Raw genomic sequence first — 57671 nt, forward strand, 5'->3', positions numbered from 1 at the left:
TTCACTCGTAGGATAACGCACAATAATGCGTTCATTTTCACATCGAATACGAAAAGTTAAGCCATTTTGTTGTATCAATTGTTCACAAGCTAACCCTAAAAATTGGCGTTGAGCTTGATTCTCTGCAATTTGTGTTGCCTGAAAATCTTGATAAGTTTTTACCGCACTTTTTCGCTGATCTGCCGTCCATTGATTAAAAACAAGAAATAAAACGCTAAATAAAGCTAAAGAAAATAACAATGTAATAAGCGACATTCCTTTATTCATCCTGAACATTAAAATCACTCCAACTTTTTTCTGCTAACTTCCACTGGCTATATTGTCGAACTAAGGTTACTACCGTCTTTTTCCCATAAGCTAAAGTTACGCCATCTAAAGTTAAATTCCCGTTGGTAATCACTGCGCCACTAATCCTCCCTTTGCCAGTCAATTTTAAATCGCCCTCTGCAATTAATACGGCAGACACCGTGCCATTAATTTCAACTTCCGCTTGTGAATCTGAAAACCAATAAAGTTTAGGTGTTTTATTCGCGTTTAAAATTCTGGGTGGGGAAGAAAAGTGCGGTCGAAAATCTGTAAGTTTTTCTGTGTGAATGAAATCTTTCAATGCACCTTGATTATCTCCCTGTTTAGGCGATTTTTTAAATAGGCTCATTCTTTCACACCAAAGAAAATATTGAATTGAATCTGTGGCACCATCAAGCGTAATGCTGATTTGCTTTACACTTTCATTATTATTTAAGGGTAAATCAAGGCAGGCAGTTTGTTTTTTCTCCTCTGTCATTTTTTGTAATTGTAATGTTCTTTCCACATAGTGTTTTCGTTGATTTTGTTGCGCCCGAAAAAAACTTAAATGGCTATCATCTAACAATAAGATTACGCTTAATAAACCCGAAATAAAAATCAGAATAGTCAGCGTAATAATGCCTTTTTGTGTTGTCATTGTTTTTGATTCCAGAGCGCAACAACAAGGGAGGTTTCATAACTGATGTTTGGGGCTTGTTTTAAATTTCCTTTTAACTTGATTTCTAATCCTTTGCCTTCAATTAACCAATTAAATTGTAGCCTAGTAATTTCATATTCGTTGTTATCTAATAAATCTGCCCAACCTCCCCCAGCGTTGCAAGCGGTTTGTTGAAAAGCACGTTTACACGTTTCTGCCGTGCAATTAGTAGGAATAACACTTTGATAAGTCAGTTTGGTTTTTATCATTTTGTTACTCACTTTATAGCCAAATAATTCTTCAGTACTACTTTTAGATGTATTTTTCCCATTTTTCATACAGGTTTTCGGCGAACCTTTACCAATACACCCATTTTTATTTAAATCATAAAAGAATAACACGCAGCTATTAGGTGGCGCATTATCTTCTTGGCTAATAAAAATGGCTGTGCCTTGTTCATCTAATTCAAATAAAAATAAATTGCTTTCCGTCAGTTTTGCATTTAATGCTCGAAATCCTAATCGGCGAAGATCTTTACCTATTAACTGTAATGTTCGTTGTAATTCAGCTTGTAATTTTAAATGTAATAACATTTGTTGGTTTTGTGTTTGTATTTGCACATAAAAATGCGAAATGCTTAGCAGCAATAAAGAAGACAAAGCCAGTGAAATCATCAGTGCTAATAGGATTTGCCCTTTTAATAATGTTTTCATCATTAATTACAAGCACTATCAAATTGATTGGTTTTTAAACGAATACTGCCAACATTGAAAAATAAAAATAACGTACGTTCATTTTCTGCTTGCAAAATAAAGCAACGAGTAACGATAGTATTACGAATGCCATCAAATCTCGTGATTTCTTTTGGATAAATATGATGGCTTTGAATCATCGTTTTATTAGGAAAATAAGGATAGTAAAAATGCGCATAAACCTCTTTCGGGCAATTTATCGGATTTAAACAATCACAAGTTTGGTTATTTTTTACTTGTGCCGTTAAGCACCATTGTTGTGTCGCAAGGTTCCGATTGATAAGTAAAAACCACACTTCCGATGAATTTTCTGCCCGAGCCTGAATTTGTCGTAGAAATAAATACAGGCGATGTTGCTCTTTGGTTAAAATCGTTTTAGGTGAATCGGTTTGCCATAATGGCACGACAAAACTCAGCACAATGCTGATGATTGCTAACCCAATCAATAATTCCACTAATGTCACACCTTTCTGCATAAAACGCTCCAATTTTCTACCGCACTTTAATGATAAATAATGAGTAGAAAAATCACTTGATATGATTTTTGCGATCCATATCGCAAAGTTTTTCTGAAAATCTATAAAAACCATTGTTTTATGATTTTCAACTGGTTATTTTGGCAAATCTCGCTATAATGATGCGGAATTTTTCTGTTCTTTAAAATCTGGTGGAAATATGAATCCAATGTTAAATATCGCTATTCGTGCGGCACGAAAAGCGGGCAATGTGATTGCTAAAAATTATGAACGCCGTGATGCTATCGAAAGCACACAAAAAGGTATTAATGATTATGTGACAAACGTTGATAAAGCGTCTGAAGCAGAAATCATTGAAGTTATTCGTAAATCTTATCCTGATCACACAATTATTACGGAAGAAACAGGCGCAATTGAAGGCAAAGATAGCGATGTACAATGGATTATTGATCCTCTAGATGGTACCCGGAATTTTATGACAGGACTTCCCCACTTTTCTGTGTCTATCGCAGTTCGTGTAAAAAATCGCACTGAAGTCGGGGTTGTTTACGATCCAATCCGCAATGAATTATTTACTGCTGTGCGTGGCGAAGGTGCAAAATTAAATGAAGTACGTTTACGTGTAGATAGTAAACGTGAACTTCAAGGTTCAATTTTAGCCACTGGTTTTCCATTCAAACAACCAAAATTAATGCCAACTCAATTTGCAATGATGAATGCCTTAATTGAAGATGCTGCGGATTTCCGTCGTACTGGTTCTGCTGCATTAGATTTATGCTATGTGGCGTCAAATCGTATTGATGGCTATTTTGAAATGGGCTTAAAAGCATGGGATTGCGCAGCTGGCGATTTAATCGTGCGTGAAGCAGGTGGTTTAGTCTGTGATTTTGATGCAGGTAACGGCTACTTACGCAGTGGCAATATCATCGCAGCCCCATCACGCGTAATAAAAGAAATGTTAAATAAAATCCGCCCTTGTTTAGGTGCTGAATTTAATCATTAATTTTTATAAGTACAATAGCACCTATCAAGGTGCTATTTTTAATTTTATTAATGAAACATACTTGATTAGCGACTTTATCTGCGCATCAACGAAAAAAAACGACGACATTATGCTTCCAGAACTTGGCTTTTTCCTTCTTTTACTCGCAACAGCTAGCGCGTTTTTTCTTGCGTTAGTGCCTCAATTTGGGTTATTCAAAAAAAATTCGACTTTAATTAATGCTGCTTGGCCGCTTAGTTATATTTTTACCCTTGCGACGACGTTCTCAATTGGTTTGCTTGCTTATTCTTTTGCGGTGGATGATTTCACCCTTGAATATGTAGCGGCACATTCTAATTCCCAATTACCTACATTTTTTAAAGTGGCTGCCACTTGGGGCGGACATGAAGGTTCAATGTTGTTTTGGTTATTTTCATTGAGTTTATGGCTTGCTGCTTTTGCTTTTTTTAATCGAAAAAATGACCGCACTTTTTCCGCTCAATCTTTATCTTTATTGGGATTAATTTGCTTTGGTTTTGCGGTGTTTATTTTATTTTATTCCAATCCATTTGGACGCATTTTTCCTGCTCCCGCAGAAGGGCGCGATCTCAATCCAATGTTGCAAGATGTGGGATTAATTTTCCATCCGCCTTTATTATATGTTGGCTATGTGGGCTTTGCGGTAAATTTTGCAATGAGTTTGAGTGCGTTGATTTATAACCAATCTGCACGACAAATTGCACGCTCAATGCGTGGCTGGGTGTTGGTTTCTTGGTTGTTTTTAACCATTGGCATTGTGCTTGGTGCGTGGTGGGCTTATTACGAACTTGGCTGGGGCGGTTGGTGGTTCTGGGATCCCGTAGAAAATGCATCTTTAATGCCTTGGTTGCTTGGTTTGGCGTTATTACACAGTTTAATGGCAACAGAAAAACAAGGTGTATTTAGTTATTGGACAACGCTTTTTTCTTTGCTCGCTTTTGCCTTTAGCGTATTAGGCACGTTTATTGTTCGTTCTGGTGCACTCACTTCTGTGCACGCTTTTGCATTGGATAACACGCGCGGTTATGTATTGTTATTAATTTTCTTTGTTTTGACAGTGTTAGCCTTTGGTTTATTCGCTTTGCGTGCGGGCAGTTTGTCAGAAAGTGCGGTGAATTTTCAGTTCGTTTCTAAATCGGGTGGCATTTTATTGCTGAATATTTTGCTGACCATTGCCACTGTTTCTACCTTTTTAGGCACCTTTTACCCGATGTTATTCCAAGCGATGAATTGGGGCTCAATTTCGGTGGGAAGTCCTTATTTTAATAGTATTTTCTTCCCAATCATTACGGTAATTTTAATCTTAATGGTAATTTCGCTTAGCATACGTAAAGTGCAATTTGATCGCGTATTATTGATACGTTACGTATGGTTGCTTATTCCGTCTTTGATTCTCGCCAGCTTGATGATTTGGCAACAGCTACGCCATAATTCTGCGTTGAATTTTCACGCTTTCGCTTTTGTGTTATTAACTCTTGCGATTTGGCTTTTGTTGGTCACTTTATGGCAAAATTGGCGACAAATTCGTTTGTCTCAATTTGGTATGATTTTAGCACACTGTGGCGTGGCGATTGTGACTATTGGCGCAATAATGAGCGGTTATTTTGGCAGTGAAATTGGTGTGCGTTTAGCACCGCAACAAAGTCAAACGCTGGGACAATATGAATTTCACTATCGCCAATTTTCTAATGAAATCGGACCAAACTTTACGGCAGAAATCGCCTTTTTTGACGTAACTGAAAATGGTAAACCTTATGCAGAAATTATCCCCGAACGCCGTTATTACGATGTTCGTACAATGACAATGAGTGAAGTGGGGCTTAATGGCGGTTTTTGGGGCGATTTATATATTGTGATGGGAGATTCTCTCGGCAAAGGAGAATTTACTTTCCGCTTACATTATAAACCGCTGATTCGTTGGCTTTGGGCTGGCGGTATTTTAATGGCGTTTGGCGCACTTTTTAGCGTCTTCGGATTACGCAGAAAACAGGAAAAATAATGAACAAAAAACTTCTCTTTTTTGCACCGCTCTTTGTGCTTTTAGGCGTGTGTGTATTATTAATTGCTGGGTTAAATCAAGATCCGAAAAAAATTGCGTCGGCTTTAATTGATAAACCCGTTCCAGAGTTTTATCAGGCTAATTTACATGAGCCATCACAAATCGTAAGCCTGAAAGATTTTCCTAAACAGCCATTTTTATTAAATGTGTGGGGCAGTTGGTGTGGTTATTGCAAAGAAGAACATCCGTTGTTAATTGAGATTGCAAAAACGTTGCCTATTGTGGGTGTAGATTATCGCGACAATCCGCAAAATGGCATTGAAATGCTTAAGCGAATGGGCAATCCGTTCGTCTTAACCATTAATGATAGTCAGGGAGAACTTGCCCTCAAATTAGGCGTGGATGGCGCGCCAGAAACTTATCTTTTGGATGAAAATGGTGTGATTCGTTATCGCCATTCTGGTTTATTGGATAAAGAAACTTGGCAAACGGTATTTTTGCCAAAAATTGAAGCATTGAAGAATAAATGAAAAGCCTATTAGATATTTTTACTCGAGTTCAAAAAACATTTGTTTTTGCAACCGCACTTTTATTCGCATTTTCCTTGTTTACTCAAGCGGAAATGGTGGATACCTATCAATTCCAAAATCAAGATGATCGTACTCGTGCCGTAGAGTTGGCAAAATCTTTACGCTGCCCACAATGTCAAAACCAAAATTTGGTGGAATCTAATTCGCCTATCGCTTATGACTTGCGTCTTGAAGTGTACAAAATGGTGGACGAAGGAAAAACTAATCAGCAAATTATCGATCAAATGACGGCTAGATTTGGCGATTTTGTGAATTACAAACCGCCATTCAAATGGAATACGGCGTTGTTATGGTTATTGCCAATGGCTCTTTTAATTTTAGCGGCCGCATTGCTTTATTTCTCAAATAGAAAAAAATCTGCCCTATCTTCAACCGAGCAGGGAACTGCGTTGGAAAAAGAACAGAGATATTTTTCTGTTAATGCTGAGTTTCATTCAGACCCTAAGGAAAAGGAACAAAAGACAGATTTCTTTGGGAAAAGTAATCACAAACTTTCTTTTGTGGTTTTCTTTTTATTAATTGTTATTCCAACCGCTTATTATTTTTCTCTTGATCGTTTTAGTCGTGTTCAACAAGGCGAGCAATCAATGATTGAGCAACATAATCAAAATGTTGAAATGAATGATGAACACAAAAATGAAAATGTGATTGAGAAGATCCAAAATAAACTGCGTACTGATCCAAATAATGCGGAAACTTGGCTTCTACTTGGGGAAGCCTATGTGCAGAATAATGAATTTGACAGTGCGCTTGTGGCTTATTCTAATGCGGAAAAAATCTCAGGCAGTAAACCTAATATTTTAGGTTTGGCAGCCACCGCACTTTATTATCAAGCAGGTCAGCAAATAACCCCAAAAGTAGAACAACTTTTGAATGAAGCTTTGGCAAAAGATAAAAATGAAGTGTCAAGTCTTTCTTTGTTGGCGACGATTGCCTTAGAAAATCGTCAATACCCACAAGCCAGTGCGTATTTACAGCAATTATTAGATTCTGGTAATGCGGCAGTGGATCGTCGTTCTGTTATTCAACGAATGAAGATGTTGGATTTTTTACAACGTGGTGAAAAAGGGCAAAATCCGTGAGCCAATATTCTGAAAATATTATTATTGGTGCAGGTGCCGCAGGATTATTTTGCGCTGCACAGTTGGCTAAGTTAGGCAAGTCAGTGACAGTTTTCGACAACGGTAAAAAAATCGGACGTAAGATTTTGATGTCGGGCGGTGGGTTTTGCAATTTCACCAATTTAGAGGTTACGCCAGCTCATTACCTTTCACAAAATCCTCATTTCGTTAAATCTGCCCTTGCCCGCTATACCAATTGGGATTTTATTTCTCTTGTGGCGGAGCAAGGGATTACTTATCACGAAAAGGAATTGGGGCAATTATTTTGTGATGATGGCGCAGAACAAATCGTTGAAATGTTGAAATCTGAATGCGATAAATATGGCGCTAAGATTTTATTGCGTAGCGAAGTTTCTCAAGTTGAACTCATTCAAAATGATGAAAAAGTGCGGTTTGTTTTACAGGTAAATTCAACCAAATGGCAATGTAAAAATTTGATTGTTGCGACAGGTGGGCTTTCTATGCCTGGGCTTGGTGCAACGCCATTTGGCTATCAAATTGCAGAACAATTTGGCATTCCAGTTATTCCTCCGCGCGCGAGTTTAGTGCCTTTTACTTATCAAGAAACAGATAAATTTTTAACCGCACTTTCAGGCATTAGCTTGCCAGTCACGATCACAGCCCAGTGCGGAAAATCTTTTCACAACCAGCTTTTGTTTACCCATCGTGGAATTTCAGGCCCTGCGGTGTTGCAAATTTCCAATTATTGGCAGCCTACTGAGTCAGTGGAAATTGATTTATTACCTAACCACAATGTGGAAGAGGAAATTAATCAAGCAAAACAATCTTCGCCAAAACAAATGTTGAAAACTATCTTGGTTCGATTACTTCCGAAAAAATTGGTTGAACTTTGGCTTGAGCAAGGTCTTATGCAAGATAAAGTTATCGCTAACATCAGCAAAGTGTGGGTAAAAAATCTGGTGGATTTTATTCATCACTGGGAATTTACTCCAAATGGCACAGAAGGCTATCGTACGGCTGAAGTCACTATGGGCGGTGTGGACACCAAAATGATTTCTTCTAAAACGATGGAAAGTAACCTTGTACAAGGTTTGTATTTTATTGGCGAAGTGCTAGATATAACAGGCTGGCTAGGCGGTTACAACTTTCAATGGGCGTGGAGTTCAGCTTATGCTTGTGCAACGAATATCTCAAGACAATAAATAGATAAAGATCAAAGCATACGCATTTTTTACAAGACAAAATCTCAAAATAGCTTTATCATATCGCCTGTTTTAGGCTCGCTTAACCCGTTTTAATTAACTTAATTGAGGAAAATAAAAATGGCAAAAATCGTTAAAGTGATTGGTCGCGAAATCATCGACTCACGCGGTAACCCAACTGTTGAAGCTGAAGTTCATCTTGAAGGAGGTTTTGTTGGTTTAGCTGCGGCTCCATCTGGTGCATCAACTGGTTCTCGTGAAGCATTAGAATTACGTGACGGCGACAAATCTCGTTTCTTAGGTAAAGGCGTATTAAAAGCCGTATCTGCAGTGAACAACGAAATCGCACAAGCCATCTTTGGTAAAGATGCAACAAACCAAGCTGAAATCGACCAAATTATGATCGATTTAGACGGTACTGAAAACAAATCTAACTTTGGTGCAAATGCAATCTTAGCGGTATCTTTAGCAAACGCAAAAGCAGCGGCAGCATCTAAAGGTTTACCACTTTACGCTTACATTGCAGAATTAAATGGCACTGCTGGTGTTTATTCTATGCCATTACCAATGATGAACATCATTAACGGTGGCGAACACGCAGATAACAATGTCGATATTCAAGAATTTATGATCCAACCAGTGGGTGCGAAAACGTTACGTGAAGCACTTCGTATCGGTGCTGAAGTATTCCACAATCTTGCAAAAGTATTAAAATCTAAAGGCATGAGCACGGCAGTTGGCGATGAAGGTGGTTTCGCACCAAACTTAGCCTCTAACGCAGACGCTTTAGCATGTATCAAAGAAGCAGTTGAAAAAGCAGGTTACGTATTAGGTAAAGACGTTACTTTAGCGATGGACTGCGCATCTTCTGAATTCTATAACAAAGAAACTGGCAAATACGAAATGAAAGGCGAAGGCCGTTCATTCACTTCTCAAGAGTTCACACACTATCTTGAAGAATTAACTAAACAATACCCAATCGTGTCTATCGAAGATGGTCAAGATGAATCTGACTGGGAAGGTTTTGCATACCAAACTAAAGTGTTAGGCGACCGCGTTCAATTAGTGGGCGACGACTTATTCGTAACTAACACCAAAATCTTAAAAGAGGGTATCGAAAAAGGTATCGCAAACTCTATCTTAATCAAATTCAACCAAATCGGTTCTTTAACTGAAACTTTAGCGGCAATCAAAATGGCTAAAGATGCAGGTTACACGGCTGTAATCTCTCACCGTTCAGGCGAAACCGAAGATGCAACTATTGCTGATTTAGCGGTTGGTACAGCAGCAGGTCAAATCAAAACGGGTTCTATGAGCCGTTCTGACCGTATTGCGAAATACAACCAATTAATCCGTATCGAAGAAGCATTAGAACGTGCTGGCACTCCAGCCCCGTTCTTAGGCTTAAAAGCGGTTAAAGGTCAAGCGTAATTCACGCTGAATTTACTGTAAAATCTCACCGCACTTTGTATAAAAGTGCGGTGTTTTTATATCTAATATTTAAAGGAAAGGGAATGTTACATTTAACTTTAGAAGACGAACTCTTTTTAGGAACGCCAAAGCAAGTAGGAACGCATTCTACGGTATTTGAGCATTTTGCCGTAATGTTTGAAGATGACGGTGAAACAGGCTATTTTTATGCACTTGATATGCGTCAAAATGCTCAACCGATAGTGGATATGTTGCACGTGTATAATGTTGATTCAACCTCTAATCATCATGAGGCACGCAAACTTGAAATTTGTTGGGATGAAAGTGGTTATTTAGCCTTGTTGCTTATTAATGGCTATCCTCATGCCGTATTTGATTTTGCTCGTTTAGTCGGCTATAACAGCAATAAATATCCACAACCAGATCTAATGAGTATGTGGACTCGTGAAGAAATTACCAATAAACAGGCCGAGCAATGGCTAGGCGTGAAAACCATTCGATAAAAATTGAGAACAATGAAAAAGAAAAATCAGATTTTAGTGAGTTTATCTATTGTGGCCTTATTAGGAGGCTGTTCAGAAGAACAAGTACAACGTGATGTGTATCAGTCTTTAGACGATTGTTTAGCGGATTGGAAAAAAATTGAGCTTTGTGAGGCAGATAAAAATACCGAGAGTACTCAGAAAACTGAAACTACACCACCGCAGGGGCTTGGTTTAAATATTCGTGATAACGGTAATGCAGAAAGTGCGGTAAAAAATCCAGCTGAAAATAATGCACAAGCTAATCAAAGTGAGAACAATGCTGAATCGACTGCAAAAGCTGAAAGTACCGATCCTTCTTTAGGGGCCGCAATTGCTGGTGGCGTTATAGGGTATATGGCAGCTCGTGCAATTAGTAGTTTCCTTGGCCCGAGCTATCATCCTGGAAATCGAGCTGTCACCACACCAGCAGGGCAAGTTGTGCAACCGCAAACAAATCGTTCTGTTGGAAAACCAATGCTTGTGAAAGGAAATGCAGGAAGCATGAATAGCAAACCTGTATCTCGTGGTGGTTTTAGTAGCCCAAATAATACTAATCGTAGCAGTGGGGGCTAAATGAAACGTGTAACCGGGTTTCCTATTCGACCAGATATGGTGCAACAGCTACTTAATGTTGGATTTGATTACTATAATTTGCCTTCTAGTGATGGCTCTCATTATTGGTCTGATAATGTTGCCTATGAATTTACTTTAGCGGAAATTGATCGCATTGAGGATACAACTAATGAATTACATTTAATGTGTTTAGATTTTGCGGCGGATGAAATTAAAAAAGGCGATTATGAAAATTATCGTTTTACGGAGTTGCAAAAACAGCTTATTGAAAGCTCTTGGCGTAATCAAGATCCTTATTTATATGGACGCTTTGATTTTGGCTATGATGGCGACAACCTAAAAATGTTTGAATATAATGCCGATACGCCAACATCTTTGTTGGAGGCTGCGGTTGTTCAATGGCAGTGGTTGGAACAAATTGAGGGCTTGAAACATCGTGATCAATTTAACTGGATTCATGAAGAATTAATTAAACATTTCCAATTTTTGAAACAACAAAGTGGTAAAACAGATTTCCATTTGAGTGCTATGCAAGATGCTGGCCGTGAAGATTGGGGCAATGTGGATTATTTAGCTGATGTGGCTTATAACGCAGGTTGGAATATTCATCAATTAGCGGTGGAAGATATTGGCTATAACAGCGAAACAGAAAAATTTGTAGATTTAAATGATCAGCCTATTGAAATGTTATTTAAATTGTATCCGCTGGAATGGCTAAGCCACGCTGAGTTTGCTCGCCATATTACAACCGCTGAAACACGATTTATTGAGCCTGCGTGGAAAATGTTGTTAAGTAATAAAGCGCTATTGGCAAAACTTTGGGCGCGTTATCCGAATCATCCGAATTTATTGCCTGCTTATTTTACGCCTTTCGAATTACCAAAAGATTTATCGATGTGGGTGAAAAAACCATTGTTAGGTCGAGAAGGTGCCAATGTCTTCTATTATGAGAAAAACAATGGCGTAGAATTTGCAGCGAAAGGAAGCGAACACTCTACGTTTTATGCTAATTCAGGTTATGTTTATCAACAAAAATTTGAATTACCAAGTTTTGATGGAATGTATCCAATTATCGGCTCTTGGGTTGTGGGTGATGTGGCTTGCGGTATGGGATTACGCGAAGATTTTACTGCAGTAACGGGGAATGATAGTCATTTTATACCTCATTATTTTGTACCTTGATACATATTTATCATTATTACTCAAATGCAATATTTATCATAAGAATGGAAGCTATTATAGGTTATTTTTCACATTCAAATTTTTAACCGATTACAAAATCGTTCACGTATTATGTAACTAATTAGTAATATTTCATTAAAAAAAAATCTGCATCCAAATTGATTAAACCTTAGTCTAACTTTTGGGTGCAGATTAATTACTACTATTATTTATTTAAAGTAATTAACTCGAAAGATTATAACAATCCGCCTTGACCTAATGCAGGGTCAGTATCACGAGCTTTTAATGCATCTTCAACGGTTAAACCTAATGCTTTCGCAACGCCTTCACCGTATGCTGCATCACACCAGTGACAGTTACGAATATGACGGTATTTGATGAAATCAGGTGCATCGCCCATTGCAGCTGCAGTGTTATTAAACAACGCTTGTTTTTGCTCTGCATTCATTAAGTTAAATAATGCACGAGGTTGGCTGAAGTAATCGTTATCATCCTTACGATAATCCCAGTGTGCTGCATCTCCGTTGATACGAAGTGGTGGTTCAGCAAAGTCTGGTTGTTGTTGCCATTGGCTGAAGCTGTTTGGCTCGTAGTGTGGCAAGCTACCGTAGTTACCATCTACACGACCTTGACCATCACGTTGGTTGCTATGAACTGGGCAACGCGGACGATTCACTGGAATTTGACGGTAATTCACACCTAAACGGTAGCGTTGTGCATCCGCATAGTTAAATAAACGAGCTTGTAACATTCTGTCAGGGCTTGCGCCGATACCTGGAACCAAGTTACTTGGTGCAAATGCAGATTGTTCTACATCAGCGAAGAAGTTTTCTGGGTTACGGTTTAATTCAAACTCCCCTACTTCAATTAATGGATAGTCTTTTTTTGACCATACTTTGGTTAAGTCAAATGGATGATAAGATACTTTTTCTGCATCAGCTTCTGGCATAATTTGTACAAATAATGTCCATTTAGGAAAATCACCACGTTCAATCGCTTCATATAAATCACGTTGATGGCTTTCACGGTCATTTGCAATAATTTCTGCGGCTTCAGCATTCGTTAAATTTTTAATGCCTTGTTGAGTACGGAAGTGGAATTTTACCCAAAAACGTTCGCCCGCTTCGTTCCAAAAACTATAAGTGTGAGAACCGAAACCGTGCATATGACGATAGCTTGCAGGAATACCACGATCACTCATTACAACAGTTACTTGGTGTAATGCTTCTGGTAATAATGTCCAGAAATCCCAGTTATTTTTTGCTGAACGCATATTAGTACGCGGATCGCGTTTTACTGCTTTGTTTAAATCTGGGAATTTACGTGGATCACGTAAGAAGAATACTGGCGTATTGTTACCTACTAAATCCCAGTTACCTTCTTCAGTATAGAATTTTAATGCAAAACCACGAATATCACGCTCAGCATCTGCTGCACCACGTTCGCCTGCCACGGTGGTAAAACGTGCGAACATTTCAGTTTTTTTACCCACTTCACTAAAAATTTTTGCACGAGTATATTTAGTAATATCGTGTGTCACAGTAAAGGTACCAAATGCACCAGAACCTTTAGCGTGCATACGACGCTCTGGGATCACTTCACGTACGAAATCAGCTAATTTTTCGTTAAGCCATAAATCTTGTGCAAGTAATGGACCACGTGGACCAGCTGTTAAGCTGTTTTGGTTATCAGCAACGGGTGCACCGTTACCCATTGTTAAGTTTGTCGCAGCTAAGTGCGAGAAAGGACATTGAGAACTCATGGTAGATTCCTTGTAAAGTTAATAAATTTAGTTAGGTTGAAATGAATTTCTTGCGAATCATATAGAAAGGTTTAAACAATTGAAATCTATTAAATCAATCAAAAAAAACTATACTAAAATAAGACTTAAAATCTACCTAAATATTCAAAATTACTTACTTGATATATCTTTATAAAGCCTGATTTTCAACCGCATTTTTCGCCTTTATCCCTTTTACGGATTCAAGTATAATACCAACATTTTTAATCACATTAGATCAACGATTATGAGTACAAAATTTAACGTAAAAACATTCCAAGGTATGATTTTAGCCCTACAAGAATATTGGGCAAACCAAGGCTGCACCATTGTGCAACCTTTTGATATGGAAGTGGGTGCAGGTACTTCTCACCCCATGACCGCATTGCGTGCATTAGGCCCAGAGCCAATGGCATTTGCTTATGTTCAACCTTCACGTCGTCCGACCGATGGTCGCTACGGCGAAAACCCAAACCGTTTACAGCATTACTACCAATTCCAAGTGGTAATCAAACCTTCTCCAGATAATATTCAAGAACTTTATTTAGGCTCGCTTGAAATGCTCGGTTTCGATCCAACACAAAACGACATCCGTTTCGTGGAAGATAACTGGGAAAACCCAACCTTAGGTGCTTGGGGCTTGGGTTGGGAAGTATGGTTAAACGGGATGGAAGTAACCCAGTTTACCTATTTCCAACAAGTGGGCGGCTTAGAATGTAAACCTGTAACGGGCGAAGTGACCTACGGTTTAGAGCGTTTAGCCATGTACATTCAAGGCGTAGATTCTGTGTATGACTTAGTTTGGTCTGACGGCCCGCTTGGCAAAACCACTTATGGCGATGTTTTCCATCAAAATGAAGTTGAGCAATCAACCTATAACTTTGAACACGCAAACACAGATTTCTTATTCTACTGCTTCGATCAATACGAAAAAGAGGCACAAGAGTTATTAGCCTTAGAAAAACCGTTACCATTGCCAGCTTATGAACGTATTTTGAAAGCAGCACACAGCTTTAACTTATTAGATGCGCGTAAAGCAATTTCGGTCACCGAACGCCAGCGCTATATTTTACGCATTCGTGCCTTAACCAAAGGCGTGGCGGAAGCCTATTATGCAAGCCGTGAAGCCTTAGGTTTCCCAGGTTGTAAAAAATAACATTTAAAGGTAATTCAAAAAAGTGCGGTGAAATTTGACCGCACTTTAGGAGAGCAAAATGAGCAAACCCATTCTTTTTTATGCAGAAACATGCCCAGATACCGCGCCATTTGTCGCGGAGTTGGATCGCTTAGGTGTGGATTACGATGAAGTAGAAATTATGACTTCATTACCTAATCTCAAACAATTTATTCGTTTACGCGATAGCAGTGCAGAATTTGATAACTCGAAAGCAAATGGCTATTTAGGCATTCCTGCATTGTTATTACCAAATGGCGATGTTGTTTTAGACCTATCAAAGTTAAAAGCAATTTTTTGAGTTCTAGGAAAAAATAGAATAGCAGTTTTCATGCAACCCTATGAAAAATACCTAAAAGAGAATTCGCAGAAATTGCGAGCGGATCAAACGGATGCAGAAAGAAAGCTATGGCAACGCATCAATCGAGATCAATTATTAGGATTTCGTTTTAATCGACAAAAGCCACTTTTAAGTTATTTTGTTGATTTTTATTGTGCAAAAGCAAAGCTGATTATTGAATTAGATGGTAGTCAGCACTATGAACCTGATTATCAGGAAAAAGATGCATTGCGAGATGCAGAATTAAATTCACTTGGTTTTACAGTGATGCGATTTAGCAATGATGAAGTCATGCGTGAAATTGAAGCGGTAGTAGAGCAGATTTATTTGTTTTTAGAGAATGTAAGGGCTGATTGAGTATGAGGTTGGATTAACCTCTGCCACAAACGCTTGCGTTTGAACGTTGCTTTAGCAACGGCACGAAGTGCGAGCGAAGCGAGTAAATCTCCCCTACCCCTCTTTGCTAAAGAGGGGAATTCTTGAGTAAATTGATAGTAACTGGTTCATTTACATTTTAATTTCAATAGAGATTAAATTATCTGCTTTAAAAAAACGTTAAAGTAGGACATAAATATTTAACTCTCCAAAGATCCAATCCCCTCTTTAGCAAAGAGGGGTAGGGGAGATTTGGCAGAAGTAATAACGAAGAAAATAAGAATTTAAATCTACAGAATTTTTAAATAAGAGAAACAAAATGACAACCCAAAACTTCCTAGTAGAAATCGGCACTGAAGAGCTGCCACCAAAAGCTCTAAAAACATTAGCGACCTCTTTTGCGGATAACGTTGAGGCGGAATTAAACCAAGCAGGCTTATCATTCGACAAAATCGAATGGTTTGCGGCGCCGCGTCGTTTAGCGGTGAAAGTGTTGAACTTATCAACCCAACAACCGAGCAAAGAAATCGAAAAACGTGGGCCGGCAGTATCTGCAGCTTTTGATGCGGAAGGTAAACCAACTAAAGCGGCTGAAGGCTGGGCGCGTGGTTGTGGTATTACCGTTGAGCAAGCAGAACGCATTGCGACTGATAAAGGCGAATGGTTAGTTCACCGTGCAAAAATTAAAGGTCAGCCGACTAAAAACTTACTTAACGACATTGTGGCAAATGCGTTAGCGAAATTGCCAATTCCAAAACCAATGCGTTGGGCAGATAAAATCGTGCAATTTATTCGTCCAGTTCACACCGTGACTATGTTGTTAGGTGATGAGTTAATCGAAGGCGAAATTTTAGGTGTAGCAAGTGCGCGTACTATTCGTGGTCACCGTTTCTTAGGCGAGAAAGAATTTGAAATTCAACATGCAGACCAATATCCACAATTATTGCGTGAAAAAGGTTCAGTGGTAGCGGATTTTAACGAGCGTAAAGCCGAAATCCTTGCAAAATCTCAAGCAAAAGCGACCGCACTTGGTGGCGTGGCTGACATTGAAGAAAGCTTGCTTGAAGAAGTGACTTCGTTGGTGGAATACCCAAATGTGTTAGCGGCAAAATTTGAAGAACGTTTCTTAGCAGTGCCTGCGGAAGCCTTGGTTTACACCATGAAAGGCGACCAAAAATACTTCCCAATTTATGACAAAGACGGCAAATTATTACCGCACTTTATTTTTGTCTCGAACATCAACCCAGAAGATCCAACCGCGATTATTGAAGGGAACGAAAAAGTGGTTCGCCCTCGTTTAACTGATGCGGAATTCTTCTTCAAAACTGACTTAAAACAAAAACTGGTTGATCGTTTACCACGTTTAGAAACCGTGTTGTTCCAACAACAACTCGGTACATTAAAAGACAAAACTGATCGTATCGAACAACTTGCAGGCGAAATTGCAAAACAAATCGGTGCAGACGAAGCGAAAGCAAAACGTGCAGGTTTACTGTCAAAATGTGACTTAATGACCAACATGGTATTCGAATTCACCGATACGCAAGGCGTAATGGGCATGCACTATGCTCGTCACGACGGCGAAGATGAAGAAGTAGCAGTAGCATTAAACGAACAATATATGCCACGCTTTGCAGGCGATGAATTACCAAAATCACTCGTTGCAAGTGCGGTCGCTTTAGCCGATAAATTTGACACTTTAACGGGTATCTTTGGAATCGGGCAAGCACCAAAAGGCAGTGCAGACCCATTTGCATTGCGTCGTGCGGCATTAGGTGCGTTACGTATTATTGTAGAGAAAAATTTACCACTGGATTTAGAAGATTTAGTGAAAAAATCAGCCGCTCTTTTCGGCGATAAACTCACGAATAAAAACGTGGTTGCCGATGTGGTAGATTTCATGCTCGGTCGTTTCCGTGCATGGTATCAAGATGAAGGCATTGCGGTGGATGTGATTCAAGCGGTATTGGCTCGTCGTCCAACCCGTCCAGCTGATTTTGATGCGCGAGTGCGTGCGGTTTCACACTTCCGTACTTTAGATTCAGCGGAAGCGTTAGCGGCAGCAAACAAACGTGTAAGCAACATCTTATCCAAAGCGGATGCTGCAATTGGTGAGATCAATTTGACCGCTTGCGTAGAGCCAGCTGAAAAAGCACTTGCTGAAGCGGTACTTGCATTACGCACTGAAGTACAACCGCTTATTGCAAAAGGCGATTACACGGCAGTATTAGATAAATTATCGAACTTACGCACGCCAGTAGACAGTTTCTTCGACAACGTAATGGTAAATGCTGAAGATCCAGCATTACGCCAAAACCGCTTAGCGATTTTAAATACGTTACAAGGGTTATTCTTACAAGTAGCTGATATTTCAGTGCTTCAATAATGTAAAAAGGGATGGTTGATTTTTCATCAATCATCCTTTCTTTTATAGACTTCAAGTGATTATTTCTCTATAATTACCGCAATTTCCCCCCTTAGCTCAGTCGGTTAGAGCAGGCGACTCATAATCGCTTGGTCACTGGTTCAAGTCCGGTAGGGGGGACCATTTTTTCCAGCCAAAAATCTCTTTTTTATCAAAAATCTTATTTCAATATTGTCTATTTTATTTGCCTTGTGACTACAAACAAATTTTCACAGATAAATCAGCGAGTTTAATCCACACTTCATCGCTAAATTCTTGTTTAGCAAGGCGTTCAATATTGGCGAGTTCTTGGATAATTTCGTAGAGTTTTTGGTAAGTTAAACGCTGAATTGCACTTAAAAAGAGCGGTCGGCGATTTTGCCAGATTTTTAGACGATCAAATTCAGCCTTAATTTGTTGAGTTGGAAGTTTTTCCGTTGTCATAATACGTTGCTGTGGTTTTGTGAGTTCAAGCAACGTAAATAATTCTCGCTGTAGTGTGCGTAATAAAATAACAGGTTGCACATCTTCAGCTTGTAAACCTTTTAAAATACGTTTAGCACGATTTGCTTTTCCCATTAGCAAAGCATCAATCCATTGAAATGGTGTAAAAATTGAGGATTGTTCCACCACGCTAATGACACGATTGTAGTTAAGTTTATGATCAGGATGGAGCAAATCTAAAAGCTGCAGAGCTTGTTTGAGTGCGAGCAAGTTATTCTCATAACTGTAACAAAGTTGTTGAATTGCTTCATTATCGGCATCTAATCCCATTGCTTTAGTACGATTTTTTACCCAACGTGGCAAGTTTTCTACCGTCGGTGTTTGACAATTTATCAGTATTACATTTGGTTCATGTTGATTAAGTGCAATAAACCACGCTTGCTTTTCAATCGCTTTAGTCAATTTTGCTACCTGTAAAATAAGCAAGACATCTTTATTCAATACGGATATAAGTTCTTGCAGATTTTTCTGCAAAAGTGCGGTGAAATTTTCAGGTAAATTCAAGCTTAGTATTTGTTTACTAAAAAATAACCCCATAGATTGACAAGATTCTATAAGTTGCACCCAATCAGTTTGGCTATCAACCTGAATGCTATTTTTTTCATCAAAACCTTGCTGGTTTGCCACTTGACAAATAGTATCCTCAGTTTCACTAAGTAATAAAGGATCTTGCCCATGCGAGAGATAAACTCTAGCTAAACCTTGAGCAAGATTATAATTTAGTTGCTCTGGAAAAATACGGTTCATTATTTGCTTTTTATTTGATTTTGTAACGCAATTATTTTTACGATTAATTGACGCGCTACTTGCTCGCGCATATCATTCCAAATTACCTCGCGTTCTTCCGATTTGGCTAATGCTGCACGCGCATTATCAAAGAAAGTACGATTTACTTTCGCATTGATTGGATAGCTTTCGCCATTAGCAAGGCGAAAAGTGGCTTCAACTTCCAACATTAAAAGTTTTTCTGCTTCACGTCCGTGCTTAAAAATAGATGCGACTTGATCTGAAGTAATCTGTTTATTAATACGTAAAATGGGAATATTTTGTTTTACATTAACAATATTAACCTGATTTTCCTGTAACTTGCGACGCATAATAACAGTGAAATCATTATAAGGGTCATCACTTTCAAGGGCTAATGTTCGCAATTCATTTGGCATAGTAACCGACTGTTGAAAATGCCAACCGCAAGCAGAAAGAATTGCTAATGTTGCGATAAGCAGTAAAGTCTTGATTGATTTGATCATAAAAACTACCTTTAATTGTAGGACGTGTAAAATGTAAATATTTCACGTACGTATAAAAAATAGTGCGTGAATTTTGAATTCACACACCCCACGTATTATGGTTTCACTACTACGTTTAATAATTTACCTGCGACATAAATCACTTTGACAATATGTTGATTATCAACAAATTTCTTCACATTTTCATCCGCGAAAGCAATCGTTTTGACTGTTTCTTCATCCGCATCTGCCGCAACGGTAACTTTGCCACGAACCTTACCGTTTACTTGTACCACAATAAGTTTTTCGTCTTCTACCATTGCATCTTCGTCGGCTTTTACCCATTCTGCGGTATCAATAGCACTTTCATTGCCAAGAGCTTGCCATAATTCAAAACAGATATGCGGCGTAATTGGATAAAGCATACGAACAACTGCACTTAATGCTTCCGCCATGACTGCTCGATCTTGATCGCTTTCTAAGGAAGCCTTAGTCAGTTTATTCATCAACTCCATTACTGCTGCAATCGCAGTATTAAATGTTTGACGACGACCAATATCATCACTCACTTTCGCAATTGTTTTATGTACTTCACGACGAAGCACTTTTTGTTCTGCGGAAAGTGCGGTCAAATCTAGGCTAGTTTTTGCTGGATTTTGTTGATATTGATATACCAAATTCCAAACACGCCCTAAGAAACGTTTCGCACCTTCTACGCCAGATTCTTGCCATTCCAAGGTCATTTCTGCTGGAGAGGCAAACATCATAAATAGACGAACAGTATCGGCACCATATTTTTCTACCATTTCTTGTGGATCAATACCGTTATTTTTGGATTTCGACATTTTGGTCATGCCGCTGTGGACTAGTTCACGCCCTTCAGGAGCTGTGGCTTTAATAATTCTGCCTTTTTCATCACGCTCAAGGGTCACTTGGGTTGGGCTTACCCAAATACGCTCGTTGGTTGGACTGGTGTAATAGAAAGCATCTGCAAGCACCATACCTTGACACAATAATTTATCGGCTGGTTCGTCACTGGTTACAAATCCTGCATCGCGTAACAATTTGTGGAAAAAACGGAAGTAGAGCAAATGCATTGTTGCGTGTTCAATACCACCGATATATTGATCCACTGGTAACCAATAGTTTGCTTCTTCCGCATCAAGCATGCCATTTTGATATTGTGGACAAGTGTAGCGCGCGTAATACCAAGAGGATTCCATAAAGGTATCAAAGGTATCCGTTTCTTTTAATGCAGGTACACCGTTGAAAGTTGTTTTCGCCCAGTTTGGATCCGCTTTAATTGGGCTTTTCACGCCATCCATTACCACATCTTCAGGCAGAATAATGGGTAAATCTTCTATTGGTGCAGGTACTACATCGCCATTTTCAAGGGTTAGCATCGGAATTGGTGCTCCCCAATAACGTTGGCGAGAAACACCCCAGTCACGTAAACGGTAATTCACTTGACGTTTTCCTACACCTAATTTTTCTAATTTATCTGCAATGCCGTTGAATGCACCTTCAAAATCTAAACCATCAAACTCAGCTGAGTTCACTAATTTACCGTGCTCAACGAAAGCTTGTTTAGTTAAATCAATTTCTTCATCAGCAATGGGTTCAATAACTTGCTTAATTTGTAAACCGTATTTTTGAGCAAATTCAAAGTCACGCTGGTCGTGAGCTGGAACCGCCATTACTGCGCCAGTACCGTAGTGCATTAACACGAAATTCGCGGCCCAAATTGGCAATTTTTCACCCGTCAATGGATGAACCGCAAATAAGCCCGTTGCCATTCCTTTTTTCTCCATTGTCGCAAGATCAGCTTCTGCCACTTTGGCATTTTTTGCTTCTTGGATAAAGGTGGCTAATTCAGGATTATTTTGAGCCGCTAAACTTGCTAATGGATGTGCTGCGGCAATGCCTAAATAACTTACGCCGTAAAAGGTATCTGGACGCGTGGTGTAAACTGCTACTTTTTCGTTAGTATCTGCAACATCAAAGGTAATTTCTACCCCTTCAGAACGACCGATCCAGTTACGCTGCATAGTTTTTACCATATCAGGCCATTGTGGAAGGGTATCTAAACCACCTAATAATTGCTCTGCATAGTCAGTAATTTTGATAAACCATTGTGGGATTTCTTTTTGTTCCACAGGTGTATCACAACGCCAGCAACAACCTTCGTGTACTTGCTCGTTTGCGAGTACGGTTTCATCATTTGGACACCAGTTTACGGTTGAGGTTTTTTTGTACACCAAGCCTTTTTTGTAAAGCTCTGTGAAGAACCATTGTTCCCATTTGTAGTATTCTGGTTTACAGGTTGCGATTTCACGATCCCAGTCGAAACCAAAGCCTAAAAGCTGAAGTTGTTTTTTCATGCAGGCAATGTTTTCGTATGTCCATTTAGCAGGCGCAGTTTTATTTTTGATCGCCGCACCTTCTGCCGGTAAGCCGAAAGCATCCCAACCAAAAGGTTGCAACACGTTTTTACCTAGCATACGTTGATAACGAGAAATTACATCGCCAATAGTGTAGTTACGTACGTGTCCCATATGCAGGCGACCTGATGGATATGGGAACATAGAAAGACAGTAATATTTTTCTTTAGATTCGTCTTTGATTGCTTTGAAAACTTTATTTTCTGCCCAATATTGTTGAACCTTTGGTTCGATCATATCGGGACGATATTGTTCTTGCATAAAATCACCTTAAATTTTAACCGCACTTTTGCAGCATTTTGACAATAGAAAATGTGGCATAGAATACCGTAAAACGGCAAAAATTAATAGGGAGAGAAATAAAAGTGCGGTGATTTTTTTTTAGTTGTTTTTCACAATAAATTTTCAATTTTTACAGAACAGATTCGAACAAAGGAATCCATAGCAAGCAAATACAACTTATGATATAGTTCACAACCGAATTTATAGGGATCTTTTTATAATAAAAATAATGATAGAACTCGATCAAAACAATATTCCAAAACACATTGCCATTATTATGGATGGTAATGGGCGTTGGGCAAAACAGAAAAATAAAATGCGAATTTTTGGACACACCAATGGCGTTACTGCAGTACGCAAGGCTGTGGCTTATGCGCGACAAATCGGTGTGAAAGTGCTCACACTTTATGCCCTTAGTAGCGAAAATTGGAGTCGCCCAGAACAAGAAGTCAGCGCGTTAATGTCGCTTTTTATGCAAGCCTTAGATCGAGAAGTAAAAAAATTACATAAAAATAATATTTGTCTGAAAATTATTGGCGATGTATCTCGTTTTAGTGAAACTTTACAAGAAAAAATCAAAAAAGCGGAAAATTTAACAGAAAAAAATACCGCACTTACGCTCAATATTGCGGCAAATTACGGCGGTTGTTGGGATATTGTTCAAGCAGCTAAACAAATTGCAGAAAAAGTTAAAAAAGAAGAAATGTCAGTTTCAGATATTAATAACTCGACGTTTCAACATCATCTTGCAACGCAAAATGCACCACCTGTAGATTTATTAATTCGCACCAGTGGAGAACAACGCATAAGCAACTTTTTATTATGGCAAATTGCCTATGCGGAATTATATTTTTCCGATGTGCTTTGGCCCGATTTTAATCAATTAGAATTTAATCGTGCTATTGCAAGTTATCAACAACGTCATCGCCGTTTTGGTGGGACAGAATAATTCAACGGATTAAAATTATGCTTAAACAACGAGTTTTATCTGCTATTGTGTTAATTGCTGCAGTTTTATGTGCACTATTTTTATTCACACCTTTTTATTTTGCCCTTGCGTTAGGTATGGTAGCTGCTTTGGGGATCTGGGAATGGACTCAATTTGCTCGTCTTAAACAACCTTTGATACGTTTTTTTGTGACTACCTTTTTAGGCGTATTTATCTTCTTATGGCTCTATACTGAGGGTAACTATTTAGATGCCGGGCGTGTGTTTGAACAACATCTTCAGCTTTTATTGATAAATGCTGTAAGCTGGTGGGGCTTAGCTTTATTGCTAGTAATCAGTTATCCTAAATCAGCTAAATTTTGGTCTAAAAATCCACTTTTACAACTTTTATTTGCCTTTTCTACGTTGATTCCCTTTATCGCAGGTGTATTACGTTTACGTTTAGAACACTATACCAATAATCCTTATCACGGATTATTTTTATTACTTTACGTATTTGTACTTGTTTGGGCGGCTGATTCTGGTGCTTATTTTAGCGGACGCGCCTTTGGTAAACGTAAACTTGCCCCTAAAGTATCGCCAGGTAAAAGCTGGGAAGGGGTCATTGGCGGCTTAATTACAGCATTAGTACTTGCTTTTATCTTTATTCATTTCTCTGGCGATACTTTAGTAGGCGATCGAAATATTACTGGATTTATCATTCTTTCTGTAGCCACAGTTGCAATTTCAGTATTGGGCGATTTAACTGAAAGTATGTTCAAGCGTGAGTCTGGTGTGAAAGACAGCAGTCAATTAATTCCAGGTCACGGTGGTGTATTAGATCGTATTGATAGCTTGACTGCTGCAATACCTTTTTTCAGCTATTTCTATTTCTTTGTATTATAAGGATTTTTAATGTCATTTTTGTGGTCACTAGGTTCTTTTATCATTGCGATTGCGGTATTAGTATCCGTTCACGAATACGGTCACTTTTGGGCTGCTAGAAAGTGCGGTATAAAAGTCCATCGTTTTTCAATTGGTTTTGGTAAGGTAATTTGGAAACGTATCGATAAACAGGGTACAGAATTTGCGGTTTCAATGATTCCTTTAGGCGGCTATGTAAAAATGCTTGATGGACGTAATGAAGTAGTTCCTGCAGAGCAAAAGTCACAAGCATTTGACAGCAAAAGCGTATTGCAACGGTCATTTGTAATTATTGCAGGTCCTTTAGCTAATTTTATTTTTGCAATTTTTGCCTATTGGGTCATTTACCTTTATGGAATGCCAACGGTTAAACCAGTGATTGAATCGATAACGCCAAACTCAATAGCAGCACAAGCTCACATTGAACCCAATACACAAATTCTTACAATTGATGGCGAAGAAACTCAAGATTGGGAAACCATCAATATGCTACTTGCCACAAAAATGGGGGAGCCTAATGTTGAGATTGCCCTTTCTCCTTTCAATTCTAATATTGAACAACAACGGACTTTAAATCTTACAAATTGGACATTCGATCCTGAAAAAGAAAGTGCGTTCACTGCTTTAGGGATTGTTCCAATTCATTCAAAAGTGGAAATGGTACTTTCTAAAGTTGTTCAGGCTTCTCCAGCGGAGAAAGCGGGTTTACAAATAGGAGACAAAATTTTAACAGAAAATTTCACCGCACTTAGTTGGCAAAATTTTGTAAAACAGGTCGAACAAGGCGAAACTTTTTCTATTAAAGTTGAACGTAATGGCGAAACATTTGACAAAGCCCTGACTCCAGTGCGTAACCAAAATGGCAAATGGTTTGTAGGAGTTAGCCCAACCTTAACAAAATTAGCGGATGAATACCGTACTGAATTAAAATATGGTATTCTTGAATCTTTACAAAAAGGCATTGAAAAAACAGGGCAGCTTTCCCTTTTAACCTTGAAAATATTAGGGAAATTACTTACTGGCGATTTGTCATTAAATAATTTAAGTGGGCCAATTTCTATTGCAAAAGGTGCTGGTGCATCAGCAAATATTGGATTGGTGTATTTTTTAAGTTTTATGGCATTGATTAGTGTAAATTTAGGGATTATGAATTTATTTCCATTACCAGTATTAGATGGCGGTCATTTAGTTTTTTTAGCAATGGAAGCTGTTAAAGGAAAACCTGTTTCTGAGCGGGTGCAAAGCATCTGTTATCGAATTGGTGCAGCACTGTTATTAAGCTTAACGGTGTTTGCATTATTTAATGATTTTTTACGTCTATAATTTATATAGGATACAATCGATGAAAAAACTTCTAATCGCAAGTTTATTATTCGGTACGACAACGACTGTGTTTGCCGCACCTTTCGTGGCAAAAGATATTCGTGTAGATGGTGTTCAAGGTGATTTAGAACAACAAATCCGAGCAACACTACCAGTTCGTGCAGGTCAGCGTGTTACAGATAATGATGTAACAAATATTGTTCACTCTCTATTCGTAAGTGGTCGATTTGATAATGTCAAAGCACGTCAAGAAGGCGATGTGCTTGTTATTAGCGTTGTCGCCAAACCGATTATCGCAGATGTGAAAATTAAAGGTAACTCCGTTATACCTACAGATGCACTTAAACAAAACCTAGATGCTAACGGCTTTAGAGTTGGCGACATTTTAATTCGAGAAAAATTAAATGAATTTGCTAAAAGCGTAAAAGAACACTATGTAAGCGTAGGTCGTTATAACGCAACAGTTGAACCTATTGTAAATACGCTACCAAATAATCGCGCTGAAATTTTAATTCAAATCAATGAAGATGATAAAGCAAAATTGGCATCATTAACTTTCAAGGGGAACGAATCTGTTAGTAGCAGTACATTACAAGAACAAATGGAATTACAACCTGATTCTTGGTGGAAGTTATGGGGAAATAAATTTGAAGGTGCGCAATTCGAGAAAGATTTGCAGGCAATTCGTGATTATTATTTAAATAATGGCTATGCCAAAGCACAAATCACTAAAACGGATGTTCAGCTAAATAATGAAAAAACAAAAGTTAATGTGACCATTGATGTAAATGAAGGTTTACAGTATGACCTTCGTAGCGCACGCATTGTAGGTAATGTGGGCGGTATGTCTGCCGAGCTTGAACCTTTACTTTCAGCATTACATTTAAATGATACTTTCCGCCGTAGTGATATTGCAGATGTAGAAAATGCAATTAAAGCAAAACTTGGGGAACGAGGTTACGGTAACACAACAGTAAATTCTGTACCTGATTTTGACGATGCAAATAAAACATTAGCGATAACCTTTGTTGTTGATGCTGGACGACGTTTAACTGTTCGCCAACTTCGCTTTGAAGGAAATACTGTTTCAGCAGATAGTACTTTACGTCAAGAAATGCGCCAACAAGAAGGAACTTGGTATAATTCACAATTAGTTGAGTTAGGAAAAATTCGCTTAGATCGTACAGGTTTCTTCGAAACAGTTGAAAACCGAATTGATCCTATCAATGGTAGCAATGATGAAGTGGATGTCGTATATAAAGTCAAAGAACGTAACACGGGTAGTATCAACTTTGGTATTGGTTACGGTACAGAGAGTGGTATTAGTTATCAAGCAAGTATTAAACAAGATAATTTCTTGGGAACAGGGGCGGCAGTAAGTATAGCTGGTACGAAAAATGATTATGGTACTAGTGTCAATTTGGGTTATACCGAACCCTATTTTACTAAAGATGGTGTAAGTCTTGGTGGAAATGTTTTCTTTGAAAACTACGATAACTCTAAAAGTGATACATCCTCTAACTATAAGCGTACGACTTATGGAAGTAATGTTACTTTAGGTTTCCCTGTAAATGAAAATAACTCCTATTATGTAGGATTAGGCCATACCTATAATAAAATTAGTAACTTTGCTCTAGAATATAACCGTAATTTATATATTCAATCAATGAAGTTTAAAGGTAATGGCATTAAAACAAATGACTTTGATTTTTCTTTTGGTTGGAACTATAACAACCTTAATAGAGGCTATTTCCCAACCAAAGGGGTAAAAGCAAGTCTTGGTGGACGAGTTACTATTCCAGGATCAGACAATAAATATTATAAATTAAGTGCAGATGTACAGGGTTTCTACCCATTAGACAGAGATCACCTCTGGGTTGTATCTGCAAAAGCATCTGCAGGATATGCAAATGGTTTCGGAAACAAGCGTTTACCATTCTATCAAACTTATACAGCGGGTGGCATCGGCTCATTACGTGGTTTTGCTTATGGTAGTATTGGGCCTAATGCAATTTACCAAGATGAAAAGGGTGAATTTAAAAAAGACCACCCAGATGTGATTGGCGGTAATGCAATAGCTACAGCTAGTGCAGAGTTAATTGTGCCAACTCCATTTGTGAGTGATAAAAGCCAAAATACAGTCCGAACTTCCCTATTTGTTGATGCGGCAAGCGTATGGAATACAAAATGGAAATCAGATAAAACTGGATTAGATAGCAATGTATTAGCAAGATTGCCTGATTATGGCAAATCAAGCCGTATTCGCGCCTCTACAGGTGTCGGATTCCAATGGCAATCTCCTATTGGACCATTGGTATTTTCTTATGCTAAACCAATTAAAAAATATGAAAATGATGATGTCGAACAGTTCCAATTTAGTATTGGGGGTTCTTTCTAATAAATTGAACTTTTTTCGTCATCAGAACTCAAAAACAACGTTCTCTGCCTAATTTAATTGGGCAGAGAAAATATTAAACAAACCTCTATTTAATTAAGGATCTTTATCAAATGAAAAACATCGCAAAAGTAACCGCACTTGCTTTAGGTATTGCACTTGCTTCAGGCTATGCTGCAGCTGAAGAGAAAATTGCTTTTATTAATGCAGGTTATATTTTTCAACATCACCCAGATCGCCAAGCGGTAGCAGATAAACTTGATGCTGAATTTAAACCTGTAGCTGAGAAATTAGCAGCGAGTAAAAAAGAAGTTGATGATAAAATTGCAGCTGCTCGTAAAAAAGTAGAAGCAAAAGTTGCGGCTTTAGAAAAAGATGCACCTCGCTTACGTCAAGCTGATATTCAAAAACGCCAAGAGGAAATTAATAAATTAGGCGCGACTGAAGATGCTGGATTACAAAAATTAATGCAAGAACAAGATAAAAAAGTTCAAGAATTCCAAGCTCAAAATGAAAAACGTCAAGCTGAAGAACGTGGTAAATTATTAGATAGCATTCAAACTGCGACAAATAATTTAGCAAAAGCAAAAGGTTATACTTATGTGCTTGATGCAAATTCAGTTGTATTTGCGGTAGAGGGTAAAGACATTACTGAAGAAGTATTAAAATCTATCCCTGCTTCTGAAAAAGCACAAGAGAAAAAATAATAGGTTCTCATAATGCAAAAATCCTATTCTTTACAAGAATTGGCAACTCAAATCGGCGCTACCGTTCGCGGTAACGCCGATGTTGTTGTTGAGAATATCGCGCCACTCGATAAAGCCCAATCAAATCAACTTACTTTTATTTCTAACGCAAAATTCCGTGCATTATTGAAAGATTCTAAAGCAGGGATTTTGGTTGTATCTCAAGAGGATATTGAACACTGTTCTCCAGAAAGCAATTTACTTATTGTTAAAGATCCTTATGTAGCTTACGCAATTTTAGCTCAATATATGGATAGCACGCCAAAAGCAGCACAAGGAATTGCACAAAGTGCGGTCATTTTTGATGGCGTTTTATTAGGCGAAAATGTATCTATTGGTGCGAACGCAGTGATTGAAGAAGGTGTAGTTCTAGGCGATAACGTAATCATCGGGGCAAATTGTTTTGTTGGTAAAAATACCAAAATTGGTTCAGGCACCCAGCTCTGGGCTAATGTCACTGTTTACCATAACGTTGAGATTGGCGTAAATTGCTTAATCCAATCAGGAACAGTTATCGGTAGTGATGGTTTTGGTTATGCAAATGATCGTGGTCGTTGGATTAAAATCCCACAAGTAGGGCAAGTAATAATTGGTAATAACGTTGAGATTGGTGCGAATACTTGTATTGATAGAGGCGCATTAGATGCCACGATTATTGAAGATAACGTGATTATCGATAACCTTTGTCAAATTGCGCATAATGTTCATATCGGCACTGGTACAGCGGTTGCGGGTGGCGTTATTATGGCAGGTAGCTTAACTGTTGGTCGCTATTGCTTAATTGGTGGTGCAAGTGTGATTAATGGTCATATGGAAATTTGTGATAAAGTAACCATTACTGGAATGGGGATGGTAATGCGTCCAATCACAGAACCTGGCGTATATTCCTCTGGTATCCCATTACAAACGAATAAAGAGTGGCGTAAAACGGCAGCTCTAACATTAGGCATTGATGGCATACACAAACGCCTAAAAGCATTAGAAAAGAAAATTTCTTAATTGATACCCCATCATTTAATCTGCATTTTAAAAGTTTAATAACTGATTAAGATGCAGATTTTATGTGTATAAAATTTACTTAACAAAAATAAGCTGAAATTCTTTTAAAAATAAATAAGCCCAACTTTAAGTTGGGCTTATAAGCATATATTCCTTATCTTTAAAGAATTATGCATTACCGCCAGTGATTTTCGCTACTTCAGCAGCAAAATCTTCTTCTTTTTTCTCGATACCTTCGCCTACTTCTAAACGAATGAAGTTAGAAACAGAAGTATTTACCGATTTTAAGAAATCCCCTACAGATACAGAAGGATCCATTACAAATGCTTGACCTGTTAATGAAACTTCACCAGTGAATTTCTTCATACGACCTTCAACCATTTTCTCTGCGATTTCTTTTGGTTTACCAGAGTTGATTGCGATGTCGATTTGGATTTGGCGTTCGTGTTCAACCACTTCAGCAGATACATCTTCTGGATTTACGAATTCTGGTTTAGACGCTGCAACGTGCATTGCCACTTTTTTAAGTTCATCTGCAGAACCTTCGCCCGCAACTAATACGCCAATTTTCGCGCCGTGTAAGTATTGAGCAATTACTTGACCATCTAAGTAAGCAACACGACGGATGTTCATATTCTCACCGATTTTAGCCACTAATGCCGCACGTTTTTCTTCAAATTGCGCTTGTAATGCTTCGATAGTCGTACCTTTGTTTGCTGCTGCGAAATCAGTTACTTCATTTGCTAAACCTAAGAAACCTGCATCTTTTGCTACGAAGTCAGTTTCACAGTTCATTTCAACTAATACACCGAAACCATTTTCTACACGAGCAAGGATAACACCTTCAGCGGCAACACGGCCTGCTTTTTTAGCTGCTTTAGCTTGACCAGATTTACGCATATTGTCGATTGCTAACTCAATATCACCGTTTGCTTCAACTAATGCTTTTTTACATTCCATCATACCTGCGCCAGTACGGTCACGAAGTTCTTTTACTAATGATGCTGTGATTTCAGCCATTTTTAAAATCCTCTGTCGAAAATGCGGTTTATTTTGACCGCACTTTTAGATAAAAATATAGGGGCTAAATTTTAGCCCCTATGCCAATTAATCGTTTGATTATTAAGGGCCTCGCCTTATTGCAAAACTTAAATTATTCTGCGTCAGCTGCTAATTCTTCAGCAACTTGAGCTTCGTTACCACGACCTTCTTTAACCGCTGCTGCAGCTGCAGAAACGTAAAGTTGGATAGCACGAGTCGCATCATCGTTACCTGGGATAACGAAATCTACGCCAGCTGGCGTTGAGTTAGTATCAACGATAGCAAATACAGGAATACCTAGGTTGTTTGCTTCTTTAACTGCGATATGTTCGTGGTCCGCACCGATAACGAATAACGCATCTGGTAAGCCGCCCATATCTTTGATACCGCCAAGGCTTAATTCAAGTTTTTCCATCTCACGGCTACGCATTAACGCTTCTTTTTTGGTTAATTTTTCAAAAGTACCGTCTTGAGATTGAGTTTCTAAATCTTTTAAACGTTTAATTGATTGACGAACGGTTTTCCAGTTAGTCAACATACCACCTAACCAACGGTGGTTTACGTAATATTGCTGACAATCTAATGCTGCTGCTTGAACCGCTTCAGACGCTGCACGTTTTGTACCAACGAATAATACTTTACCGTTGTTGCTAGCAATGCGAGTTAATTCCGCTAAAGCTTCGTTGAATAAAGGTAAAGTTTTTTCAAGATTGATGATGTGAACACCGTTACGAGCACCAAAAATGAAAGGTTTCATTTGTGGGTTCCAGTAACGAGTTTGGTGTCCGAAGTGTACGCCTGCGTTGATCATGTCGCGCATTGAAACTTGTGCCATAATATTTTCCTTTTGTTGGGGTTGAGCCTCCACATATCAGCTAATCGACCGTTTGGCACCCCGATTAAGCCTTGTTGATATGTGTGTGTTGTTAGTAATTAAAAAGCTGCTTTTGAAAGGCAAAAACAGCGGGGCGATTTATACCATAAAGTGCGGTTAAAAACCAGTTTATTTTGTTTATTTCTCTACTTTTCTTGCTTTGATAAATAACAACGGTGGGCGGTGTGATAAATCTTTAAATTCATTATGCCATTGCGGTTGATCGGCAAGCATAGGTTCTTCCATTTGCTCGATTTGAAACCCTGCATGAATTAAATTATTGATAATTGTCGCTGTTGTTCGATGATAGGTTTGAAAAGGTTGTTTGAACCAATTTCTATTACGTTCGCCCTCTTCTCGATAATGATTTAAACGATAAGCAACTTGCTGTTTTTTGTCATTTTTTTCCCAACGTTCCCCTTCTTTGTGGCAAGTTGTAATCGGATGCTCTTGGGAAAAAACTAATGTGCCATTCGGCTTAAGTTTGTTGGCAATGGAAGCTAATAAAGCAGGAAAATCTTCAATATAATGAAAAGCAAAAGAGCTAGTAATCACATCAAAATGACTTTCTGGTAACTTAGCTAATTTTTCCATTGGTAAGTGATATAAGGAAAAACGTCCTGAAAATTGACCGCACTTTTGTAGATCTTTTTCAGCTTGTTCGAGCATTTTTTCGGAAAGATCGGTTCCAATTACTTTAGCCGCCCCTCGTTCTAAATAAAGTTGTAAATGCCCTCCAGTGCCACAGCCTAAATCGAGTAATTTTTTCCCCTTTAAATCAGGCAACAGTGAGAGCATGGTGGGCTTTTCGATAATTTCATTGAGGCTAATTGGATTTGAACGGAGTTTCTGATAAAGCTCAAAGAAATTATCTTTATCATAAACACTAATTTTATTATTCATTTATTGCCTTAAAATAAAAATTTATGTAATTTAAAATACTCAAAAATAAATATTTAAAAGAGAAGTTAAAATTTAATATTTTTAGATAAAACAAATATCACTAAAGATAAAAAATAATTTTATGAATGATCATTTAATATTTCTTCTTCAATTTTCTCACTTAGAATTTCTTCTGTTTCTTTATTTAATGCTTTTGTATCAAGATGCGGTTTAATAAATGGTCTTGGTGTCCAATATTTTTTTACTATTTCATTCGAAAAACCGTGTAAAACTTCTTCATTTAACCGTTCTTGATCTAATGTTCGTACTTCCTTAATAATTTCTTCCGCTTCAATTTTATCAATACCTAATTTCATCAATGTTGCTCGACTAAGTGTAATTGCTGATTCAAAAGTTTCACGCACAATAAAATCTACATCCTGCTTAATCAAACTAACTGTTGTTTTTCTGTCATAAGTTCGGGTTAAAATCGGTAAATTTGGATAAGCCTCTTTCATTTGACTGACAATATGTTCAATTCTTTGTGTATCGTTAATACCTAATACGACACATTTCGCCTTTTCAATTCCTGCGGCTCGTAAAACATCTAATCGAATGCCATCGCCATAATAAACTTTAAAACCAAACTTTGCAGCAGCACGGATATTTTCGATATTGCGATCAATTACTGAAACGCTAATTCCACGAATTAATAATGTTTGGCAGACAATTTGACTAAAACGTCCAAAACCAATAACTAAAACGTTATCTTCCAAATCCACGATGGTGTCTAGATCATTTTCATCAAGTTGATCAAGATGTTTAGGCTCTGTACGCTGTATAAGTTTGCGAGCAATTTGAGCGATAATAGGCGAAAAAAGCATCGAAATAATCACTGCAGCAGTGAATGTCGCTTGTTCTTCATTACTGATTACTTCCGCGGTCGCTGCGGCTGAAAAAAGCACAAAGGCAAATTCGCCACCGTGTGCCATCAAAGACATTCTCCCTATGGCTTCTCGATGATCAAGACGAGTAATTCGGGCAATAATATAAACAGCACTGGCTTTTCCCAGTATATAAAGAAAAACAATTCCAAGTAGCAAGATCCAATGATTAAACACTAAATGCAAATCTAAGGACATTCCTACGCCCATAAAAAATAATCCAAGTAATAAACCGCGAAATGGTTCTATATCCGCTTCAAGCTGATGGCGAAAAGCTGATTCAGACATCATCACACCAGCAACAAACGCACCCATTGCCATTGAAAGCCCGCCAATTTCCATTGCTAATGCGGCACCTAAAACGACCAATAATGCGCCCGCTGTCATCATTTCACGAATACGTGCCTTAGAAATTAAACGAAATAGTGGGTTCATTAACCATTTTCCAGCCACAATTAGCCCCACAACAGCACTTAATGCTATGCCAATTGATACCCAATTAGTGTGTGGTGTAGCTTCTTTCGAATGGGGAGCAAGAAAAGCGACAGAAGCCAAAAGTGGTACAATAGCAATATCTTCAAAAATTAATGTCGAAATTACGCGTTGTCCTTTTGACGTAGAAGTAAGCCCCCTTTCTTCTAGTGATTGCATTACAATAGCAGTAGAGGAAAGCGTGAAACCCATACCAGCAATAAATGATACTTCTTTTGTTAATCCTAATAAATAAATACCCGAAAAAGTGAGTAAGCAACCACATAATCCAACTTGTAACAAACCTCTGCCGAAAATAGCTTTACGCATTGCCCAAAGGCGTTCTGGATACATTTCAAGCCCGATAATAAAAAGAAACATTACCACACCTAATTCCGCTAAATGTACCACTGCTGTTGGATCTTGCTCTATGCCAAAGACAGATGGGCCGATTAAACAACCTGCGACTAAATAACCTAGCACGCTACCCAACCCGAGTCTTTTAAATAACGGCACAATTGTTACACTAGATGCGAGTAAAATAACGACTTTAATCAGTTCTGGATTGGCAAGTTGAGACATAATGACTCCCATAATGCAAAAAATACAAATATTTTGGCGAGTATATTAAAAAGTTATATGTGATAAATCATACTAAATCTTTTAATATAACTTTAAACCACATTTATTTTATATGAAATTGTGAGTTTCATTTAGTAACCGATGAATTAATTTTGCATTCGCAGGTGGAAACTGTCCTGCATCTAGTTCGCGTTGTTCGATCCAAAAACCTTCTTGACCTTCTCGCCCAAAAGGTTCGCCAATCCATTCATCTACCAGATAAAAGAAAAAAGAAATAATTTTTGTTGGATATTCAAATTGGAAGCGTTCATAGAGTTCAGCATTTAATGCAACAATACCAATTTCCTCTTCCAATTCACGTTTTAAAGCCTGTTCTGGGGTTTCTCCCGCATCCACTTTTCCACCGGGAAATTCTAAAGATTGCGCAAAATCTTGTCCTTCTAAACGCTGCGTTAAATAGATCTGACCAAATTCATTACGAATAATCCCCGCAGCAACTTGTATAATTTTTTTATCCATTTTTTCTATCCAATAGCACCTATGAAAAAAGTGCGGTGAAAAATCACCGCACTTTGGCTAATCATTAATGGCGAGCAGCACGACTGCCATGACAATGCTTATATTTTTTACCCGAACCACAAGGACAAGGCTCATTGCGTCCGATGCGACGATCTGAATAATCTTCAGTCTCTGAATTTTGAGTTGTCTGACTATTTTCATCCACAGGTAAATTATTTTGATTGATACGTGCCGCCATTTCTTGACGAGCACGTTCAGCTTCTTCCATTTCTTCTTGAGTACGCACACGTATACGGGTTAAAGTCGTGATAACGTGGTGTTTTAAGGAATCTAGCATTTCCGTAAACATACGGAAAGATTCTTTTTTATATTCTTGTTTTGGATCTTTTTGTGCATAGCCACGTAAATGAATACCTTGGCGTAAATAATCCATCGAAGCTAAGTGTTCTTTCCAAAGTTCATCTAAGGTTTGCAACATAACACCTTTTTCAAAATGGCGCATAGCGTCTTCGCCAGCCAAAACCTCTTTTTCTTTGTATTCCTTTTCTGAAATTTCCACAATGCGTTCGCGTAAACTTTCTTCGTGAAGATTATTATCTTCTTCTAACCAATTAGAAATCGGTAATTCCATACCAAACTCTTGAAATAAACGTTCTTCAAGCCCTTTAATATCCCATTGTTCTTCCAAAGATTGCGGTGGAATATATTGATCAATCACACCATTAAACACATCGTGGCGAATGGCATTGATGGTTTCAGAAATATCATCATTATCAAGCAAATAATTGCGTTGCTCATAAATTGCATGACGTTGGTCATTTGCCACGTCATCATATTCAAGTAGGTTTTTACGGCCATCAAAATGGAACGCCTCAACTTTTGCTTGAGCAGATGCAATCACTTTCGCCAACATTTTCGACTCCATCGCCTCGCCTGCTACTGTAAACGCTTTACGCATTAAATTGAGCTTACCCTCATTCAAATAAATGCGCATTAAACCATCTTCTAAAGAAAGATAGAAACGAGAAGAACCGGGGTCACCTTGACGACCTGAACGACCACGTAACTGGTTATCAATACGGCGAGATTCGTGACGCTCTGTACCGATAATATGCAACCCACCTGCTTTCATTACAATTTCGTGGTTTTTCTCCCACTCAGCTTTAAGTGCTTCAATTTGTTCTTGAGTTGGATTTTCTAATTTAGCAGCCTGCGCTTTCCAGTTACCACCAAGAATAATATCCGTACCTCGCCCAGCCATATTCGTTGCGATAGTCACTGCGCTAGGAAATCCTGCTTCAGCCACGATTTCCGCTTCTTGTTGGTGGAATTTCGCATTCAACACATTATGTTTTATACCTGCTTTATCTAACGCTTTAGATAATTCTTCTGATTTTTCGACTGAAATCGTCCCCACTAATACTGGTTGCTGGCGTTCTACACAATCTTTAATGTCTTCAATAATCGCATTAAATTTATATTGTTCATTTTCAAACATCACATCAGTGCGATCATCACGAATCATTGGACGATTTGTTGGAATTACAACGGTTTCCAAGCCATAAATTTGTTGGAACTCAAATGCTTCGGTATCCGCAGTCCCCGTCATGCCCGCAAGACGCTCATATAAACGGAAGTAGTTTTGGTAAGAAATTGACGCAACAGTTTGGTTTTCGCTCTTAATATCCACCCCTTCTTTTGCCTCAATAGCTTGGTGCAAACCATCAGACCAACGACGCCCCGCCATTGTACGACCAGTGTGTTCATCAACAATCACAATTTCGCCGTCTTTCACAATGTAATCGACATCTTTTTCAAACAATGTATGCGCACGCAATGCCGCCATAACGTGATGAAGTAACACAATTCGACTAGGAGAATATAAAGAATCCCCTTCAGGCATTAAACCTTGTGCAATCAACCAATCTTCCACTTTTTCTTGACCACGTTCGGTTAAATGCGCTTGTTTAGATTTAAGATCTAAAGTAAAGTCCCCTTCGCCTTGATATTCTTCAGTATCTTCTTTTTCTTGTTTAATTAAACTTGGGATCAGTTTATTTACCGCAACATAAAGCTCTGAACTGTTTTCTGCCTGACCTGAAATAATCAATGGTGTACGAGCTTCATCGATTAAGATAGAATCCACTTCATCCACCAGCGCATAACCTAATGTGCGTTGAAAACGTTCTTCTTTTGAGTGGGCTAAGTTGTCACGTAAATAATCAAAACCAAGTTCACTATTGGTTGCATAAGTAATATCTGCCGCATAAGCTGCACGTTTTTCTTCAGGCGGTAAACCGGGAATATTCACGCCTACACTCATGCCTAAAAATTCAAATAACGGACGATTGGTTTCTGCATCTCGGCGAGCAAGATAGTCATTCACGGTTACCACGTGGACGCCTTTACCTTCAAGTGCGATTAAATAACAAGGCAAAGTTGCCGTTAATGTTTTCCCCTCTCCTGTACGCATTTCTGCGATACAGCGGTTAGTCAATACCATCCCACCAATAAGCTGAACATCAAAATGGCGCATACCAAGCACGCGCTTACTTGCTTCACGTACCGTTGCGAATGCTTCTGGTAAAATTTGTTGCAAAGTTTCGCCCGCACTTAAACGATCACGAAACTCTTGTGTTTTTGCTTTTAATTCATCATCACTTAATGCCTCAAAAGCAGGCTCCATTTTATTAATTTTTACGACTTGTTTTTTTAATTTACGTAGAATGCGTTCATTACGACTACCAAAAATTCTTGTTAAAATGCTCATAATTTCTCTTTTTAAATATATAAGTTAAATAGTTAAATGCTTATGAAATACTTTATTTCATGCACAATAATTTTTTAAAATATCGCTATTTCAATAGCAATATTCTTCACAAAAAACAGAAAAATTAAATAAGCAAGGGGCCAGCTCGAATTGGCGCACTAAGATTCAACACATCCGCTAAAAAGTGCGGTTGAATTTTAAGTTGTTTTTCAGTTTGGTGGGAAATTAAAGGTTGAGGAATGACTTGTCGTTGCACTTCACGTGCAACTTTTACCGTTTCTAACGCCTGTTGAATGGAAACACTCGAGGAATAATTTTCCGCATTATTTTGATTTTCAAAACTTTGTGCGTTAGGCAAAGCAAAAATCGCGATAATACTTAAAAGTAATCGCGACCAAAAATTTGGTTTGACAGTGCCTGAAATCATCGTCTCGTTGTTTATTATGAAAATTGCGTGTATTGTAGCGGAAATCTAAACTAATGTCATTTACTGGGGGCAGTCTTTATGGAAAACAAGGCTGATCGTTATCAAAAAGCAGTCAATATTATGGATGTGCTTGAGCAATCGCCCTTTGCCAAAATAATGAAAAAAGGTCTTGCTATCAATGAACTCAATCAAAAATTTAACCGCATTTTTCCACAGGAATTTCACGGCAAATTTCGTATTGGTAACATAACAGATCATTTAATTTTTATTGAAGTGTCTAATGCTATTGTTCGGCAGGGGATTCTATTTAAACAAATTGAATTATTAACACTAATTCAAGAAGAGTTTCCGCAAGTAACAGGATTTGAGATAGCGATCAATCCTGGATTTTAAGTTTCAAATATAAGAAAAAATAAAGAATTACTTATCACTCAAACTTTTTAATAATGCTTTCTCTATTTTTTTCTCCTCACGTCTTTTCTGAAAAAATGCGCTTAATTTCTGACTACAGTCTTCTGCCAATACACCAGATGTAATCTCCAAGGTATGATTCATCTTGTAATCATCAAAAAAATGAAAACGTGATCCAATCGCGCCAGTTTTATAATCAGATGCACCGAACACAAGACGTTTAATACGGCTATGCAAAATCGCCCCAGCACACATTGTGCAAGGCTCTAATGTTACATAAAGCGTGGTATTCAGTAGGCGATAATTTTGAATATTTTTTGCGCCATTACGCAAAGCGATAATTTCAGCGTGGGCAGTAGGATCATTTTGAACAATGGAGAGATTCCAACCTTCTCCAATAATATTGCCACTGTCATCCACCAGAACAGCCCCCACAGGAATCTCGCCTAACGCTTCCGCTTTATCCGCAAGAGTAAGAGCATAACGCATCATTTTCTCGTCAAATTCTGACCGCACTTTTGCTATATCCATCAGACGGAAAAAGGATATTTAATTGGCTCGTGGGATTGATAGCCAACGACTTTAAAATCATCCATCGTGACCCAAGTTTCTAAATCTTCAAGGCTTTTTATATCTGGATTGATTTCTAATTTTGGCAAGGGGAAAGGCTTGCGTTTAAGTTGCACATCACGCATTAACTCAAGCTGATCTTCATAAATGTGCGCATTCACAATTTTATGATATGCCTTACCTGCTCTTTTACCCGTAATCTGAGCCATCAGAGCTAAGAAAGTAAACACCTGAATTTGATTGAAATTCAATCCAAGCGGAACATCACAGGAACGTTGATAACTAGTAAGATGTAAGGTTTCGCCCACAAGAGAAAAAGTATGCGTGTGCATACAAGGACGAAGACAACCAAGATCAAATTCGCCAGGGTTAAAGAAAGTTAAAATTTCTCCTCTATCATCAATACCTTTCGTTAAATTATTAACAATTTTACGTAGCTGATCGATGGTTTCTCCATTAGGCTTACGCCACGCTCTGCCTTGCACACCATATACGCGCCCCATATCATCAATGCCTCTACGGTGCGGATTGGCGAGCCATGCGGCATTTTCATTCGCATTAGCATCCCAAGTTTTCGTGCCAAGTGCGCGAAAATCAGCGGCATTATCATATCCACGAATGTAACCTAAAAATTCCGCAATTGCCGCTTTCCAATAACTTTTACGGGTGGTAATCAGCGGAAATTGATTATTCGCCACATCATATTCTAAATCCGCATTAATCACTGTAAGGCAACGCTTACCTGTACGTTCATTAGCAACCCATTCCCCTTCACTAACAATGCGGCGACAAAGATCAAGATATTGCTTCATAAAAATCTCCTATTTTATGACCGCACTTTTGCGTGAATAAGCCCAAGTCATAATTAAGGCACCACCAATAATCATCGGTAAACAAAGTGCTTGCCCTCGCGTAATAACCCCAAAGAAATTTTCAACTTCAGGTTCACGCACATATTCCACAATAAAACGGAAGACGCCATAACCAATTAAGAATAAGCCTGCAACAGAGCCCATTGGACGTGGCTTTTTAATAAAAATATTCAGAATTGCAAACAACACTATGCCCTCTAGAAAAGCTTCATAAAGTTGTGATGGATGGCGAGGAAGTAATAGCGGATCATTCGGGAAAATCATTGCCCAAGGCACATCCGTTTCGCGTCCCCATAGCTCAAGATTAATAAAATTACCAATTCTACCTAAACCTAAACCAAACGGAATCAAAGGCGCGACAAAATCAGCGGTTTGCCAAAAATTACGTTTTTGTGAATAAGACGTCCAAATCATAGCAACAATTACACCAATTAAGCCACCGTGGAACGACATTCCACCTTCCCAAACACGGAATAAATAAAGTGGTTCTTGTAAAAAATGATCGAGATTATAGAAAAATACATCGCCAACACGTCCACCAATAAATACCCCCATAAAACCGTTGAAAAGTAAACTATCAACTTGATCCACTGTCCAACCGCTATTTGGGCGACTAGCACGGCGAACCGCAAGCCAGCGTGCAAAAATAAAACCCAAAAGGTACATCAAACCATACCAGCGTAAGCCGATATTACTATCGCCAAGCGTAAAAATACTCGGATCAAAATGGGGAAGAAGTAAATAATTTGAATTCATAATTTTCCTTATTTCAGAAACATATTGATCGCAACCACAATTAAGAAAAGAGCAAAACCTTTTTTTAAGGTTGAAACAGGCAATTTAGTGGTTGCACTTGCGCCTAATTTGGAAGTGAAAAATGAAGTGGCAGTAATGCCTAACACAGCAGGAAGATAAATGTAGCCGAGCGAATATTCAGGCATTAATGGATTTCCCCAACCACTTACTATAAAACTAAACATCCCTGATACGCCCAATAACATCCCACAAAATGCGGAAGAACCAATGGCTTGTTTGATATTAATGCCACGAGCAGTTAAAAACGGCACAATAAATCCACCACCGCCAATTCCCGCAGCACTAGATGCCATACCAATAAAAATACCGCCGATTACGGAAGCAAGGGGAGTAAGTGGTTTTGTTGTGACTTGATCTTTTTTAATCGAAAGTACCATTTTTGTGGCTAAATATACCACTAAGCAAGCAAAAATTTTGGCAGAAATTTCACGATCAAGTCTTCCAATAAATAAACCACAAATAAAAACAGAAAGCATAATAACCGGAGCTAAAATGCGAACTGCCTGCCAGACTATATTACCTAATCTATGATGACGTTGTGCCGAACCAATGCCAGTAATCACAATGGTAGCAAATGATGTGCCAAGTGCAGTAGACATCAACAAAGATTCTGGTACATCCACAATGGGCAGTAAATACACTAAGGTTGGCACAATCACTAACCCTCCGCCAATACCAAATAATCCAGCAAGAAAACCCGCTAATGCACCAACAAGCAAACAAAGAAGAATAAAAGTGAGCATTATTGACCTTTTGATTTGTAAAAATAGCGTTTTGTGTATTTTGTCTGAGAATATTTTTTATTTGCCGAATAAGACTGTGAATTTGCTTCACGAGATGCGGAAAATATTGGTGGATTATCCGTAAATAATACCGAAGCAAACTCTTTCATTACCTTTCGATAAACATCTCGCTTAAAAGACACAACTTGACGAACAGGATACCAAAAACTTACCCAACGCCACCCATCAAATTCTGGCGATTTGGTCGTTTTCATATTGATATTTTTTTCATCGCCAACAAGCTGTAGCAAAAACCAGCGTTGTTTCTGCCCAATACACATCGGCTTGCTATCATAACGCAATAAACGCTTTGGCAATTTATAACGCAACCAATGTTTAGAAACATATAACAAACGCACATCTTTAGGTTGTAAACCAACTTCCTCGTGTAGTTCGCGATACATCGCTTGCTCGGCACTTTCATTATCATTAATGCCACCTTGCGGAAACTGCCACGAATTTTGCCCACAACGCTTCGCCCAAAGCACTTGCCCTTTGCGATTACAAATCACAATACCCACATTTGGACGGTAGCCATCAAAATCGATCACTATCGTTTTACCTTACATTTTTCCTATAAAAATAGCTCAAGATTGTTTCATAAATCAGTGCTTTTATCAACCAAAGGGCATTATGACAAAATAATCATATCATCACGATGCATTGCTACTGCACCGTATTCATAGCCTAAAACATTCTCAATGTCTGCTGATTTTCTGCCCTTAATTAATTGTAGGGCATCGCTGTTATAGCGTGGCATACCTAGTGCAATGTCTTTACCCGATTGAGTGCGTATTTTGACTACTTCACCACGCGAGAAACGCCCTTCCACGTTAATAATGCCAGCTGGTAATAAAGATTTATTTTGTTCAAGAATGGCATTTTTCGCTCCATCATCAATAGTGATAATGCCTGCCGATGGCGCGGCGAAAAGCCATTGTTTGCGGCTTTCTAATCGATCAGATTGATGTGCAATAAATTTTGTGCCAATATTTTGTTCATAAGCAAGATCAGCGATAACATTTGGACGATTACCCGGTGCAATAATGGTTTCAATTCCAGAGTGAGTGGCAACGTCGGCTGCAATGATTTTAGTCATCATTCCTCCAGTGCCAAGATTTGTACCACTTCCTCCTGCGATTGAGCGAATATGATCCGTGATTTGTTCTACAACTGGAATTAATTTTGCTTCAGGATTTTTACGCGGATCACTATCAAATAAACCTTGTTGATCAGTCAATAAATAAAGTTGTTCCGCTTGCACAAGAATAGCGACTAATGCAGATAAATTGTCATTATCGCCCACTTTAATTTCTGCGGTCGCCACCGCATCATTTTCATTAATCACAGGAATTATGTGGTTGTCTAAAAGTGCGTGTAAAGTATCTCGCGCATTTAAAAAACGTTCGCGATCTTCAATATCAGCACGAGTTAATAAAAGTTGTCCGATATGAATATCATAAATAGCAAATAATTTTTCCCAAGCCTGAATTAATTGGCTCTGACCAACCGCTGCAAGCAGTTGCTTTGAAGCAATAGTCGGGGGTAATTGAGGATGATTTAAATAATGGCGACCCGCAGCAATGGCACCAGAAGTCACGATCACTATACGAAATCCATCATTATGCAGTTGTGCAATTTGACGAACGATTTCCATCATATGTGGCGAATTCAGTTTTGGCGAACCCTGAGTTAGCGTGCTTGTACCGAATTTCACAACAATTGTTTTTTTGTTCATAGTCATTTCCAAGTTCTTAAAATTGACATTAACGTTATCACTAAATCAATGAAAAATCACTTAATATCAGGTATAGTAACGGCAAATTTTAGGGGGACTTATGACATTTAGTTTAATTGTAGCGACGACATTAAATAGTGTAATTGGTAAAGATAACCAAATGCCTTGGCACTTGCCTGCAGATTTAGCTTGGTTTCGTCAGAACACCACTGGTAAACCTGTCATTATGGGGCGTAAAACCTTTGAAAGTATTGGTCGCCCACTACCTAAACGTACCAATATCATACTTTCTCGCCAGCCTTTTAAACACGAAGGTGTGGTATGGAAAGATAGCCTTGAAAGTGCGGTAGATTTTGTCAGAGATTTTGATGAAATTATGTTGATTGGTGGGGGAGAGTTATTCAAACAATATTTACCGAAATCAGATAAGTTATACCTTACTCAAATTCAAACAGAACTAGATGGCGATACTTTTTTCCCTCAATTGAATTGGGAGGAGTGGAAAATTGAATTTGACGAATATCGTAAGGCAGATGAAAAAAATCGCTATGATTGTCGATTTTTGATTCTTACACGAAAATAAATTAAATAAATGAAACAATACTTCTAGAACATTCATTAATCTAGCAAACAAAAAGATGATGATTTTCCCTTGAGTTCCCCTTTTTAAAGTTTCATAATGACCTTTCATTTTATTTTTGATAGTTTTAAATATCCCATTTTTAAACATTATCCCAAATCAGGGGAGGCATTATGACACAAACTGCAACTGAAACCCCATCAAATAAATCTGTATCAAAGAAAACTAACCGTAAAAAAGGCTTAAGCATTTTTATTTTTATCTTGCTTATTATTGGTATTGCTTGTGCTTTGTATTGGTTTTTCTTCTTGAAGGATTTTGAAGAAACAGAAGATGCTTATGTGGGTGGTAATCAAGTGATGGTGTCATCACAAGTTGCAGGTAATGTGGCGAAGATTAATGCTGACAATATGGATAAAGTCCATTCAGGCGATGTACTAATTGAATTAGATGATACCAATGCAAAACTTAGTTTTGAACAAGCAAAAAGCAATCTCGCCAATGCGGTGCGTCAAATAGAACAACTGGGTTTTACTGTGCAGCAATTGCAATCCGCTGTGCACGCCAATGAAATTTCTTTAGCTCAAGCACAAGGCAATTTAACACGCCGAGTTCAACTTGAAAAAATGGGCGCAATTGATAAAGAATCTTTCCAACATGCAAAAGAAGCCGTCGAGCTTTCCAAAGCAAATTTAAATTCCTCTAGAAACCAATTGGCTGCTAATCAGGCTTTATTGCGTAACGTTCCATTACGTGAACAACCGCAAATACAGAATGCAATTAGTTCACTCAAACAGGCTTGGTTAAATTTGCAACGTACAAAAATTAGAAGTCCAATTGATGGCTATGTAGCGCGTCGTAATGCTCAAGTAGGGCAAGCCGTTTCAGTGGGCGGCACATTAATGGCGGTGGTTTCTAATGAACAAATGTGGTTAGAAGCTAACTTCAAAGAAACCCAATTAACGAATATGCGCATTGACCAGCCAGTAAAAATCCATTTTGATTTATACGGTAAAAATAAAGAATTTGATGGCGTGATAAATGGTATTGAAATGGGGACTGGTAATGCGTTTTCTCTCTTACCTTCACAAAATGCTACGGGTAACTGGATTAAAGTGGTGCAACGTGTACCTGTGCGAATTAAATTAGATCCACAACAATTTGCCGAAACGCCATTGAGAATTGGTCTTTCTGCAACGGCAAAAGTAAGAATTTCTGATTCATCTGGCGCAATGCTACGAGAAAAATCAGAACCGAAGACTTTATTTTCTACTGATACACTTAAATATGATGAAAGTGCGGTAGAAAATTTGATTGAATCTATCATTCAGCAAAACAGCCATTAAGGCGGCGTTATGGACAATTCCACAAAAAAATTCCCACCTATTCAAGGTGGCGCGCTGATTTTATTAACGCTGGCTTTATCTCTCGCCACCTTTATGCAAGTATTAGATTCTACTATTGCAAATGTGGCGATTCCTACTATTGCGGGCGATTTAGGCGCATCTTTTAGTCAAGGTACGTGGGTAATTACTTCTTTTGGTGTTGCAAATGCGATTTCTATTCCAATAACAGGTTGGTTAGCAAAACGTTTTGGCGAAGTGCGGTTATTTTTAGTCTCAACTTTTTTATTCGTTGTCTCTTCTTGGCTTTGTGGGATTGCAGATAGTCTTGAGGCATTAATTATTTTTCGCGTCATTCAAGGTGCTGTAGCAGGCCCCGTGATCCCTCTTTCGCAAAGTTTATTATTAAATAATTATCCGCCAGAAAAACGCGGAATGGCATTGGCATTTTGGTCAATGACTATTGTGGTTGCACCTATTTTTGGCCCAATTTTAGGCGGATGGATTAGCGATAATATCCATTGGGGATGGATATTCTTTATTAATGTTCCGATTGGTTTGCTAGTTGTGCTAATCAGTTGGAAGATTTTGGGTAGCCGAGAAAGTGAAATTGTTCATCAACCTATTGATAAAGTCGGTTTAGTCTTACTTGTCTTAGGTGTGGGATCTTTGCAATTAATGCTTGATCAGGGTCGTGAGCAAGATTGGTTTAATTCTAATGAAATCATTATATTAGCTGTTGTTGCTGTTGTTTGTCTGATTGCTTTGGTTATTTGGGAATTGACAGATGATAATCCTGTAGTAGATATTTCGCTTTTCCATTCTCGTAATTTTAGCGTAGGGTGTTTATGTACCAGTTTAGCCTTTTTGATTTATTTAGGTTCTGTGGTATTAATTCCGCTCTTGCTACAACAAGTCTTCCATTACACCGCGACGTGGGCTGGGCTTGCGGCTTCCCCAGTTGGATTATTCCCTATTTTACTTTCACCGATTATTGGACGTTTCGGTTATAAGATCGATATGCGAATTTTAGTGACGATAAGTTTTATTGTATATGCAATAACATTTTATTGGAGAGCGGTGACTTTCGAGCCATCAATGACTTTTGCTGATGTTGCTTTACCACAATTAGTGCAAGGTTTAGCGGTAGCCTGTTTCTTTATGCCACTTACCACAATAACGCTGTCTGGCTTACCTGCGCATAGAATGGCTTCAGCCTCTAGCTTATTTAACTTCTTGAGAACTTTAGCGGGTTCTGTAGGGACATCTTTAACCACATTTATGTGGTATAACCGTGAAGCTGTTCACCACACTCAATTAACAGAACACATTAATCCTTATAACCCAATTTCCCAAAGTTTTTACCATCAAATGAATCAATTTGGTTTAAGTGATACGCAAACTTCAGCTTACCTCGCTCAACAAATAACATCGCAAGGATTTATTATTGGCGCAAATGAAATATTTTGGTTATCAGCTATGGGATTCTTAGGATTGCTTATTGTGATTTGGTTTGCAAAACCACCTTTTGGTACTCGGCATTAAAATAAATATATATTACATACCAATCACAACACAATCGGTAACAGTTTTAGCTCTACTTTGCGCCTGTACTGCAAGCTCTCGAGTATCAAAACTTGCTACACGAACACGGTTCCATTCGCCGTTAGTTTGTATTTGAGCATTTAATCCTGTCATCTGTAAACGACCTTGCAAATTTTCAGCTTGCGCTCGATTTTTGAAAGCACCACATTGTAAACCAAATTTCTTGCTATCCCGTACATTATTAACCGTTTTTATTTGTTCTACTTTTTTTGCGCTTTCAATTTTCTGTGAGTCTTGCTTTTTAATTGATTCCGATTTTACGATTTCTGCCTCTGTATTTTTCATATCTTCCGTTTTTTTGGATTGAGTTCTCGTTGCATCTTCTATTCTCTGTTGCTCAGCCAGTTTTCTAGCTTCATCAGCCGCTTTTTGATCTCTTTCTATTTGAATTAAAACTTGACGTTGTTCTTCTGTTAAACGCATATTTTGTTCTACACTCGCTGGATTATTATCTACAGGTACAGTACGCGTTTCTAAGGCTTTAATATAACTCCACACTTCCTCTGGACGATTAGGTAACACACTTTTAGGTTGAGCTTTTTCCTGTTGTGTTATAGCTTGCTGCACGCTTACCTTACTGTTCTGATTTTTCAACAAATAAAGTCCAACAACAAAAACTAGAACAATAAATAAAGCAAGAAAAATCAAGACATTTGTATTCTTTTTCTTATTTTTTTTCTTATTATTTGAGCTACGACGCGCAGCAAAATCTCGATGTGCCACAATAAATTCCTAGATTTGAAGTGATAATTTTAATAATTCAACAAAATTCGCTAAGTTTACTGAAAAATAGTCTTTAAATAAAGACTAACATAAGTGGATCATTTATATAATTAACAGAATAAAAAATACCGCACTTATGCAGGTTATGCTCAAAAAAGTTGGATAAAACAACTATTTATAAGTACGAATTACGTAAGATAACCTAAGTGCGGTTTGTTTTTTCTATGTTTTAATTAGTGGGTTGTTTTATTTTCATCAAAAACCGGTAATGATTTGTGTTCAGTTGCGACATAGCTATATACCACAGGCAAGACGAACAAGGTGAAAATAGTACCAATGGATAATCCCGCTACAATCACTATCCCAATACTAAAGCGAGATACCGCTCCTGCACCTGTTGCATAGAGTAATGGAATTAAGCCAGCTACCATTGCAGCAGTTGTCATTAGAATTGGACGCAAACGCACTTTTGCCGCGTGAGTGATTGCCTCAATACGAGTTTTACCATGGTTAAGCTGTTCTTCTTTTGCCACTTCGCACATTAAGATACCGTGTTTGGTGATTAATCCCACGAGAGTAATCAACCCAACTTGAGAGTAGATATTTAATGTTGTTCCTGCGATGCTAAAGAAGGATAAAATATTTAAGCTCACCAATGCACCACTTACGGCTAATGGTACGGAAATCATAATTACCATTGGGTCACGTATAGATTCAAACTGAATGGCAAGTACCAAGAATATGATGATAACAGCCAATGCAAAAGTGACGGCTAATGCGTTGCCTTCTTGGACTAATTGACGTGCTTCAGATTTAAAATCAAACGTATAGCCTTGCGGTAAATTGTCTGTTGCCTGTTGTTGAAGCCAAGCAATGGCATCACCACTTGATGTACCCGGCATTGGTACAGCACTAATTTCAGCCGAATTTAACTGACTGAAACGCGGTAATGATGTTGGCTGAGTTTCTAATTTCATACTGATAACACTACTTAATGGCACTGATTGACCATTAGATGCAGTTAAATAATAATTTTGGAAACTTTCTGGCGATAAGCGATCATCTCGTTTTACCTGCGAAATTACTTTATAAGCACGTCCATCTACATCCACACGCGTAACTGTCGCACCAGATAAGAAACTGCCTAAAGTATTACTAATCTGTTGCATTGTAATGCCGTAAGTTCCCGCTTTTTCCTTATCCACAGAAATCGTCATTTGTGCGGTGTCATAAGTTAAATTTAAATTGGAATAAATAAATTTACCTGAAGCTTTCATCGCATTTAAGAATTTCTCTGCAGTATTCGCTAAAGATTTATAATCTTGTGCAGTTTTTAACACAATAGAAACTGGCGGCCCTTGTTCTCCTGTATCAATTTCAGGGAAATTGAACGCAGAAACTGATACTTCTGGAATAGATTTTGCTTTTGCATTTAATTCATTCATCACAACAGATTGTTTGCGTGTGCGCTCTTTCCAATCTTTTAAAGTAATGATATTCAAAGAACCATTAGAATTTGGCGCACCAGCAATACTCATCCCAAAAGAAACTTCAGGTGTTTCCATTACATTTTTCATATATGGTTGCATTGCATTTTGAATGTAATCCACATTCACACTAGATGGCGCATTACCAATCGCAATAAATGCGCCTTTATCTTCATTTGGTGTTAATTCACTCGAAAGCGCATTAAACAAAAATGGGAGCGTTGAGAAAATTACCACAGCAAAAGCCAGCATTGATTTACGATTGAGCATAACAAGATCAAGCATATATTCGTAAATACGATTAACTTTTCCTAATGTATGTTCAACCTTTTGTTCTAACCAAGTTGGTTGGGCGTTTGATTTAAGCAACTTGCTACTCATCATCGGAGAAAGAGTTAATGCCACAATGCCTGAAATAAATACCGCACCAGCTAGAGTTAAAGCAAACTCTTTAAACAATGTGCCAGTAATCCCCCCCATTAAAGCCATTGGCGAATAAACTGCGATCAATGCAATAGTCATAGAAATAACGGGTACTGCAATTTCACGCGTACCAATAATTGCCGCTCGGAATGGCGTTTCCCCCTCTTTAATATGACGATCAACATTTTCCAGCACTACAATAGCATCATCCACAACTAAACCTATGGCAAGAATTAAAGCGAGCAAGGTCATTAAATTAATAGAAAAGTTGAAACTTTGTAGCAGCATTAACACGCCAATAAGAGAAATTGGAATAGCTAATATTGGAATTAAAATGGCGCGGAACGAACCGATAAACATTAAAATTACCACTAAAACGATTAAAGTGGCTTCTCCAATAGTTTTTATTACCTCGTGAATGGAACTATTAATAGCAATAGTGCGGTCATAAAGAATATCGCTTTCCATACTGTCTGGCAGTTGTGTTTTTATACTTTCATATAAAGGGCGAATTTTTTCTGCGACAGTCAAAGGATTTGCTGTGGAGGTTGGATTGATGGCTAACACGACGGATTCTGCGCCATTTGCCGTAGCACGCGAATTATCACTTTCTTTATTTAATTCAACGGTTGCAATATCACGCAAACGCACTAAATCATCGCCATTTGATGAAATAATTAAGTTGCTGAGTTGTTCCACAGATGTCGTTGTGGTCTCAACTTTGTTACGATAACTCACATAATAGCCATTATCGTTCCCCGCAGCCGTTTGTACGTTATTAGCAGAAAGCGCAGACATTACTGCTGGAGCAGAAAGATTTTGAGCTGCCATTTTTTGTGGATCAAGCCAAATACGTAATGCATATTCAGCGGCACCAAATACCTGTACTTCAGCAACACCCTCAATGGTAAAAAACTGTGGTTTGACTACACGATTGATATAATCGGTCACCTGACTAGAATCCAGTTTTTTAGATCGGAAACTGATATACATAATACCGCTCCCACCTGAAGAAGAGGATACACTAGGATCTTCAATACCATTTGGTAACGCCGACTTTACTGCATTCACTTTGGCTAACACATCTGCCAACGCACCTGCAGGATCGGTATTTAATTTCATTTTTATTGTAATGGTCGAACTACTAGGCGCACTAGTCGAAGACATATAGTCAATATTATCGGCTTGTGCAATAGATTCTTCCAATTTTGAGGTAACAAATGCTTGGATTAAATTCGCATCTGCCCCTGGATATGCGGTACTCACTGTAATGACTGTGGTCGTCATTTTAGGGTATTCACGCACAGCCAATTTCGAGATTGCTTGCAACCCTAAAATAATCATTAACAAACTAATTGAAACTGCTAAAACAGGGCGACGAATAAATATATCGGTAAATTTCATTCGGATTTCCTCATACATTAAAGTGGTGTTTTATGTGCAGGCTCTACTGCACCCACAATGTCTTTTTTAATCCATTCCACAAGACTTCCATTACCAATACCTTGCTGACCGCCTGTAATAATTTTATCTCCTGCTTTAACTTCATTTCCTTGTAATTGAGCATAAACACCTTGACGATCTTTAGTAAATACGGTGATTTGTTTCGCACGATAGAGACGATCCAATTTTTCATTACCTGACATTTTTCCTTTATCTTCATCAGATAATGGTGTGAGTAAATAAGCAATTTCACCATACATATTGTAGCTGATAGCGACTTGTGGCACGACAATTTGATTTGTTTCCGTTGAAAGCGCAATACGCAAACGAGAGAACATACCTGAAAGCAGTTTACGTCCATCTTCTGGATCAAATGTTGCTTGAATATCCACAAGCCCAGTAGCTGCATTTACGGCAGGTTCAATCGCCGTAATACGTGCAGAAAATGTTTCTCCAGAACGAGCATCAACGGTAGCCGTAACACGCTGACCAATATGCAACTTATCTAAATCATTTTGTGAAAGAGCAAAATCTACTTTCATTGAGCTAGTATCTTCTACACGCACAATTTCTGTTCCAACATTCACATATTGTCCAATATTGATTTTCACAATACCCGCTTTACCATCAAATGGTGCCACAATTTTACGACGTTCAATTGCTGCTTTTAGAGATTCAATATTAGCTACTTGAGCGTCATAAGCCGCTTTTGCGTTATCCATTTCTTGACGTGATACAGCATTGCTATTTAATAAGCTCACATAACGTTGGTAAGTTTGACGAAGTGCTGATAATTGTGCCTGAGCAGCTTGTAGGCTGGCACGTTCAACAAAATTATCAAGTTCCACAAGCACCTCACCTTTTTTCACATTTTGTCCATTTTGAACAAGCACTTGTGAAACCGTACCCGCATTTTGTGCGCTAAGCATAGCACCTTGATGTGGACGTATTAGCCCTGTTGTATTGATAAAAGGTGTCCACTCGCGTGGTTGTACTTCAAGTGCGGTCACGGGACTTGAAGGTTCTGGCATACTAGCAATCACTCGACTTGTCATTACACCTTTAAATACATTAAAACCGATGACACCAGCAAAAATTAAGACAAATACAGCTAAAATCACTTTCATCAAGAAAATATGTGAGCGTTTTGGTCTTTGATGTTGAGTTTGACTCATGTTTAAAGCTCCGTTATAAAATAACAACTATTATTTCTGAATCGCACGCCAAGAGCGTTCAATCACAGATTCTAAAATTTCAGGATTAAGATCGAAATCGATAAATTTTGCATCAGAGGCCAAATTTATCGCCGTTTTCAAACTTAATAAAAAGAGAATATCTTCAGGTAATTCGGCTAATAAGCCAGCTTTTTTGGCTTGGTCACAAAATAAATCCCAACGACAATTTTTAACGTTTTTACAAATATCCTTGAAATTCGGCAAAGATTCATATTGCTTTAAATTGGATAGAATAGTGGGATTTTCTTGTAAGAAATACCAAATGTTTTTCCACATTTGTCGATACTGTTCGAAAAAAGGCTTAGATTCATCAAAATCTTTTTCAAGTGTTGCCATAAACATTGAAAACACCCTGTGTGCAAATTGTTCAAGCAACTCATCTTTGTTTTTGAAATAAAGGTAAATCGTTCCCGCCGCTACATTTGCCTCTTTTGCGATTTTATGCATAGAAAGCCGGTCTAAACCTTCTTTTGCCATTAAACGATCGGTAGCAAGAAAAATTTGTTCGGCTAAATCAGTTTTAGCTTGTCGCATAAGATCCTTGAATAAAATAAAGAGCAATAATCGCCCAAAAATGAATGGACGTTCATTTTCTTTATTTTTTGTTTTTTGGCAAGTTAAAAATAAAAAAGGACAACGAAAATGGGCTACATTTAAAAGCTAGATTTTGTAATCAACTTTTAAATATTGCCCATTTTGACCGCACTTTTGATTGGGCGGAATAAAAAGCTAAATTGGTTCTAGTCCTAACACTTTACGACCATTAATACTTGCGATATTGACCATTTCATCTAAGTGTGGGAAACGGCAGCCTGCAGCCAATAGGCTTAATTCTTGCCATAAATCCCCCTCACATAATGGCACCATATAATCGCAAATATTATCTGTGCCTAGGGCAACAGTGATACCTTCGGGGATCATTTCATCTGCTGGCGTGAGTGCATTATGGAATGGCATAAGATCTTCTTTGCGATTACTGTCAATCCATGCCATTGGACAGGCGATCATCATCATTTTAGCTTTACGCATTTTTTCGTAAAGTTTGTAGCGATATTCTTTTGAATGTGAGCCAATGGAAATACCATGGATACCCACAACTCGCCCTTCCATTCCGTGTTCAATGGTTTTGTCGCAAAGTTGCTCAGTTTCTTTTTCACTTGGGTTATTGAATTGATCTACATGTACATGACACATAATTCCAAGAGATTTGGCCTTATCTAACAAGATATCCATTGCCTCTAGGCCGCGTCCATAATCCAATTCATCACGATATGGTAAGCCGCCAATCATATCTACCATTTCTGCACCAATATCAAACCATTTACGCGCAGTGGGTTCGATTACTCCTTTTAAAGTTTGATTGGCAAATTTCAAAATAATGTCATGTTTATACACTTCGCGGGCTTTGTGTGCGGCAATAATTGCACGATCTTCACAAATTGGGTCTATATCGACAAAGGTACCAAATGCGGTTACACCTTGGGATATCATTAATTCAATAGATTGGCAAAAACGTGCGTAATAATCATCAACACTGGAAGTGCGTTTTACTTCATCCACTAAATCCCATTTTTGTTGCAAATTACTACTATGATAAATCCCAATTTTCTCTGGCGTCATCGTAAAAGCGCGGTCAGCATGTGCATGGGCATTTACCCATCCGCCTTTTTTGATAATTTCATCGCGAATATAGGTTTTAAAACTACGAACGTGGCTTTTCATACAAACTCCGTAAAAAAGAAAGGATAAAAAGACGAGAATGTATATTAATTGAAAGGTGCTGTAAGTACGGCGAGAAGCATTATGATAATGTTATGAAAAACTCACGGATTTTCATTAATAACATTTTTCAGTCTTAAACTGAGGCGTGAGTATAAAGACTTAAGGGCAAAAAATCCATTCTTTTATGCACTTATAGGTTATTTGTCGTAATGCGGGCATTCACATATCTAATTAGATATAATCACTATTCTATAAGAACTTAATAAATGCGTGGGCTAACGCCCACCCTACATAACTTAGACTTATCTACACAACTTCCATAGCGTGGATACAAGCCCACGAGATGAATAAAAGGATATAAAATACTGTCAAAATTAACCGCACTTTTTACCTTTATAGATTATTTTTCAAAGAAGAAATTTTGTAATTGGAAAGCTTCTAAGAAGATTCCAAGTGGCGGTCTGTCTGAAGATTGCTCAATATAATCTTTATCGAGTTTTTTGTAATTACCTTTGCGATCAATATGGTATTGTGTTCCATCAGGTTGAATCACCACATTCCAGTGGAAATTAGAGGCAAGTACCCAGTCATCCCCCTTAAGATCAAAGAGATTGCGTCCTTGACTATAATCCATCAACGGGTTTTCTACACGGAATACTGTCTGCATTAACGCAGAGAAAATATCAGCATGATTACTTAATCCATTTTGTTTGCCTACTGGTAAATCTTTCCAATATACAAGCAATGGCACTTGAATTTCATCACGTCCAAAATAATTTTCTCGTTCTTTTTCATTCATTTCATTGAAAGTTAAACCGTGTTCAGCAGTGATAATCACTAATGTGTTTTCAAGCGGTGTATTTTCTAGCACTTTTGCTAAAAGTAAATCCACGTCCTGTAAAGTGCGGTCATAATCTGCTTGGTTTTTAGCCTCCAAGGCTAAATCCAAATAAGCAAACCAAGGGGAGTCTATTTTTTGTGCTTTAATAAAATCATTGAGATTTTTTACCGCACTTTCATTATTTGGTTTGTTGGTTTTATTCGATGAAAGTTTTATTTCACGAAATAATGCTTGGCGGAAGACGCTATCTTTGAAATTCGTAGCAGAAAATAAACCCAATTGATAATTTTCAGCACGTAATTTTTCGATTAAAACAGATTGGGTATGATTGCTTAAAATGCTATCGGTGTAATTTGCATTTAGCCCGTAAAATAACCCAATTAAGCCTGCATTATTACTATTACCTGTGCTGTAATGATTAGTGAATTCCGTTGAACTTGTTGCAAATTCAGCTAACTTGGGCATTTTGCCTTGAGAAATGGCATCGTAACGCAATCCAGAAACAGTGATCATCAAAATGTTTGGTTTATTGTCAATTGGTGCAAAAGTGAGTGTTTTTTTAGGATAATCAATCTTTAAGGCATCTAAACGCCCCTCTTGTTTTAATGTTTGTGCGTACTGCTCGCCATCAATGAAACCGTGTTTTTCTAAAAAAGAACGAGCTGTCATTGGATAAGAAAGAGGAAAATTAGAGCGTTGCATCGTAATTGGACGATATAAATAAGCATCTGCCCAAGCATAAATTAAGTGCGTAGTAATAAACATGGAAGTTAAGGATACACCGACAGCTTTTAGCCATTTTTGGCGTTCAAGACTACGTAATTTTTCCCAACTCCAACGAGAAAATAACATTTGTGCCAGTAAAATTATTGGCATTGGTGCAAAGAAAATTTGCCAATCGCGTGACATTTCACCATTTTCTGGATTAACCAGCAAATTCCATACCACAGAGGATAAATGCAGATTAAAACGACTGAAAACAGCGGTATCAAATAATAATAAGGTTGTACAAATCGTGGAAAAAATCACGGTTAATCCGCGAAAAGTGCGGTGATTTTTAACAATGAAACTCAGTGGAAAGACCACAAGTAAATACAACGCAAAAACGTTAAAACTGAAATGCCCGAGCAAACTTACAAAGAAATAAAGTTTTCCTGCGAGAGTGTCTGGCCAGTCAATGATAAAGGCATAACGTGCGCCAATAAGAATAGCAACAATAATATTAAAAAAGGCAAACCAATGACCCCACGAAATTTTTCGTGAAACGTCATCGCGGTATTGTTTGCCGCTGAAGGTGCCTTTTTTAATCCATTTCATATTAACGTGTTTTTACTGCATTGATTAAGGAATTAGAAAACGCTTGAGCCAATGCCTCACGTTGAGTTTGCGGCACACTGCTAGTTAATAGATTACTTGCCATATTACCCAATGCGATTAAGGAGAGATCTACCGAGGCTTTATGCTTTTCTAGCACTGCGATTATATCGTTTACAATCGCACTTAATTGAGCATCAGAGTATTTAGAATGTTGAGCCATAATGTCAAAAATAAAACAAAAAATTTGGCTTATGATACCCGATTATTTGGTAGAACCTAAATAATTTCTTTTTTCTTGCTTAAAAAGTGCGGTTATAATTTGCGGCAAATTTTTCAAAGGTGACAAAAATGAGTATTATCGTTAATCAAATTGTTTTGCATCAGTTAGTCAAAAATGTGGATGGCGACAGCATAAAAATGGAAAGCGTATTACGCGATGAGTTGCTGTCAATTACGCCAGAAGTAGAGCAAATGATGTTGCAACTTCATCAAGGCTATCAAAATAAAGCTAAGGCTTTTGGCGTGTTTCAGGAAAAGTCTATCTTTGCACAACATTTAAATCGTTTATTAGAACAAGAAATTGAGTTTTTAGGTTTTAGTCAATATTCAACAAAATTGCTTGCTGATGAGCTAGGTAAATATAACTTTGCGGAAAGTGGCACCTTGATTTTATGCCAATATAATTTCTTAGCGACAGATTATTTGTTTATTGCATTGCTTGATAGCCGCCATAGTATGTTAGTCGATGAGCATTTAGATATTCACCGTACAGAATATCTTGATATAACTCAGTTTGATATTGCGGCACGGATAAATTTGACGGATTTGCAAGTAAATGCGAACTCTAATCGTTATTTAACTTTCATAAAAGGCCGTGTAGGTCGCAAAATTAGTGATTTTTTCATGGATTTTTTAGGTGCTGAAGAAGGATTAAATCCACAGGTTCAAAATCAGTGTTTATTGCAAGCTGTGAGTGATTACTGCGATCAAGGCGAACTCAACAAAGAGCAAACTCAAGCGGTAAAAAAACAAGTGTTTGAATATTGTAAAGGTCAGCTTTCAAACGGTAACAATATTGAATTAAGGGAACTTTCTGATTCATTACCCACTCTAAACGAACAGCCTTTTGTCGCCTTTACGGAAGAACAGAATTATGGTTTGGAAGAGAGCATTCCTCCTGTTCGTTCAGCATTGAAATCGCTAACAAAATTCTCTGGGTCAGGAAAGGGCGTTACCCTAAGTTTTGATGCGGAATTATTGAATACACGTATTCAATGGGATCCTATGACAGATACCCTAACCATCAAAGGTTTACCGCCAAATTTAAAAGATCAATTACAAAAGGCTTTAAAATCAGAGAATTAATTTGGAAACATAGCCAACTTTGGGTATTATTTGACAGTACTTTTGCACAAATTAAGGTAAAGAAAATGCAAGTTAAAACACTTTTAGGCGCAACATTTTTAGCATTAAGCCTCGCTTCTTGTTCCACCGTTGAAAAAGTTGTATATCGAATTGATGTACCGCAAGGCAACTATTTAGAAGCGACTACCGTTGCGCAAGTTAAAGAAGGCATGACTGCTCAACAAGTACAATATTTGTTGGGAACGCCAATATTAATCGATCCTTATAATA

General features: G+C 38.1%; 53 protein-coding genes and 1 tRNA gene (2 of these 54 cut by a window edge). 26 read left to right on the forward strand and 28 right to left on the reverse strand.

Annotated elements, in window-relative coordinates; translation table 11 throughout:
* The 4 genes in view from DQN24_RS00270 to DQN24_RS00285 are tightly spaced (each overlapping or abutting the next) and all read right to left on the reverse strand, a layout consistent with a single transcriptional unit that may run on beyond the window.
* Positions 1–267: the 5' portion of a DUF5374 domain-containing protein gene (locus tag DQN24_RS00270; RefSeq protein ID WP_054249354.1), read on the reverse strand. It extends 21 nt beyond the left edge of the window; only the first 267 of its 288 coding nucleotides appear in the window; it begins with the start codon at positions 265–267; its stop codon lies beyond the left edge, outside the window.
* On the reverse strand, positions 260–943 hold the full coding sequence (locus DQN24_RS00275; protein ID WP_054249353.1) for a DUF2572 family protein: 684 nt from the start codon (positions 941–943) through the stop codon (positions 260–262). Before DQN24_RS00275 ends, DQN24_RS00270 begins: the two co-directional genes overlap by 8 nt.
* Positions 940–1659 (reverse strand): PulJ/GspJ family protein, encoded by a 720-nt coding sequence (locus DQN24_RS00280; protein WP_111695216.1) that lies wholly within the window; start codon positions 1657–1659, stop codon positions 940–942. Before DQN24_RS00280 ends, DQN24_RS00275 begins: the two co-directional genes overlap by 4 nt.
* Complete coding sequence (locus DQN24_RS00285; RefSeq protein WP_054249351.1) at positions 1659–2171, reverse strand: pilus assembly FimT family protein; 513 nt, start codon at positions 2169–2171, stop codon at positions 1659–1661. The genes DQN24_RS00280 and DQN24_RS00285 overlap by 1 nt, the downstream gene beginning before the upstream one ends.
* 199 nt (positions 2172–2370) lie before the next feature.
* On the opposite strand from DQN24_RS00285, the gene suhB reads away from it, so the two are divergent.
* The 9 genes from suhB to DQN24_RS00330 all read left to right on the forward strand — a co-directional run bounded on the left by suhB (position 2371) and on the right by DQN24_RS00330 (position 11775).
* Positions 2371–3174, forward strand: a complete 804-nt coding sequence (gene suhB, locus DQN24_RS00290; protein WP_005631453.1) for an inositol-1-monophosphatase — start codon at positions 2371–2373, stop codon at positions 3172–3174.
* A gap of 109 nt (positions 3175–3283) precedes the next feature.
* Positions 3284–5191: a heme lyase NrfEFG subunit NrfE gene (gene nrfE / locus DQN24_RS00295; RefSeq protein ID WP_021034774.1), complete on the forward strand. Its 1908-nt coding sequence runs from the start codon at positions 3284–3286 to the stop codon at positions 5189–5191.
* Positions 5191–5721, forward strand: coding sequence for a DsbE family thiol:disulfide interchange protein (locus DQN24_RS00300; RefSeq protein WP_021034773.1), 531 nt, complete (start codon positions 5191–5193; stop codon positions 5719–5721). Before nrfE ends, DQN24_RS00300 begins: the two co-directional genes overlap by 1 nt.
* The gene (nrfF, locus tag DQN24_RS00305) at positions 5718–6863 is read left to right on the forward strand and encodes a heme lyase NrfEFG subunit NrfF (protein ID WP_111695217.1); all 1146 of its coding nucleotides are present in this window, start codon (positions 5718–5720) and stop codon (positions 6861–6863) included. Before DQN24_RS00300 ends, nrfF begins: the two co-directional genes overlap by 4 nt.
* A complete protein-coding gene (locus DQN24_RS00310) occupies positions 6860–8065 on the forward strand; it encodes an NAD(P)/FAD-dependent oxidoreductase (RefSeq protein WP_050948688.1) in 1206 nt (401 codons plus the stop codon). The genes nrfF and DQN24_RS00310 overlap by 4 nt, the downstream gene beginning before the upstream one ends.
* Positions 8066–8185: 120 nt before the next feature.
* Complete coding sequence (gene eno / locus DQN24_RS00315) at positions 8186–9496, forward strand: phosphopyruvate hydratase (protein ID WP_111695218.1); 1311 nt, start codon at positions 8186–8188, stop codon at positions 9494–9496.
* A gap of 83 nt (positions 9497–9579) precedes the next feature.
* Positions 9580–9999, forward strand: a complete 420-nt coding sequence (locus DQN24_RS00320) for a DUF2251 domain-containing protein (RefSeq protein WP_005636440.1) — start codon at positions 9580–9582, stop codon at positions 9997–9999.
* A 12-nt stretch (positions 10000–10011) separates the two neighbouring features.
* Positions 10012–10593 (forward strand): hypothetical protein, encoded by a 582-nt coding sequence (locus DQN24_RS00325; protein ID WP_021034768.1) that lies wholly within the window; start codon positions 10012–10014, stop codon positions 10591–10593.
* The gene (locus DQN24_RS00330) at positions 10594–11775 is read left to right on the forward strand and encodes a glutathionylspermidine synthase family protein (protein WP_041175281.1); all 1182 of its coding nucleotides are present in this window, start codon (positions 10594–10596) and stop codon (positions 11773–11775) included.
* Positions 11776–12010: 235 nt separating this feature from the next.
* Here DQN24_RS00330 and DQN24_RS00335 read toward each other — a convergent pair whose 3' ends face one another.
* On the reverse strand, positions 12011–13537 hold the full coding sequence (locus DQN24_RS00335; protein WP_021034766.1) for a catalase: 1527 nt from the start codon (positions 13535–13537) through the stop codon (positions 12011–12013).
* Positions 13538–13802: 265 nt separating this feature from the next.
* On the opposite strand from DQN24_RS00335, the gene glyQ reads away from it, so the two are divergent.
* The 5 genes from glyQ (at position 13803) to DQN24_RS00360 (ending at position 17992) form a co-directional block, all read left to right on the forward strand.
* Positions 13803–14711, forward strand: coding sequence for a glycine--tRNA ligase subunit alpha (gene glyQ, locus DQN24_RS00340; RefSeq protein ID WP_005632923.1), 909 nt, complete (start codon positions 13803–13805; stop codon positions 14709–14711).
* A 58-nt stretch (positions 14712–14769) separates the two neighbouring features.
* Positions 14770–15030: a hypothetical protein gene (locus DQN24_RS00345; RefSeq protein WP_005659157.1), complete on the forward strand. Its 261-nt coding sequence runs from the start codon at positions 14770–14772 to the stop codon at positions 15028–15030.
* A 30-nt stretch (positions 15031–15060) separates the two neighbouring features.
* The gene (locus DQN24_RS00350; RefSeq protein WP_111695219.1) at positions 15061–15426 is read left to right on the forward strand and encodes an endonuclease domain-containing protein; all 366 of its coding nucleotides are present in this window, start codon (positions 15061–15063) and stop codon (positions 15424–15426) included.
* A gap of 337 nt (positions 15427–15763) precedes the next feature.
* The gene (glyS, locus tag DQN24_RS00355) at positions 15764–17830 is read left to right on the forward strand and encodes a glycine--tRNA ligase subunit beta (protein ID WP_111695220.1); all 2067 of its coding nucleotides are present in this window, start codon (positions 15764–15766) and stop codon (positions 17828–17830) included.
* A gap of 85 nt (positions 17831–17915) precedes the next feature.
* Positions 17916–17992: transfer RNA gene (locus DQN24_RS00360), tRNA-Ile, on the forward strand.
* A 72-nt stretch (positions 17993–18064) separates the two neighbouring features.
* On the opposite strand, the gene holA is transcribed toward DQN24_RS00360, so the two are convergent.
* From holA to leuS, 3 genes are all read right to left on the reverse strand, one after another.
* Positions 18065–19099: a DNA polymerase III subunit delta gene (gene holA, locus DQN24_RS00365; protein WP_021034762.1), complete on the reverse strand. Its 1035-nt coding sequence runs from the start codon at positions 19097–19099 to the stop codon at positions 18065–18067.
* Positions 19099–19602, reverse strand: coding sequence for an LPS assembly lipoprotein LptE (gene lptE / locus DQN24_RS00370; protein ID WP_021034761.1), 504 nt, complete (start codon positions 19600–19602; stop codon positions 19099–19101). The genes holA and lptE overlap by 1 nt, the downstream gene beginning before the upstream one ends.
* A gap of 95 nt (positions 19603–19697) precedes the next feature.
* Positions 19698–22283 (reverse strand): leucine--tRNA ligase, encoded by a 2586-nt coding sequence (gene leuS, locus DQN24_RS00375; RefSeq protein WP_054249350.1) that lies wholly within the window; start codon positions 22281–22283, stop codon positions 19698–19700.
* Positions 22284–22533: 250 nt separating this feature from the next.
* On the opposite strand from leuS, the gene uppS reads away from it, so the two are divergent.
* The 6 genes from uppS to lpxD all read left to right on the forward strand — a co-directional run bounded on the left by uppS (position 22534) and on the right by lpxD (position 29618).
* Complete coding sequence (gene uppS, locus DQN24_RS00380) at positions 22534–23253, forward strand: polyprenyl diphosphate synthase (RefSeq protein ID WP_021034758.1); 720 nt, start codon at positions 22534–22536, stop codon at positions 23251–23253.
* A gap of 17 nt (positions 23254–23270) precedes the next feature.
* Positions 23271–24137 carry a phosphatidate cytidylyltransferase gene (locus DQN24_RS00385; protein ID WP_021034757.1) on the forward strand — a complete coding sequence of 289 codons (867 nt, stop codon included), beginning with the start codon at positions 23271–23273 and terminating at the stop codon, positions 24135–24137.
* A gap of 9 nt (positions 24138–24146) precedes the next feature.
* On the forward strand, positions 24147–25478 hold the full coding sequence (rseP, locus tag DQN24_RS00390; protein WP_021034756.1) for a sigma E protease regulator RseP: 1332 nt from the start codon (positions 24147–24149) through the stop codon (positions 25476–25478).
* A gap of 19 nt (positions 25479–25497) precedes the next feature.
* Complete coding sequence (bamA, locus tag DQN24_RS00395) at positions 25498–27876, forward strand: outer membrane protein assembly factor BamA (protein WP_111695221.1); 2379 nt, start codon at positions 25498–25500, stop codon at positions 27874–27876.
* 110 nt (positions 27877–27986) lie between these two features.
* The gene (locus tag DQN24_RS00400) at positions 27987–28580 is read left to right on the forward strand and encodes an OmpH family outer membrane protein (protein WP_005690567.1); all 594 of its coding nucleotides are present in this window, start codon (positions 27987–27989) and stop codon (positions 28578–28580) included.
* Positions 28581–28592: 12 nt separating this feature from the next.
* Positions 28593–29618, forward strand: a complete 1026-nt coding sequence (gene lpxD / locus DQN24_RS00405) for a UDP-3-O-(3-hydroxymyristoyl)glucosamine N-acyltransferase (protein ID WP_021034754.1) — start codon at positions 28593–28595, stop codon at positions 29616–29618.
* 168 nt (positions 29619–29786) lie between these two features.
* Here lpxD and tsf read toward each other — a convergent pair whose 3' ends face one another.
* From tsf to secM, 7 genes are all read right to left on the reverse strand, one after another.
* Positions 29787–30638: a translation elongation factor Ts gene (tsf, locus tag DQN24_RS00410; protein WP_005693261.1), complete on the reverse strand. Its 852-nt coding sequence runs from the start codon at positions 30636–30638 to the stop codon at positions 29787–29789.
* 133 nt (positions 30639–30771) lie between these two features.
* Positions 30772–31494, reverse strand: a complete 723-nt coding sequence (gene rpsB / locus DQN24_RS00415; protein ID WP_005648094.1) for a 30S ribosomal protein S2 — start codon at positions 31492–31494, stop codon at positions 30772–30774.
* 177 nt (positions 31495–31671) lie between these two features.
* The gene (locus tag DQN24_RS00420) at positions 31672–32436 is read right to left on the reverse strand and encodes a class I SAM-dependent methyltransferase (RefSeq protein ID WP_021034752.1); all 765 of its coding nucleotides are present in this window, start codon (positions 32434–32436) and stop codon (positions 31672–31674) included.
* 119 nt (positions 32437–32555) lie between these two features.
* On the reverse strand, positions 32556–34412 hold the full coding sequence (locus DQN24_RS00425; protein WP_041175279.1) for a monovalent cation:proton antiporter-2 (CPA2) family protein: 1857 nt from the start codon (positions 34410–34412) through the stop codon (positions 32556–32558).
* 108 nt (positions 34413–34520) lie between these two features.
* Positions 34521–34931, reverse strand: a complete 411-nt coding sequence (gene mutT / locus DQN24_RS00430) for an 8-oxo-dGTP diphosphatase MutT (protein WP_013526207.1) — start codon at positions 34929–34931, stop codon at positions 34521–34523.
* A gap of 64 nt (positions 34932–34995) precedes the next feature.
* The gene (secA, locus tag DQN24_RS00435; RefSeq protein WP_021034750.1) at positions 34996–37701 is read right to left on the reverse strand and encodes a preprotein translocase subunit SecA; all 2706 of its coding nucleotides are present in this window, start codon (positions 37699–37701) and stop codon (positions 34996–34998) included.
* A 124-nt stretch (positions 37702–37825) separates the two neighbouring features.
* A complete protein-coding gene (secM, locus tag DQN24_RS00440) occupies positions 37826–38128 on the reverse strand; it encodes a secA translation cis-regulator SecM (protein WP_111695222.1) in 303 nt (100 codons plus the stop codon).
* 78 nt (positions 38129–38206) lie between these two features.
* Here secM and DQN24_RS00445 point away from each other — a divergent pair, with 78 nt between their 5' ends.
* Positions 38207–38521: a DciA family protein gene (locus tag DQN24_RS00445; protein WP_111695223.1), complete on the forward strand. Its 315-nt coding sequence runs from the start codon at positions 38207–38209 to the stop codon at positions 38519–38521.
* A 27-nt stretch (positions 38522–38548) separates the two neighbouring features.
* On the opposite strand, the gene tadA is transcribed toward DQN24_RS00445, so the two are convergent.
* The 6 genes from tadA to proB form a co-directional block, all read right to left on the reverse strand.
* Positions 38549–39070, reverse strand: a complete 522-nt coding sequence (tadA, locus tag DQN24_RS00450; RefSeq protein ID WP_111695224.1) for a tRNA adenosine(34) deaminase TadA — start codon at positions 39068–39070, stop codon at positions 38549–38551.
* Positions 39070–39921 carry a thymidylate synthase gene (locus DQN24_RS00455; protein WP_050848443.1) on the reverse strand — a complete coding sequence of 284 codons (852 nt, stop codon included), beginning with the start codon at positions 39919–39921 and terminating at the stop codon, positions 39070–39072. Before DQN24_RS00455 ends, tadA begins: the two co-directional genes overlap by 1 nt.
* Positions 39922–39930: 9 nt before the next feature.
* Positions 39931–40737, reverse strand: coding sequence for a prolipoprotein diacylglyceryl transferase (gene lgt, locus DQN24_RS00460; RefSeq protein ID WP_111695225.1), 807 nt, complete (start codon positions 40735–40737; stop codon positions 39931–39933).
* 8 nt (positions 40738–40745) lie between these two features.
* The gene (locus DQN24_RS00465; protein ID WP_111695226.1) at positions 40746–41540 is read right to left on the reverse strand and encodes a sulfite exporter TauE/SafE family protein; all 795 of its coding nucleotides are present in this window, start codon (positions 41538–41540) and stop codon (positions 40746–40748) included.
* Positions 41540–42130 (reverse strand): RNA pyrophosphohydrolase, encoded by a 591-nt coding sequence (rppH, locus tag DQN24_RS00470; RefSeq protein WP_050846598.1) that lies wholly within the window; start codon positions 42128–42130, stop codon positions 41540–41542. The genes DQN24_RS00465 and rppH overlap by 1 nt, the downstream gene beginning before the upstream one ends.
* Before the next feature lie 80 nt (positions 42131–42210).
* A complete protein-coding gene (gene proB / locus DQN24_RS00475; protein WP_111695227.1) occupies positions 42211–43317 on the reverse strand; it encodes a glutamate 5-kinase in 1107 nt (368 codons plus the stop codon).
* Between the two features lie 100 nt (positions 43318–43417).
* Here proB and folA point away from each other — a divergent pair, with 100 nt between their 5' ends.
* From folA to DQN24_RS00490, 3 genes are all read left to right on the forward strand, one after another.
* A complete protein-coding gene (gene folA / locus DQN24_RS00480; protein WP_111695228.1) occupies positions 43418–43900 on the forward strand; it encodes a type 3 dihydrofolate reductase in 483 nt (160 codons plus the stop codon).
* Positions 43901–44070: 170 nt separating this feature from the next.
* Positions 44071–45243 (forward strand): EmrA/EmrK family multidrug efflux transporter periplasmic adaptor subunit, encoded by a 1173-nt coding sequence (locus tag DQN24_RS00485; RefSeq protein WP_111695229.1) that lies wholly within the window; start codon positions 44071–44073, stop codon positions 45241–45243.
* A 9-nt stretch (positions 45244–45252) separates the two neighbouring features.
* Positions 45253–46785, forward strand: a complete 1533-nt coding sequence (locus tag DQN24_RS00490; protein WP_111695230.1) for a DHA2 family efflux MFS transporter permease subunit — start codon at positions 45253–45255, stop codon at positions 46783–46785.
* Positions 46786–46797: 12 nt separating this feature from the next.
* Here DQN24_RS00490 and ftsN read toward each other — a convergent pair whose 3' ends face one another.
* The 7 genes from ftsN to DQN24_RS00525 all read right to left on the reverse strand — a co-directional run bounded on the left by ftsN (position 46798) and on the right by DQN24_RS00525 (position 56256).
* A complete protein-coding gene (gene ftsN / locus DQN24_RS00495) occupies positions 46798–47568 on the reverse strand; it encodes a cell division protein FtsN (protein ID WP_162680697.1) in 771 nt (256 codons plus the stop codon).
* A 233-nt stretch (positions 47569–47801) separates the two neighbouring features.
* The gene (locus tag DQN24_RS00500; RefSeq protein ID WP_172453965.1) at positions 47802–50882 is read right to left on the reverse strand and encodes an efflux RND transporter permease subunit; all 3081 of its coding nucleotides are present in this window, start codon (positions 50880–50882) and stop codon (positions 47802–47804) included.
* A 17-nt stretch (positions 50883–50899) separates the two neighbouring features.
* Positions 50900–52096 carry an efflux RND transporter periplasmic adaptor subunit gene (locus DQN24_RS00505; protein ID WP_172453966.1) on the reverse strand — a complete coding sequence of 399 codons (1197 nt, stop codon included), beginning with the start codon at positions 52094–52096 and terminating at the stop codon, positions 50900–50902.
* 30 nt (positions 52097–52126) lie between these two features.
* A complete protein-coding gene (locus tag DQN24_RS00510; protein WP_021034735.1) occupies positions 52127–52690 on the reverse strand; it encodes a TetR/AcrR family transcriptional regulator in 564 nt (187 codons plus the stop codon).
* A gap of 195 nt (positions 52691–52885) precedes the next feature.
* Positions 52886–53878 carry an amidohydrolase family protein gene (locus DQN24_RS00515; protein ID WP_005631292.1) on the reverse strand — a complete coding sequence of 331 codons (993 nt, stop codon included), beginning with the start codon at positions 53876–53878 and terminating at the stop codon, positions 52886–52888.
* 400 nt (positions 53879–54278) lie between these two features.
* Positions 54279–56036, reverse strand: a complete 1758-nt coding sequence (locus DQN24_RS00520; RefSeq protein WP_111695232.1) for a DUF3413 domain-containing protein — start codon at positions 56034–56036, stop codon at positions 54279–54281.
* Position 56037: 1 nt separating this feature from the next.
* Positions 56038–56256, reverse strand: a complete 219-nt coding sequence (locus tag DQN24_RS00525) for a YejL family protein (RefSeq protein ID WP_005670154.1) — start codon at positions 56254–56256, stop codon at positions 56038–56040.
* Between the two features lie 128 nt (positions 56257–56384).
* Here DQN24_RS00525 and yejK point away from each other — a divergent pair, with 128 nt between their 5' ends.
* Both yejK and bamE read left to right on the forward strand, forming a co-directional pair.
* Entirely contained in the window at positions 56385–57401 is a 1017-nt protein-coding gene (gene yejK, locus DQN24_RS00530) for a nucleoid-associated protein YejK (RefSeq protein ID WP_021034732.1), read from the forward strand.
* Between the two features lie 65 nt (positions 57402–57466).
* Positions 57467–57671: the beginning of an outer membrane protein assembly factor BamE gene (bamE, locus tag DQN24_RS00535; RefSeq protein ID WP_021034731.1), read on the forward strand. It continues 209 nt past the right edge of the window; the window shows 205 of its 414 coding nt (coding positions 1–205); it begins with the start codon at positions 57467–57469; its stop codon lies beyond the right edge, outside the window.

Origin of the sequence: Haemophilus influenzae, assembly GCF_900475755.1 — a bacterium.
Taxonomy (GTDB): Bacteria; Pseudomonadota; Gammaproteobacteria; order Enterobacterales; family Pasteurellaceae; genus Haemophilus; species Haemophilus influenzae_D.

Bases quoted from the DNA above. Each gene is read 5' to 3' on its own strand.
- DQN24_RS00275 (WP_054249353.1), bottom strand. From the start codon at position 943: ATGACAACACAAAAAGGCATTATTACGCTGACTATTCTGATTTTTATT.
- DQN24_RS00280 (WP_111695216.1), bottom strand. From the start codon at position 1,659: ATGATGAAAACATTATTAAAAGGGCAAATCCTATTAGCACTGATGATT.
- DQN24_RS00285 (WP_054249351.1), bottom strand. From the start codon at position 2,171: ATGCAGAAAGGTGTGACATTAGTGGAATTATTGATTGGGTTAGCAATC.
- suhB (WP_005631453.1), top strand. From the start codon at position 2,371: ATGAATCCAATGTTAAATATCGCTATTCGTGCGGCACGAAAAGCGGGC.
- nrfE (WP_021034774.1), top strand. From the start codon at position 3,284: ATGCTTCCAGAACTTGGCTTTTTCCTTCTTTTACTCGCAACAGCTAGC.
- DQN24_RS00300 (WP_021034773.1), top strand. From the start codon at position 5,191: ATGAACAAAAAACTTCTCTTTTTTGCACCGCTCTTTGTGCTTTTAGGC.
- nrfF (WP_111695217.1), top strand. From the start codon at position 5,718: ATGAAAAGCCTATTAGATATTTTTACTCGAGTTCAAAAAACATTTGTT.
- eno (WP_111695218.1), top strand. From the start codon at position 8,186: ATGGCAAAAATCGTTAAAGTGATTGGTCGCGAAATCATCGACTCACGC.
- DQN24_RS00320 (WP_005636440.1), top strand. From the start codon at position 9,580: ATGTTACATTTAACTTTAGAAGACGAACTCTTTTTAGGAACGCCAAAG.
- DQN24_RS00325 (WP_021034768.1), top strand. From the start codon at position 10,012: ATGAAAAAGAAAAATCAGATTTTAGTGAGTTTATCTATTGTGGCCTTA.
- DQN24_RS00330 (WP_041175281.1), top strand. From the start codon at position 10,594: ATGAAACGTGTAACCGGGTTTCCTATTCGACCAGATATGGTGCAACAG.
- DQN24_RS00335 (WP_021034766.1), bottom strand. From the start codon at position 13,537: ATGAGTTCTCAATGTCCTTTCTCGCACTTAGCTGCGACAAACTTAACA.
- glyQ (WP_005632923.1), top strand. From the start codon at position 13,803: ATGAGTACAAAATTTAACGTAAAAACATTCCAAGGTATGATTTTAGCC.
- DQN24_RS00345 (WP_005659157.1), top strand. From the start codon at position 14,770: ATGAGCAAACCCATTCTTTTTTATGCAGAAACATGCCCAGATACCGCG.
- DQN24_RS00350 (WP_111695219.1), top strand. From the start codon at position 15,061: ATGCAACCCTATGAAAAATACCTAAAAGAGAATTCGCAGAAATTGCGA.
- glyS (WP_111695220.1), top strand. From the start codon at position 15,764: ATGACAACCCAAAACTTCCTAGTAGAAATCGGCACTGAAGAGCTGCCA.
- holA (WP_021034762.1), bottom strand. From the start codon at position 19,099: ATGAACCGTATTTTTCCAGAGCAACTAAATTATAATCTTGCTCAAGGT.
- lptE (WP_021034761.1), bottom strand. From the start codon at position 19,602: ATGATCAAATCAATCAAGACTTTACTGCTTATCGCAACATTAGCAATT.
- leuS (WP_054249350.1), bottom strand. From the start codon at position 22,283: ATGCAAGAACAATATCGTCCCGATATGATCGAACCAAAGGTTCAACAA.
- uppS (WP_021034758.1), top strand. From the start codon at position 22,534: ATGATAGAACTCGATCAAAACAATATTCCAAAACACATTGCCATTATT.
- DQN24_RS00385 (WP_021034757.1), top strand. From the start codon at position 23,271: ATGCTTAAACAACGAGTTTTATCTGCTATTGTGTTAATTGCTGCAGTT.
- rseP (WP_021034756.1), top strand. From the start codon at position 24,147: ATGTCATTTTTGTGGTCACTAGGTTCTTTTATCATTGCGATTGCGGTA.
- bamA (WP_111695221.1), top strand. From the start codon at position 25,498: ATGAAAAAACTTCTAATCGCAAGTTTATTATTCGGTACGACAACGACT.
- DQN24_RS00400 (WP_005690567.1), top strand. From the start codon at position 27,987: ATGAAAAACATCGCAAAAGTAACCGCACTTGCTTTAGGTATTGCACTT.
- lpxD (WP_021034754.1), top strand. From the start codon at position 28,593: ATGCAAAAATCCTATTCTTTACAAGAATTGGCAACTCAAATCGGCGCT.
- tsf (WP_005693261.1), bottom strand. From the start codon at position 30,638: ATGGCTGAAATCACAGCATCATTAGTAAAAGAACTTCGTGACCGTACT.
- rpsB (WP_005648094.1), bottom strand. From the start codon at position 31,494: ATGGCACAAGTTTCAATGCGCGACATGATCAACGCAGGCGTACACTTC.
- DQN24_RS00420 (WP_021034752.1), bottom strand. From the start codon at position 32,436: ATGAATAATAAAATTAGTGTTTATGATAAAGATAATTTCTTTGAGCTT.
- DQN24_RS00425 (WP_041175279.1), bottom strand. From the start codon at position 34,412: ATGTCTCAACTTGCCAATCCAGAACTGATTAAAGTCGTTATTTTACTC.
- mutT (WP_013526207.1), bottom strand. From the start codon at position 34,931: ATGGATAAAAAAATTATACAAGTTGCTGCGGGGATTATTCGTAATGAA.
- secA (WP_021034750.1), bottom strand. From the start codon at position 37,701: ATGAGCATTTTAACAAGAATTTTTGGTAGTCGTAATGAACGCATTCTA.
- secM (WP_111695222.1), bottom strand. From the start codon at position 38,128: ATGATTTCAGGCACTGTCAAACCAAATTTTTGGTCGCGATTACTTTTA.
- DQN24_RS00445 (WP_111695223.1), top strand. From the start codon at position 38,207: ATGGAAAACAAGGCTGATCGTTATCAAAAAGCAGTCAATATTATGGAT.
- tadA (WP_111695224.1), bottom strand. From the start codon at position 39,070: ATGGATATAGCAAAAGTGCGGTCAGAATTTGACGAGAAAATGATGCGT.
- DQN24_RS00455 (WP_050848443.1), bottom strand. From the start codon at position 39,921: ATGAAGCAATATCTTGATCTTTGTCGCCGCATTGTTAGTGAAGGGGAA.
- lgt (WP_111695225.1), bottom strand. From the start codon at position 40,737: ATGAATTCAAATTATTTACTTCTTCCCCATTTTGATCCGAGTATTTTT.
- DQN24_RS00465 (WP_111695226.1), bottom strand. From the start codon at position 41,540: ATGCTCACTTTTATTCTTCTTTGTTTGCTTGTTGGTGCATTAGCGGGT.
- proB (WP_111695227.1), bottom strand. From the start codon at position 43,317: ATGAACAAAAAAACAATTGTTGTGAAATTCGGTACAAGCACGCTAACT.
- folA (WP_111695228.1), top strand. From the start codon at position 43,418: ATGACATTTAGTTTAATTGTAGCGACGACATTAAATAGTGTAATTGGT.
- DQN24_RS00485 (WP_111695229.1), top strand. From the start codon at position 44,071: ATGACACAAACTGCAACTGAAACCCCATCAAATAAATCTGTATCAAAG.
- DQN24_RS00490 (WP_111695230.1), top strand. From the start codon at position 45,253: ATGGACAATTCCACAAAAAAATTCCCACCTATTCAAGGTGGCGCGCTG.
- DQN24_RS00500 (WP_172453965.1), bottom strand. From the start codon at position 50,882: ATGAAATTTACCGATATATTTATTCGTCGCCCTGTTTTAGCAGTTTCA.
- DQN24_RS00505 (WP_172453966.1), bottom strand. From the start codon at position 52,096: ATGAGTCAAACTCAACATCAAAGACCAAAACGCTCACATATTTTCTTG.
- DQN24_RS00510 (WP_021034735.1), bottom strand. From the start codon at position 52,690: ATGCGACAAGCTAAAACTGATTTAGCCGAACAAATTTTTCTTGCTACC.
- DQN24_RS00515 (WP_005631292.1), bottom strand. From the start codon at position 53,878: ATGAAAAGCCACGTTCGTAGTTTTAAAACCTATATTCGCGATGAAATT.
- DQN24_RS00520 (WP_111695232.1), bottom strand. From the start codon at position 56,036: ATGAAATGGATTAAAAAAGGCACCTTCAGCGGCAAACAATACCGCGAT.
- DQN24_RS00525 (WP_005670154.1), bottom strand. From the start codon at position 56,256: ATGGCTCAACATTCTAAATACTCTGATGCTCAATTAAGTGCGATTGTA.
- yejK (WP_021034732.1), top strand. From the start codon at position 56,385: ATGAGTATTATCGTTAATCAAATTGTTTTGCATCAGTTAGTCAAAAAT.